This is a genomic window from Flavobacterium sp. UBA7680 (assembly GCF_002482975.1).
Taxonomy (GTDB): domain Bacteria; phylum Bacteroidota; class Bacteroidia; order Flavobacteriales; family Flavobacteriaceae; genus Flavobacterium.
Map to the genome: position 1 here is coordinate 115,344 of NZ_DLHA01000043.1, position 42,991 is coordinate 158,334.

General features: G+C 33.6%; 22 protein-coding genes (1 of these 22 running past the window's edge). 10 read left to right on the forward strand and 12 right to left on the reverse strand.

What is annotated here, in order from left to right:
- The 3 genes from B3C18_RS19065 to B3C18_RS19075 all read left to right on the forward strand — a co-directional run.
- Nucleotides 1-793: the 3' portion of a FecR family protein gene (locus tag B3C18_RS19065; protein WP_291150264.1), read on the forward strand. Its footprint begins 188 nt before the window's first position; only the last 793 of its 981 coding nucleotides appear in the window; the start codon falls outside the window, past its left edge; the stop codon is at nt 791-793.
- Between the two features lie 12 nt (nt 794-805).
- Nucleotides 806-2,569, forward strand: a complete 1,764-nt coding sequence (locus tag B3C18_RS19070) for a hypothetical protein (RefSeq protein ID WP_291150266.1) — start codon at nt 806-808, stop codon at nt 2,567-2,569.
- A gap of 69 nt (nt 2,570-2,638) precedes the next feature.
- A complete protein-coding gene (locus B3C18_RS19075; protein WP_291150269.1) occupies nt 2,639-3,631 on the forward strand; it encodes an endo alpha-1,4 polygalactosaminidase in 993 nt (330 codons plus the stop codon).
- A gap of 69 nt (nt 3,632-3,700) precedes the next feature.
- Here the strand turns inward: B3C18_RS19075 and B3C18_RS19080 are convergent, their stop codons facing one another.
- The 8 genes from B3C18_RS19080 to bglX all read right to left on the reverse strand — a co-directional run bounded on the left by B3C18_RS19080 (nt 3,701) and on the right by bglX (nt 20,272).
- Nucleotides 3,701-4,084 carry a VOC family protein gene (locus tag B3C18_RS19080; protein WP_291150272.1) on the reverse strand — a complete coding sequence of 128 codons (384 nt, stop codon included), beginning with the start codon at nt 4,082-4,084 and terminating at the stop codon, nt 3,701-3,703.
- Between the two features lie 208 nt (nt 4,085-4,292).
- Nucleotides 4,293-5,219 carry a glycoside hydrolase family 16 protein gene (locus B3C18_RS19085; RefSeq protein WP_291150275.1) on the reverse strand — a complete coding sequence of 309 codons (927 nt, stop codon included), beginning with the start codon at nt 5,217-5,219 and terminating at the stop codon, nt 4,293-4,295.
- Between the two features lie 59 nt (nt 5,220-5,278).
- Nucleotides 5,279-6,670 (reverse strand): endo-1,4-beta-xylanase, encoded by a 1,392-nt coding sequence (locus B3C18_RS19090; protein ID WP_291150278.1) that lies wholly within the window; start codon nt 6,668-6,670, stop codon nt 5,279-5,281.
- A gap of 356 nt (nt 6,671-7,026) precedes the next feature.
- The gene (locus tag B3C18_RS19095) at nt 7,027-8,130 is read right to left on the reverse strand and encodes a hypothetical protein (protein WP_291150280.1); all 1,104 of its coding nucleotides are present in this window, start codon (nt 8,128-8,130) and stop codon (nt 7,027-7,029) included.
- Between the two features lie 6 nt (nt 8,131-8,136).
- Nucleotides 8,137-9,660 (reverse strand): RagB/SusD family nutrient uptake outer membrane protein, encoded by a 1,524-nt coding sequence (locus B3C18_RS19100; protein WP_291150283.1) that lies wholly within the window; start codon nt 9,658-9,660, stop codon nt 8,137-8,139.
- A gap of 60 nt (nt 9,661-9,720) precedes the next feature.
- Nucleotides 9,721-12,825 carry a SusC/RagA family TonB-linked outer membrane protein gene (locus B3C18_RS19105; RefSeq protein ID WP_291150286.1) on the reverse strand — a complete coding sequence of 1,035 codons (3,105 nt, stop codon included), beginning with the start codon at nt 12,823-12,825 and terminating at the stop codon, nt 9,721-9,723.
- Between the two features lie 622 nt (nt 12,826-13,447).
- Nucleotides 13,448-17,599 carry a hybrid sensor histidine kinase/response regulator transcription factor gene (locus B3C18_RS19110; RefSeq protein ID WP_291150289.1) on the reverse strand — a complete coding sequence of 1,384 codons (4,152 nt, stop codon included), beginning with the start codon at nt 17,597-17,599 and terminating at the stop codon, nt 13,448-13,450.
- A gap of 393 nt (nt 17,600-17,992) precedes the next feature.
- A complete protein-coding gene (bglX, locus tag B3C18_RS19115; protein ID WP_291150331.1) occupies nt 17,993-20,272 on the reverse strand; it encodes a beta-glucosidase BglX in 2,280 nt (759 codons plus the stop codon).
- 843 nt (nt 20,273-21,115) lie between these two features.
- Here bglX and B3C18_RS19120 point away from each other — a divergent pair.
- The 6 genes from B3C18_RS19120 to B3C18_RS19145 all read left to right on the forward strand — a co-directional run bounded on the left by B3C18_RS19120 (nt 21,116) and on the right by B3C18_RS19145 (nt 36,485).
- Nucleotides 21,116-22,846, forward strand: coding sequence for a glycoside hydrolase family 43 protein (locus B3C18_RS19120; RefSeq protein WP_414655357.1), 1,731 nt, complete (start codon nt 21,116-21,118; stop codon nt 22,844-22,846).
- Between the two features lie 44 nt (nt 22,847-22,890).
- On the forward strand, nt 22,891-24,579 hold the full coding sequence (locus B3C18_RS19125) for a sialate O-acetylesterase (RefSeq protein WP_291150293.1): 1,689 nt from the start codon (nt 22,891-22,893) through the stop codon (nt 24,577-24,579).
- Between the two features lie 47 nt (nt 24,580-24,626).
- Nucleotides 24,627-27,221 (forward strand): xylan 1,4-beta-xylosidase, encoded by a 2,595-nt coding sequence (gene xyl3A, locus B3C18_RS19130; RefSeq protein ID WP_291150298.1) that lies wholly within the window; start codon nt 24,627-24,629, stop codon nt 27,219-27,221.
- 104 nt (nt 27,222-27,325) lie between these two features.
- Nucleotides 27,326-31,456, forward strand: a complete 4,131-nt coding sequence (locus B3C18_RS19135; RefSeq protein ID WP_291150301.1) for a hybrid sensor histidine kinase/response regulator transcription factor — start codon at nt 27,326-27,328, stop codon at nt 31,454-31,456.
- A gap of 515 nt (nt 31,457-31,971) precedes the next feature.
- Complete coding sequence (locus B3C18_RS19140) at nt 31,972-34,980, forward strand: SusC/RagA family TonB-linked outer membrane protein (protein ID WP_291150305.1); 3,009 nt, start codon at nt 31,972-31,974, stop codon at nt 34,978-34,980.
- Nucleotides 34,981-34,988: 8 nt separating this feature from the next.
- Nucleotides 34,989-36,485 carry a RagB/SusD family nutrient uptake outer membrane protein gene (locus tag B3C18_RS19145; protein WP_291150307.1) on the forward strand — a complete coding sequence of 499 codons (1,497 nt, stop codon included), beginning with the start codon at nt 34,989-34,991 and terminating at the stop codon, nt 36,483-36,485.
- A gap of 534 nt (nt 36,486-37,019) precedes the next feature.
- Here B3C18_RS19145 and B3C18_RS19150 read toward each other — a convergent pair.
- Nucleotides 37,020-38,483, reverse strand: a complete 1,464-nt coding sequence (locus tag B3C18_RS19150) for an MFS transporter (protein WP_291150310.1) — start codon at nt 38,481-38,483, stop codon at nt 37,020-37,022.
- 386 nt (nt 38,484-38,869) lie between these two features.
- On the opposite strand from B3C18_RS19150, the gene B3C18_RS19155 reads away from it, so the two are divergent.
- Nucleotides 38,870-40,153, forward strand: coding sequence for a glycosyl hydrolase family 8 (locus B3C18_RS19155; RefSeq protein ID WP_291150313.1), 1,284 nt, complete (start codon nt 38,870-38,872; stop codon nt 40,151-40,153).
- Nucleotides 40,154-40,236: 83 nt separating this feature from the next.
- Here the strand turns inward: B3C18_RS19155 and B3C18_RS19160 are convergent, their stop codons facing one another.
- The 3 genes from B3C18_RS19160 to B3C18_RS19170 form a co-directional block, all read right to left on the reverse strand.
- On the reverse strand, nt 40,237-40,863 hold the full coding sequence (locus B3C18_RS19160; RefSeq protein WP_291150318.1) for an NAD(P)-dependent oxidoreductase: 627 nt from the start codon (nt 40,861-40,863) through the stop codon (nt 40,237-40,239).
- Nucleotides 40,864-41,670 carry an inositol monophosphatase family protein gene (locus B3C18_RS19165; protein WP_291150321.1) on the reverse strand — a complete coding sequence of 269 codons (807 nt, stop codon included), beginning with the start codon at nt 41,668-41,670 and terminating at the stop codon, nt 40,864-40,866.
- A 78-nt stretch (nt 41,671-41,748) separates the two neighbouring features.
- The gene (locus B3C18_RS19170) at nt 41,749-42,663 is read right to left on the reverse strand and encodes an AraC family transcriptional regulator (RefSeq protein ID WP_291150324.1); all 915 of its coding nucleotides are present in this window, start codon (nt 42,661-42,663) and stop codon (nt 41,749-41,751) included.
- Nucleotides 42,664-42,991 lie beyond the last annotated feature (328 nt).

A 42,991-nucleotide genomic window follows, 5' to 3' on the forward strand; every position in this document is an offset into this window, starting at 1 on the left:
AGATGAAGATGCGGCCTGGAAACGGCTGCAGAACCGCATTCATGATAAAGATGTTGAGGTATTAACGCCTAAAAAATCTTCCGTCTATTGGCTGCGTATTGCAGCTTCTATTCTCTTAATTAGTACTTTAGGATGGCTTGGTTATTCTTATTTCGAAAATAAATCAAACACATTAATTCAGATATATGCTTCAAACTCTACTTTAAATGATACTTTACCAGATGGTACAACGGTTACTTTAAATAAAAATTCGTCTTTGTCTTATGTCAGCAAGTTTAAAGGCAAAACCCGTCCTGTTACCTTAAAAGGTGAAGCTTTTTTTCATGTTTCTCCAGATAAAACAAAACCGTTTATTATTACAATTAATGATGTTACAGTACAAGTCGTAGGAACTTCTTTTAATGTGAAAAACAAAAACGGAAAAACAATCGTAGATGTTGAAACCGGAATTGTAAAAGTGAGTAAAAATAAAGATCAGGTAGAATTAAGACATGGCGAAAAAGTTGTCATTGCTGATCATAAACCGGAATTATTAAAAAGTACCAGCAAAGGCAGATTGTACAATTATTATCGAAATAAAGAATTAGTTTGTGATGAAACACCATTACAGGATTTAGTTGAGGCACTTAATGAAATATACGATGTCAATATCATCATTAAAAATCCTTCTTTAAAAGAAAAACCATTAACTACGGTATTTAAAGATCAATCCTTAGATCAGGTTTTAGAAATAATTCAAGAAACCTTCAGAATCGAAATTGAACGTAAAAACAATCAAATTTTATTAGAATAATTCCTTTTTTATATGCCCACCAATTCAAAATTTACTTTTGTACAAGTTTTATTCTTACTTATTTCAAGTGCTTTTTTTGGCGCTCATGCCCAATCTATCTTAGATACCAATATGTCTATAGATGCAGATAAAAAGCCATTAGGTAATATTCTGGATCTAATGGAACAAAAAGGAAACTTCAGGTTTGCTTATTACAGCAAATTAGTTGTAAAAGATAGTGCCGTTACCATTCATTCTAAGGAATCTACGATAAAAGATGTTTTAGACCAGTTACTAGGGAATAAGTACGAATATAAAGAATCAAAAGGATTTATCATTCTGCGTTATGCGCCTTTAGAACTCGCACTTGTATTAGAAAAAAATAATGTTGTGGGCGATCATCAGGTGGTAAGCGGTTACATAATGGATGTAAAAACTAACAAGCGAATTGAAAACGCGAGTGTTTACGAAAAAAATGCCTTGCAGTCTACCTTAACAGATAAAGATGGGATTTTTGAACTTAAACTTAAAAATGTACTTGAAACCATTGAATTGACGGTTGTAAAAGAAAACTACAAAACCATTACCACCATTTTTCTCTCAGAAGTTAAAATTCAAATGGGTTCCAGAAAATCCAACTCAGACTATGTCGATGGTGATTTCTCTGCCGTTGAACGAACAGGAATTGGACGTTTCTTTATTTCTTCCAAACAAAAAATCCAATCACTCAATTTAGGAGGATTTATTTCTGAAGTTCCGGTACAAGCTTCCATAATTCCGAGTTTGAGCACGCGCGGGATGATGAATTCACAATTAAACAGTAGTTTCTCTTTAAACTTATTAGGAGGATATACGGGCGGAGTTCGCGGTTTAGAAATGGCTGGTCTTTACAATATTACCCGAATGAATGCCAATGCCTTGCAAATGGCTGGTATATTTAACACGGTGGGAGGTTCTGTAAATGGAGTTCAATTAGCCGGAATTTATAACAATGTTTTCGGCGATTTAAACGGACTTCAAATGAGCGGAATCCATAATAGTATAAAAGGCTCGCAAAATGGTTTACAGCTTACTGGTATTTACAACAGTGTACAAAAGGATTCTAAAGGAATGCAAATGTCTGCTATTTATAATACGGTAAAAGGTACTCAAAACGGATTGCAGATTTCGGGTATTTATAATTCAGGAAGCGGAATTGTTCGCGGCGCCCAAATAGCAGGAGTTTTAAATTATGCTAAAGAATTAGACGGATTCCAGTTTGGATTAATCAATATTACCGATTCGCCATCAGGTTATAGTATGGGATTATTGAATTTTAAAAAGGATGGTTACAAAAAAATCAGTATTACCAGTAATGAAATTTCCGATATAAATGTTGCTGTAAAAACTGGAGATAATAAACTCTATACTATTTTGATGGCAGGAAGAAGCGAACGAAGTGACGAAGAAAAACTAACTTCTTTTGGAATAGGTTTTGGAACAAATATCCTTTTAGGAAAACGCTTTACTTATAATCCTGAAATTAGTTCACAATACCTTTATTTAGGAAATTGGGATCGTTATAATTCTTTATCTAAATTCGATTCGCCTTTTACTTTTCGTATTTTTAAAGGTTTAGCCATATCTGCGGGACCATCTTTCAATATTTATACTTCTGAAAAAAGAGATAAAAATGCTCCGGATAACAATACTTCAACTTTTGTTCAGGATCGAACCAAACGTTATAATGTCATAAAAGATAATAACAAAGGCATAAGCGGATGGGTTGGCTGGAGTTTTGGTGTTACGCTGTTTTAAAAATATTTAAAAATGTATCATAAATATTTTTTTTCTGCGTTAAATACAGCAAAGCAATTTAAATAAAACATGAAAAAAAATCTCATATTATTAATTTCTATTTTTTCGCTCCTATTATCATGTCAGAAAGATGATATTCATGATTCTGATAAAACAGATAATGATACAGAATATAAAGAGGAAATGCGGAAATTTGTAATAGGGATAAGCCAATATGCAAAATCTATAAACCCCGCATTCAACATTATTCCTCAAAACGGTATCGAGCTGGTTTCAAATAATGGAGACGTATCTGGAAGTCCTCATTTGGCTTATCTTAATGCTATTGATGCCAATGGTCAGGAGGATTTATTTTTCGGATATGACCAGGATAATGTTGCTACAGGCAATAAGGATAACACTTATCTGCGAGAATTACTGAATATATCCAAAAAAGCAGGAAATGTGATCTTGGTAACAGATTATTGTTCAGATCCGTCTAAGATGGAGAGTTCCTATCTTCAAAATCGAAATGCCGGTTACGTTTCGTTTGCTGCTAATGAAAGAGAACTAAATAATATTCCGGCTTTTCCAAATCCAATTTATCAGGAAAATTCAAATGCTGTCACTGAGATTTCTCAGGCAAAAAACTTTCTTTATCTCATCAATCCATCTAAATTCAATAGTAAGAGTGAATTTATCAATGCTGTAACTTCGACAAACTATGACCTTTTGATTATGGATTTATTTTTTACAAACGGAACGTCTTTTTCTAAAACGGAAATAAATCAGTTAAAAAACAAAGCTAATGGAGGGAAAAGACTAGTGATTTCTTATATGTCTATTGGTGAAGCAGAGAATTACAGGTATTACTGGAAAGACAGCTGGAGCAGCAGCCGTCCTGAATGGCTGGATGCTGAAAATCCGGACTGGGCAGGGAATTTCAAAGTTAAATATTGGAATGCCGATTGGCAAAAAATCATATATGGTGACGAGAATTCATATTTGAAGAAAATAATCGATGCGAATTTTGATGGCGTTTATTTAGATATAATAGATGCTTTTGAGTATTATGAAAAATAAATTAGTTTTGGTTTTTCGAAAATTCTCCTATGCGATTATTTTGCCACAAAACTTATAGTGATGAATCTTTTACAATGGGTAGCCAATTTCCCAAATATGTCCAAAAGGATCTTTTAGCTTTCCAATTCTCCAGTCTTCTTCTGTTTTTATGGGACAAATTTGTGCAGCGCCATATTTTAATGCATTCTCAAATATTTGATCTGCATTTTCAGTCTCTAAAATTATTCTAATCGGCGTATTAAATGAGTTAACAATTTGATTGCCATCACAAGGTTCTTCGTCGCTTAGATAAAATTCAGCATCTTCAATTGTGATTACTGATGATATTTTATTGTTTTCAAGCAAATATCTTTTTGACTCAATTGCTCCAAAAGCATTGATATAAAAATCAACTGCTTTTATAGCATTGTTTACTGTAAGAAAAGGTTTGATTGTGGTTTTAATTCTTATCATCTCAATGAAATTAAATGAGTAAATATTATCTATATAAAAATAAAAAATTAAACTGATTTTATAGTTTTAAAACCGTTATATCCCAATCAAAAGCAATTTAAAACAAAAAAACCTGCAAATCAATGATTCGCAGGTTTACCACATTTTATGGTTTTTTGAAAAGACTGAAAAACTTTCTTTTTGGCTTTTATATTCTTTTTGTGGAGTATTAGATTGGTCTTTTATAAACCGTTACATCATCTACCCACATCATTGCAGTTGAAAATAAGTTAATTTTATTAGGGTCAATAAAATTAGAATCTTTTGATCCAACATTCAGATTAAATATAATAGAGTGTGGTCCAAAATTATTTAAGTTAAGATTGCCTGCACTGCTATTTGTATACGTTGAAACCGTTATATTATCAACTTTTATAGTCACCGTTACAACATTGTTTTGCATTTTCCAAAATGATTCATATAAATGCCATCCGCCATTTCCGTTAATATCGAAATTACCCGGATAGTTTCTTTCTGCAGCGTTTCCTAATAAATTTGCTCCGGAAGAAGTTCCATAAAAAAGATTTGAAGTAAAACGACTTGCATTAGGGGCAAAAGAATAACCTTCCATGATATCTATTTCTCCTTTGGTTGGCCAGGCATTTTGCTGCACAGACCAAAAAGCAGGCCATGCACCGTAAGTTTCTGTGAAAGACTTGTAAGTTCCGCCATCCATTGCTATTAATTTAATATTGGCAGAAAGCATATACTCTGTATTGTTTTCAGGCTTATATTGATAATTAGAAGAAATGAACCCCGATTGATATTTATACGTACTCAATTTTGTAGTCTTGATTTCCAAACATTGTTTTCCATCTCTCCATTGTATTGTGGGTACTGAACTATAATAGTCGCAATACCAAGAATTATAATCTGCTCGCTGCTCCTTTGTCCATTGTGACAAATTTGAACCTACATCAAATGTATCTTCAAATTGTTTGACCCATGGCGCACCGGCTACTTTGCTTGTACTGTTTTTTGTACTTGCACTTGCTGATTGGTCTTTTGCACTTGGACTTGCGTCATCTGCGCAGGATGTAAAACCTAAACATAATACACATGTAACTGCTAATGCTAACAAATTTAATTTTTTCATAATTTAATTTTTTGGTTTATTAATAGTTGAAGTAAAGTATTATAGTTTTAAAAAAAGATTTAATCTAAACCTTCAAGGAATCCAGTGTGTGAACTTTTGATTGCAAAATTAGAATCGTACAATAAAGGCCAGTCATTTCCTGGATGATTCAGTTCAGCGTTAAACGGAATCCACGATTCATTGTCTTTCATTCCCCAAATAGTTAAGGCATATTTATTTGCTGCCGGAAGCGCATTATAAATTTTCACCATTTCTTTATATTTCTCTTTTTGAGCTAATCTTCTTTCGTTTGTAAAACTAGAAATATCATTAGCTTGATTTACTTGAATATCTAATTCAGAAACGTGGATTTTCAAACCTTTTGCAACAGCTTTGTTAAGATCAGTTTCTATTTGAGCTTTTGTTGGGCTTAAATACGTATTGTGCATTTGGAAACCAACACCATCAATCACATTAGCTGTTTTTAAATCATCGACAATGCTAAAAACTTTATTTTGTTTTGCAGTATTAGCTGAGGTTGCATAATCATTATAGAATAATAATAAAGATGTATCACCAGCTGCAGTTGCAGCTTCTCTTGCCCATTGAAAACAGTCTTTTACATAATTAGGTCCCATTTTTTGTAGAAAAATAGTATTTCTCATAGTACCGCCATTATCGTCTACAGCTTCGTTAACCACATCCCATGATTTTACTTTTCCTGAATAATGTGTAACCACATCCGTAATGTATTTTTTTACTTCTGCAGCAAATTCAGCATCCGTACCAGAAAAATCTTTTAACCATTGCGGTACCGAATTATGCCAAACTAAAGCATGTCCGTGAACATTGATATTATTAGCATTTCCGTACGCTACAATTTTATCGGCAACAGTCCAGTTGTAAACACCGCTTGCCGTCGAAATTTGATCCATTTTCATTTCGTATTCCGCAGAAATACTGCTGAATTCATTTCTCAAAATAATATCATAAGGACTTCCATTCGTTAATTGTGAAGCTTTTATGGCCATACCAACAAAAAACGGATTGGCTAATTTATTTGCTTTTACTTTTAAGAAAGTAGGATCTTCAGGAATACCGCTTGAACCTGTCGTTACAACACTAATTACATTTGAATAACCTGAAATTTCTGTTTCATTTTTAGCTCTTACACGGTAATAATATTGAGTTCCTCCGGTTAAACCAACTACAATTTCGTTTAAATCAGTAACTTCTTTTGCATTGTAATTTGGGACAAAACTGACAAAATTTTCGGTGGTTGAAACGTCTAAAAGATAGCTTTTTGAATAGGAAACATAATTCCATTTTGCTTTAAAACCATTATCATTTACATCTTTTGGAGCGTTTGCAACTGGCGTTTCTAAAGTTTCAGCAACTTCATTGTCGTCTTTTGAGCAGGCATTTAAAAAGAAGACGACACTGGTCAGCATTAGTAAAAATTTAATTTTCATACTGTTTTTTATTATAGAATATTCTTTGTTGTTAAGATGAATACTCTGATTTATAGTTTCTGTTTTTTATTATATAACACGTTGGGTGTAATTACTTTGTTCGTTTTGCCAGGATCATAAAAAAAATTAAACACATAGGAACATAGATTCCGAAGCCTTAAAAAAGGCGTTTCACTTATTTAAAACAAACATAGAGTGCTATGTGTTAGAAACATGTTTCTTTTTATACTCTTTTTTAAGAAATAAAATCTATGTTTCTATGTGTTAAAATAATTATACCCAACGAGGTTATATAGTTTACTTTTAAAAGAGGCTGTTTCAAATACAGCCTCTTTTTTTAGTTAAAGACCAATCAATTATTGGTAACGAATTTTAATATTATCAAATTTAATAGCACTTGGATTAGGCGAATCTCCCTGAGCAACTCCAACCTTAATTTCATTAATTTTAGAAACATTAAGTGCAGCAGCGGTGTTTGAACCAAAACCGTAATTATCTTTAAAATCAGCTATTGATATGGTTTTGGTTGTCCAGTTTACATCGGTTACTTTAAAATTATAACCATAGTTTACACCGTCGATAGTATTTAACTGAATGGCAAAATTTGCTCCAACAACATTTGCACTTACATCAATATCAATATAAGCTTTTGTTGCATCTGTATTTGATGTACTTAAGAAACTAGATCCACCGCCGGCGCTGCTTCCGTTATAACCATTTGCATTTGAACCGCCCCAAACTAATGTGGTGTAATTTCCTGTTGGCCCGCCCGGAGTACTCGCATTAAAACTCTCGATATCACCGTAAGAAGTCCATTCGGTTCTTACGCCATTTCCGTCAAAATCAGATACCAAAACGATTGTAGCAAAATTTATTACTTGTTTGGCAGCTCCTCCCGGTGTAGTAACCACAAGTTCCGATCCTGAAACGGCATTGGCAGGTAAACCAATAATAACAGAAGAAGACGATTTTACCGTATAACTCAACGCTTTTCCTCCTAAGGTTATCGATGAAATATTATAAAACCAAGTTCCTTCAATTTCTAACGGAAATCCCGGAGTAGCAACAGCCGGAATTGTTTTTGTAATGGTTGGAACTGGCTGTAAAATTTCAATCTCTTTAGTTAGAGACCCCGTTCCAGTTATAAATGTAATGGGTTGTTTTCCAAATCGGCTTCCTAGTTTTTCATCAAAAGGAATAGTGAAAATAAACGATTTATCTGAATTGTAGTTTGGATTGAAACTAATGTCAATTTTATTATCCAGCGTAATCTTTTTTAATCCTTCTAAACCTTTGCCTTCAACTCTCACTTTGTTTAATGGAAAAGCCTGATTAAGTAAATCTCCCGGTTCTGCAACCATTGCATCTACGTTTGCAGTAACCGTATCGTCATTATCGCAAGCTGTAAAAGCAGTCAATGCGAAAAGAATTAGAATTGTATATTTTATTTTATTGATCATAATAAGTTAGTTAAAGTTAAAAGGAACTGGAGGTTCTAATAATGATGGGTTAGTATCAATAGCAGACTGCGGCAACGGTAGTTCAAAATAGTTGCTTCCCGGAGTTATCTTTCTCGAAATCAACTCTGTTCTCGCATCATCAGAATAAAAACCAACTTCTTGCTGCGAAATGATTGCTGTTGCTTCAGAAAGTCCACGACGTTTTAAATCGAAGAAATATTGTCCTTCAAGCGCAAATTCAATTCTTCTTTCATTAAAAAGTTCGTCTCTTGTCAATACTGTTTTAGCTGGTAATCCGGCTCTTGCTCTTACTTCATTAAAAGAACTTAAAGCAGATGCAGAAGTAGTTGAACCTGCTCCGGCTAAAATAGCTTCAGAATTCATTAATAAAATATCAGAATATCTTAATATGATGGTATTTTGAGAAGTTCTCATAAAAAACACATCGTTTCTTTCGGCTGCAGAACCTACAATGTATTTTCTGAAATTAGCCGCTGTAGAAGAGTATATTTTTTTATACGTAAAACCACCTTGATTTTTTAATAATTCAGGGTAAAAATCACCATCTGTCATGATCGTGCTTTTCTTTCTCGTGTCTTTTGGTTCGAATCCATTTTGTAGAGAAATAGAAGGAAGATAAACTCCCCATCCGTCACCACCGCCTGTAATTCCTGTACCGCCCGGAACAATATACGCCTGATTGGTATTTTGTGTTCCCCATTCTGTAGCAATCGCTTTCCACTGTAAAGCGAACATACTTTCGGCACTATTATTATTCTCCGGACTGCTGAACAAGTTTCCGTACTCCTGAATTAAAATATATTGGTTACCCATAATTTTTTGGGTTAAAGCGGCACATTCCCCATATTCATTTAAAGTCAAATGTACTTTAGCCAAAATACCCATAGCAGCATATTTCGTAACGTATCCCTTTTTTGCTCCTCTTTCAGGTAAATTTGCGACAGCATATTCTAAATCCTGTTTGATGAATTTATAAACATCAGCAACAAGATTTCTTTTTGGCTGTGCTGCAGAACCTGCTTTATTGATAATTGGCACCGCTCTAAAAGTTCTTACCAAATAGAAATAAGCATTTGCTCTCATGAATCGCGATATTGCAATTGCATTTTTATAAGATGCTTCCGGCAGTTCGCTTTTTCTGTCTTCGACTAAACTCATTAAATTATTCGATTGATCGATAACCGAAAACAACGAAACATATCCTTCTGTCAAAATTGGGTTTTGTGACGTTACCTGTGCATCTTTAAACTGCGCATAAGCACCGTCAAATGTAAAAGCGTTTCCGGCGTACATATCTCCAACGGCAATCAGGAATTTATCATTAAAAGTAAACCATGGTTTAAAATATAAACTCTCAGCGATTCCGTCAAAAGCGGTAACTCCTTCGGGTAAATCGGCTGGGGTTAATTGATTTTCAGATGGAGCATCCAAAAAGTCATCTGAACAAGAAAATAAAGACAGCAATGGTATCAGCATTCCCATCATAAAAAGTTTAAAAAGTTTTTTCATAACTATATTTTTATGTTAATGAGTATGAATCATTAAGTTAAATGTGTTTTTTTATCAATCTTAGAATTCTAAATTCACTCCAACAGAAGTTGTTCTTGGCACAGGATAACGTCCTAAATCAATTCCGCTTAAGGTTATATTCTGATCTAAATTTCCAAGAGCTGGGTCAAAGCCGGTATATTTTGTAAACGTGTATAAATTTTGAACGTTTACATACAATCTTACTTTAGAGATAAAAGAGTTGTCGAATATTTTGTTTGGTAAATCGTAGCTTAATGAAACATTCTGAATTCTTAAATAAGAACCATCTTCCACAAATCGATTCGAAATTCTTCCGTTACCATTTGGGTCATTAAGCGTAATTCTTGGTACATCGGTATTTTCGTTTACGCCCGGTTCAAAAGCGCGCATGGCCTGAGTGCTTACGTTTCCGAATCTATCGCCAAATCCCGGATAAATTCCATCTGTGTAATGACGCGTAAAGTTGTAAATCTGATTACCCTGACTTCCGGTTAAAACAACAGATAAACTAAGGTTTTTGTATTTAAAGTTATTGGTAAAAGCATAAGTAAAATCAGGAATTGCACTTCCTATGGCTGTTTGATCTTTACTGTCAATTTTTCCATCGCCGTTAAGATCCTTAAAACGAATATCTCCAATTCCAGTTCCTGTTTCCTGAACTGGCCCCGCAGCTAATTCTGTAGCATTTTTAAACAAACCATCCGTTACATATCCGTAAAATTGTCCAACTGGTTCACCTTCTGTAGTTCTGGTAACGGTATATAAATCAAATTGTACTTTTCCCAATAATGATTTTCCTTCGCCTTGAAAACTTGTTAATTCGTTGTTGTATTTTGAAAAGATAATCGTGCTGTCCCAACTGAAATTTTCTGTTGAAATATTTCTTGTATTCAGCGTAAGCTCAATTCCTTTTGTTACAATTTCACCCGTATTCAGGTAATAATTAAGTGCACTTTGGTTTGATTCATCATTGATTTGTTTCGTTAAGAAATCAGATGAATTTTTAATATAATAATCAAAATCTAATTTTACTCTGTTGTTCAGCATTGCCAATTCGAAACCAGCATTGAATGATTTAAGAGATTCCCATTTAATATCAGGATTTCCTAAATTGTCAATTGTTGGCGAAACGCCTCCAAAAGGAGAAGAAAGCAATGTTAGAATAGTTTGGTATCTGTTTGCCGGAATATTTTGATTTCCTACTAAACCGTAACCTGCTCTAAATTTTAAGTAATTGATACTGTTTGATAAAGGTTCAAAGAACTTTTCGTTACTAACTGTCCATCCTCCAGAAAAAGAAGGAAAATAACCCCATTTATTATTTGGACCAAAGTTTGACGAAGCATCTGCTCTTAAAGAAGCAGAGAAAGAATATCTGTCTGAAAAGCTGTAGTTCAATCTCGAAATATAAGATGACATAGACCATCTTCCAGAACCATTTCCGTTTAATGCCGTATCAATATCACCAATGTTTAAGTTGGTAAAATCTTTGTTTAAAAACTCTCCGGTTCTGTAACCGCTGATGTATTCATATCGACTTTCCTGTGCTTCCTGACCTAATAAGAAAGTAAAGTTATGTTTGTCGTTTATGGTTTTATTATACGTTAAATAATTTTTGATGTTCCAGTAATAACTTTGATCCTGTTGTTTGAATGATTTATTTAAAAGTTCAGACACATTTCCTAAAGTATACTTTGGGGCAAAAGTGGCACTTTTTGAAAAGTTTAAATCGTATCCTAACTCTGTTCTAAAAACCAAACCTTTGATCAGCGTAAAATCTGCAAATAAATTACCGTTGATTTTAAATCTTTCTGTAGTTGAATTGTTGTATTCAGATAGAGCGATTGGATTAGTTGCCTCATTTGCCGAAGATCCTAAACCTGTTGTTGGTCCTGCATAAGAACCATCCGGAGTTCTAACCGGTAATTCTGGAGATTGTCTTAAAGCGTTCATTACTAATCCGCCTCGATCATCATTTCTCACTACTTGCTGAGATGATTTACTTACAGATAAGCTGTTACCAATTTTCAACCATGATTTTACATTAGAATCAACATTTAAGCGCATTGATAATCTGTTGAAATCTGAATTTAAAACAATTCCTTCCTGATCAAAATAATTCAAAGAAGTATAAAAACGTGTTCCTTCTTTTTCTCCAGAGAATGAAAGCTGATGATTGTACATGGTAGCCGTTCTAAAAAGTTCGTCCTGCCAGTTGGTTCCGTTTCCTAATAAATCTGGTTTTTGATATTGATAGGGAACAGGCTCGCCGTTTAATTTGTAAATTTTTGCCTGATATTTTGCGTATTGAGGCAAGTTTAAAACATCAACCGTATTGGTTATTTCCTGAGTTCCTAAATAGGTTTCGTAGGCAAATTTTGATTTTCCTTTTTTTCCTTTTTTAGTTGTAATCAAAACGACACCGTTTGCACCATTTGCACCATAAATTGCCGTTGCCGATGCATCTTTTAAGATGTCAATAGTTTCAATATCAGAAATATTCAAACCAGACAAAGCCGAGTTTTTAGTTTGTCCGTTTCCACCGCCCAATGCGCTGAATGAGAATGTTTCGTTGTTTTTATCTGCAAAAACCGGAGTTCCGTCAATAACATACAAAGGTTCATTTCCGTTAATAGAAGTAATTCCTCTAATTTGTACCGAAATTCCTCCACCCGGCGTTCCTGAATTTTGAGTAACGTTTACACCCGCAGCTTTACCCACAAGCGCCTGATCGATAGAGACAAAAGGTTTGTCCTGAATTTCAGAAGCTTTGATCGAAGAAACTGCTCCATTGATATCTTTTCTTTTGGAAGTTCCGTACCCAATTACGACTACTTCATTTAATTTCTCCAGATCGTTTACCATCGTGATCTGCATAATTGCTTTTGTATCTGCCGGAATTGACAAATTTTTATATCCTACATAACTAAAAAGCAGCAACGCTTTTGGTTCTACATTGTTTAAAACGAAGCTTCCATCAAAATCGGTAACGGTTCCGTTTTTTGTTCCTTGTACTATTACACTAACACCCGGAAGGTTGGCTCCGCCAGATGTTACTTTACCTTTAACAGTTTGTGCGTAGAAAAAATTTCCCCACATACATACTATTAAGCACAATAGTTTTTTTAATGTTCTTTTCTGCATAAAATTTGGTTGTTAGTTTAATTGAAATAATTAGTTAATCGTTAAGTTTTTGAAAAACATTTAAAATTTTGATCTTCTGCTGGTTGATTGTTTTGAGTTTTGGCAAGAAGATTTTTTTCTTAAATATTTCTTAACGAAAGTATATTGTAGAGGTGTTGTATTGTAGAACAGATGTTGCATATTGTGCAACAAATGATGCAAAAAAAAGATCTGAACCCTTATTATAAGCCAAATAAGCGCATTGAGCAGAAAAACAAGTGCTGAGGTATTGCTAAAATTTTCACTTAAAAAATATTGTTTGTTTAAAAAAGAACAAGAATATTTTTGATATGTTGATTTTTATTGGAAGTCAAAAGCTGTAGTTTTTGAAAAAATTGACTGATAAAAAAAGAGCTTCAGTTTTAAACCGAAGCTCTTTACTAATTAATTATTACCCGTTGGGTGAAATTCATATATGTTTTTATTCAACACATAGAGACATAGATTTTTTTACTAAGAAAGAACTTAAAAAGAAACTCGTTTCTAAAACATAGTCAACTATGTTTGTTTAAACAAGTGAAACGCCTTTTTTAAGCATTCTAAATCTATGTTCCTATGTGTTTAAATGTTGCGTTTGTATAGTTTATTCTTTTGTCTTTTTTTCCTGATTGGGTAAATGGCCGTATTTAACTTTATAACATTTAGCAAAATAGGAGGGAGAAGTAAAGCCAACTTTATAGCTTATTTCATTAATATTATTATTGCCTTGTTCAATAAGCTGTTTTGCTTTTTCCAATCGTACATTTCGAATAAATTCGTTAACAGAAACACCTGTTAAAGTTTTTATTTTTCGATACAGCTGACTTCTGCTCAAATAGATTTTAGAAGATAAAAGTTCTACCGTCAATTCTGGTTCGCTGATATTTTCATTAATAAAATGCAGGATTTTTTGAATGAAATCATTATCCAGCGATGTTGTTTTATCTTTTCCTTGTTTGGTAATGCCACTGTAAAATTTCTTAAACATGATTTGCCTGCTTGTAATAAGCTGCGCCAGACTGGATTTTAAAATATCCAGTTCAAATGGTTTGCTCAAATACATATCGGCACCAGAATCGATTCCTTCTAATCGGTCTTTTACCATTGCTTTTGCCGACAGCATTAATAACGGAATATGACTGGTTTTTAAGTCTCCTTTTATGTTTTTACACAACTGTAATCCGTCCATAACGGGCATAATAACATCTGTAATAATTAAATCCGGTAATTTTTGAACCGCAAGTTCGTAGCCTTTTTTACCATTTTCGGCAGTAATAACTTTGTATGATTTGCTTAGTTCTTCTTTTAAATAATTACGCAATTCAGGATTATCTTCCACAATTAAAACCGTATATGATTTTGACTTTTCTTCTTCAGAATTGTCAATGATTTCGGTTGTAAAATCATCTTCATCTGTTTGATTATTAACAGGCTCAAATAGAAATTGGTTTTTATTTTTTTCTATTTTGAAAACCTCATTAACGATTTCATTTTTCTTATAAAGAGAATTGCCTAAAGGAAATGTTACTTTAAATTTTGTGCCTTCGCCAACTTCGCTTTCCACTTCAATTTTCCCTTTATGCAGTTCAATAAATTGTTTAACGACTTCTAAACCAATTCCGGTGCTGCCATAATAATCTTTATTGACATTATTAACCTGATAAAATCGGTCAAAAATTCTGTTTAAATCTTTTTTGCGAATTCCTGAGCCTGTGTCTGTAATGGTTATGGAGAATGAAGGCACTTTTTCTCCATAAATAATCAAAGCATTTTCAGTTTCAGATGTATCTATCACAATAGTTATCGAGCCATTATCGGGCGTAAATTTAAATGCATTGGAAATAATATTAAAAAGTATTTTTTCGAGCATTTTAGGATCGAGCCAGTCTTCGAGTTCATCTTGTGATGATTCAAAATTTACTTTAATGTTTCGGGCTGCGGCTTCTTCATCAAAATAACCAATAATTCCTTCGGTAAAAGCTACGACTTCAATTTTCTTCGCCTGAAGCGAAATTTTATTGAACTCTAATTTATTAAAATCCATAAGCTCATTAATCAGTCTGGAAAGTCTGTCAGAGCTTTTGTGTACGATTTTTAATTTGTTATGTATTTCGGGAGATATTTTTTTGCTTTTTAAAATGTCTTCCAGCGGATTAATAATCAGCGTTAAAGGCGTTCTGAATTCATGCGAGATATTCGTGAAAAACTGTAATTTTTTATTGTTTAATTTCTCTAACTGAATGGTTTTTTCTTTCTCTAAAATGATAGCCTGTTTCGCTTTAAAACGATTTTGATAGATTTTATTAAGATAGATAATCAGGAAAATTAAAATAGAGGCGTAGATCAAATAAGCCCAAATGGTTTTCCACCACGGAGGAAGAATTTTTATTTTTAATTCTAATTGGTTGTTGCTCCAGGAACCATCTGCGTTTGCCGATTTTACTTTAAAAGTATAATTGCCCGGCGCAAGGTTTGTATAGGTTGCCGTTCTGTTATTTCCCGCATAATTCCAGTCTTTTTCAAAACCTTCGAGATAATAAGCGTATTGATTTTTTTTAGAATAATTGTAGTTAATTCCCACATATTCAATCGTAAAAACCGATTGTGTGTAGTTAAGCGTAATTTCTTTAGTCTGCGAAATTACTTTGGTCAATGGCGAAGCTTCTTCATTTGGTTTTACAGATCGGTTGAATAATTTAAAATCACTGAAATACAATCTCGGGGCTTTTTCGGCTTTTTTAATTTCGTTAGGATTAAAATAATTTACGCCTTCATAACCGCCAAAATACAACTCTCCATTTCCATCTTTAAAGACCGCATTATTATTAAAATCGTTGTCGATAAGACCATCATCTTTATTAAAATTGGTGCTTTTTTTATTTTTAAAATCCAGTTTTGTTAAACCAGATCCGCCGCTTACCCATAAAGAACCGTTATTGTCTGAAATTATGGCACGAACAGATTTTTCTTTAAAACCCGGAAAATCATCATAATTAGAAAATGTCTTATTTTTTTTATTGTAACTAAACAATCCCTGACCGTCAGTTCCTAACCAAATTGTTTTATCGTTAGATTCATAAATGGATAAAATACTTTGAATACTGTTGTGTTTATTGATACCGCTGAACATGGCATCGCGCATTTTGGTGACTTTAAAATTCGATTCGTCTTTTAAATTTACCTGATATAATCCTAAAATTGTTCCAACCCAAAGCACATTATCTGAGTCTACAAAAACCTTGCGGATAAAAGCATTATCTAAAGCATTTTCGGCAAATGGTTTAGAATCGCAATGTACAAATGTGTTGGTTTTATTGTCAAAATAATGAAGCCCTTTTATAAAAGTTCCAATCCAGATTCGGCCTTTTGAATCTTCTGAAAAGGTAAAAATTCGATTCGATTTTAATCCTGTATTTGAAGTATTATAATTTACGAATCGGGTAGTGCCATTTTTTAAAAAGTAAATGCCGCGATCCCAGCTTCCAATCCAGATATTTTGTTTGCTGTCTATAAATATGGTTTGAATATCAATTGCATCTAAACCAGAGTAATAGCCTTGATTATTTTGATTAACGTGAATGTAACTTTTATCGGTAAGATTATAAATATCAAGTCCGCCGCCTTCATTACTGATTAATAAATTTCCCTTTTTATCTTTTATAACAGAAGTTACAAAGCTGGTTTGTAAAGAATTATCATTATTAACAAGTGATTCAAGAGAATTGAATTTGTTATTAGGTTTATCAAAAACACCAAGTCCTTTATTGAAATAGCCTAACCAAAGTCGTTTTTCTTTGTCTTCGTATAACGACCAGACAGAATTAGATTGTAAACTGAAACTATTGTATTTGCTGTGCAGATATTTTTTTAGTACTTGCCCTTTATAATTTACAACCAGTAATCCGTCATTTTCGGTACCGCAAACAATGTAATCCAGACTGCTTTTTACGATCGATAAGATTTTGTTTTTGGTAATGGCGTACTTTTCAAATTGATAATTATCTGTTTCAGGTTTAATTTTTATCAGACCGTTTTCTGTCGTTCCCAGCCAGATATATCCAAATTGATCTACAACAAGACTTTCTATATCGTCCAGTAAAGGTTCTCTTTTAAATTTATCTTTATAAACCTGTTTAACTTTTCCGTTTAAATCAATTTCTAAAAGGCCGTAACTTGTTCCTAAATAAATAATTCCCTGCTTATTTTTTACCGAAGATTTTATTAAAAAATTAGGTTTGTCCAATACTTTCGATTGAACTAAAGTAACTTTTAAAGTCTTGGTATCCAATTTGAATAACCCGAAACCATACGCGCCTAAGAATAAATTACCGTTGTTGTCTTCAATAATTGTTTTTACGGTAATAGGTTCGCTGTAGCCTTTTCGTATTACATCTTCAATATTGATTTTGGTGAAATTATCTAAATCCCTGTTGTACAAACACAAACCTTCATCTGTGCCCACCCAAAGATTATTTTTGGAATCAATAAAAGTGGTATAAATAAAGTTACTGTTTACAGATCCGGGTTTTTTATCATATTTATATCCAAAATAATTTACCCCGTCATATCGGTATAAACCAGCGCCGTTTGTGCCAATCCAGATAAAACCATTATTATCCTGAATGATAGAAGAAACAGCTCTTTTTGAAGTAGTTTCCTGTATGCTTCTAAATTGATAGCTGTCAAATTTACCTTGTGAAAACAGGCAGTTTGTAAGCAAAAAGAAGCATACAAGAATATATTGGATATTTTTCATTTGCATTTTTAATGTGGTTATTGGTCAATTTTAATTGAAAATAAAATTTGCAATTGATTTTATTTTAAGCATATACGAAACAATATTAATAAAACTAAATTGAACCTTTACTTTTTTATAGAAATTTAGCCTGTCACCAAAAAAACCTGAGCCGATTAATAACCTTAAAAAGGTATTATCGTACTCAGGTTATTAGGTTGTTTGCTTAAGAATAAATCCAGATGCTTCGGACAATGGCATTGGTTTAAGCTTTTAAAAAATAAAATTATTGTTAATTAAATCCGTTTTTATCTGCGTCTTTACGAAGTAAATCTGTTTTATCCGCGTCAAAATTAGACGCTGATTTTACTGATTCGCTAAAGCGAAAACGCTGATAAAAACAGATTTTTCTAATTATTTTAGTTCAAATTTAGTCGTAAGTCCTTCATTTGAATTCCAGCCCGCCATAACATTAAACAAGCCCGGTTCTACTAAAAATTTACCATCGTTGTCATAAAAACCTAATTCCTTATCTGTTAAGGTAAAATGAATTGTTTTGGTTTCTCCTTTTTTTAATTCGATAAGTTCAAAACCTTTTAATTCTTTAACAGGTCTAACAATACTCGCAACAGGATCATTTAGGTACAATTGAACAACTTCTTTTCCGTCAAAATTTCCGGTATTGGTAACATCAACAGAAACTTCAATTTTTTCTCCTTTTTGGAAAGAAGGTTTTGCAATTTTTAGATTTTTATAAGCGAAAGAAGTATAACTTAATCCGTAACCAAAAGGATATAAAGGTGTTTTTTCCACATCTGAATAATGCGACCAAAAAACATTTTGATCTTTATCTGTAGGTCTTCCGGTATTGTATAAATTGTAATAAATAGGGCATTGGCCAACATTTCTGGGGAAAGACATTGGCAGTTTTCCGCTTGGATTATAATCTCCGTATAAAACCTGCGCAACAGCATTTCCGGTTTGAGTTCCTAAATGCCAGGCTTCAACAATAGCAGGAATATGCTCTGCTGCCCACGGAATACTCAACGGACGTCCGTTATTTAAGACTAAAACGATATTAGGATTTACTTTGTAAACTTCCTCTAATAATTGCTGTTGATTTCCAGGTAAACTTAATTCAGTTCTGCTTCGTCCTTCGCCGCTTTGAAAACCAATTTCACCTAAAACCATTACGACAACATCGGCATTTTTTGCAGCTGTTTTTGCAGCTTCAAATCCAGAAAAATCAGTCGTATTCAATTTTACTTCGTCTAAAAAAGATTGTTTATTTAGAGCGACATCTGTTCCTTTTTCATAAACCAATGAGTTGTCTTTATATTGCTGCATTCCTTCTAAAACCGATACAGCGGTATTATCATCTGCAGCAATTCTCCAGCTTCCTAACGGACTATTTTTATCATTTGCCAAAGCGCCAATTAAAGCGATTTTAGCGCCTGATTTTTTCAGAGGTAAAAGGTTTTTATCATTCTTTAATAAAACAATCGATTTTTTTGCCATGTCCAGAACGCCGTCATTATTGGCTTTGCTGCCAATGTTTGCTTTTTCACGGTCTTCATCACAATATTTATATGGGTTGTCAAACAAACCTAATTCAAATTTTACACGAAGAATTCTGCGGACAGCATCGTCAATCACACTTTCTTTAACCGATCCATTTTTTACCAGCTTAGCCAATTCTGATACATAAACATTTGATTCCATATCCATATCAGAACCTGCAATGGCTGCTTTTTTAGCGGCATCGGAGGCATTAGCTGCGTAACCGTGAGTAATCATTTCGCCTATAGAAGCCCAGTCAGAAACTACAAAACCTTTAAATCCCCAGGCTCCTTTTAAAATATCTCTTTGTAAAAAGACGTTTCCGGTTGCAGGAACTCCGTTTAGTGTATTAAACGAATTCATAAAAGTGCGGATTCCCGCATCAACAGTTGCTTTAAAAGGTGGTAATACGGTATTATAAAGCTTTGAATTACTCATATCAACGCTGTTGTATTCTCGTCCGGCTTCTACAAAACCATAAGCAGCAAAATGCTTCGCGCAAGCTATAATGGAGTTATTATCGAATTTTTCGCCCTGAAAACCTTTGACTCTTGCCGTAGCAATCTTGCTTCCTAAATATGGATCTTCACCAGCGCCTTCCATTACGCGTCCCCAGCGTGCATCATTGGCTACATCAACATTTGGTGCAAAAGTCCAGTTTAATCCCGAAGCCGAAGCTTCAAGAGCAGCCACGCGAGCCGAATTTTTAATGGCTTCTAAATCCCAGCTTGCAGATTCTGCGAGTGGAATAGGGCTCAGGGTTTTGTAACCGTGAATTACATCAAAACCAAATAGTAACGGAATCCCAAGACGGGTTTCTTCAACGGCGATTTTTTGTACAGCTCTAACTTCTTTAACACCTCGAACAGTCAGCATAGAACCAACCCATCCTTTTTTTATATTGTTGTATTTTTCTTCATTAGATCCAGATTCCGGTTTTGGTCCGGTAACATCCCATGAACCGTTGTATTGGTTCATTTGTCCTACTTTTTCTTCTAATGTCATTTCTTTCATTAAAAGTGTAATGCGGTCTTCAATTGGTTTATTAGCATCCATATGTTTTTTGGTTTGAGCATAACTGTTTCCATAAACGATCAGCACTAAAAATGCATATCTTTTAATTTGTTTTTTCATCATTGTGTTTTTGGTTTTATACTAGATAGTTTGAATACAAGGTTGTAAATGTAGTTTTACAGCACTAATTACAATAGTAGATTTGAAGCATTATATAATAGAAATGTTGTATTTATAGCCTTTACAAGGGATAAAAACAAAAAAAGAATCGCATTTAGCAAAATTGAAAGTGCTTTTATATTTCATGTTTTGATTTGTATAAAGGGAAAAATAATTGCTTTTTAATATTTATAACAACCGATTGTTTTGGCACTTTTTATTGAATCTGTTATTTCTGATGTAATTGCTTCCAGTATTTTAAACGAAACAAATTTCAACTAAATTATGCGAAATAACTTATTTAAAAATATGTTTTTATTTCGTTTTTCTCAAATTAGATCTTTTCAGCGTGTTTTTATTTTTTTATTAAAATTTCTAAAAGATCATTTTATATTTCATAACTAAGCATCTCCAGAGAAATATTTATTTAAGTATAATTTAATTATTTCACTTAAAAATTTAATTAATTATTTTTTTAAAGCTTATTTTTTAAATATCATCAACAAAATTAATAAACAACCGATTGTGTTATATTTGTTTTTTGTTATATTTGTTTCAAATACACTTATTGAATAAGTCGATTTCTGACTTCATTTAAATCAATTTTAGGATTAACATTTCATCATAAATCGCTGAAGAGCGGTTATTAAAATTCGGGCATTATTTAAACTTATATAACAAATTTAATTATAGTAATGAGTGTTAATCTTACAGTTACCTTATACTGGTTTTGAGTTTGTTAGTTGAAGCCGGGAGGCATTCTTCCGGCTTTTAATATTTTCTAATAAATAAAGAGTATACAAAATGATTAAAAGGAATATCTTTTTTTTGACAGTAGTACTGTTTTTATGTTTTTTTGAAGGGACGGCTCAAAGCACCAATCCGAAAAAAATGCAGTCTAAAAATACCGCTGTTTTTTCTAATGTTAGTTATGTTGGTGACGATCAGGTTTATAATGACAACCCATTAAAACCAGATGAATTTTATACGCCAATTTTACAAGGCTGTTACCCTGATCCTGCCATTACAAAAAAAGGCGATGATTATTATATGGTCTGTTCTTCATTTGCCATGTTTCCCGGTGTACCCATTTTTCATTCTAAAGATTTAGTAAACTGGACAGATTTGGGCGGTGTTTTAAATAATGTTGCAGAGTTTAATCCGCATAATACGGGAATCAGCGAAGGCGTTTATGCTCCCGGAATTACTTATAATCCGCATAATGATACCTTCTATATGATTGTAACAGCATTTTCCGCCGGACTGGGTAATATTATTGTGAAAACAAAAGATCCTATGAAAGGCTGGGGAAGTCCTATAAAATTAGGTTTTGGCGGTATTGATCCTTCCATATTTTTTGATGATAACGGTAAAGGTTATATCGTTCATAATGATGCGCCCGATAAAGGAAAAGAATTGTACGAAGGGCATCGTGTCATAAAAGTTTGGGAGTATGATCTCAATACAGATAAAGTAATTCCCGGAACCGATAAAATTATTGTAGATGGAGGTGTTGATCTTTCTAAAAAACCGATCTGGATTGAAGCGCCGCATTTGTACAAAAAGAACGGAAAATATTATTTAATGTGTGCCGAAGGCGGAACAGGAGACAATCACAGCGAAGTTATTTTTATAAGTGATACTCCTAAAGGACCTTTTAAACCTTCATCAAATAATCCGATACTTACACAGCGTTATTTTCCAAATGACAGAACTAATAAAGTAGACTGGACAGGCCACGCTGATTTAATTCAGGGACCGAATAATAGATATTACGGTGTTTTTTTAGGCATTCGCCCAAATAATCAAAACAGGGTAAACACCGGAAGAGATACTTTTATACTTCCTGTAGACTGGTCTGGTGATTTTCCTGTTTTTGAAAACGGATTAATTCCCCTGCAGCCAAAATTAAAAATGCCAACGGGAGTTACAAATAAAACAGGAAAAGATGGTTTTTTTCCGAACGGTAATTTCACGTTTACCGAAAATTTCACCTCAAAAAAATTAGATTACAGATGGATTGGATTGCGAGGTCCGCGCGAAAATTTTATTTCACAGAGTAAAAAAGGTTTAGAAATAACGCCCTTTGAAGTAAACATTAAAGAAGTCAAACCAACCTCTGCACTTTTTTACAGACAGCAGCACAACACATTTTCATTTACTGCCACAGTTGATTACAAACCACAATCAGAAAAGGATTTAGCCGGTATTGTCTGCCTTCAGAATGAACGTTCTAATTATGTATTTGGAATCACAAAAAAAGGAAATGATACTTTTATTTTATTAGAAAGAACAGAAAAAGGACAGTCAAAAATTATAGCAAGTTCTAAAATCAAAATAACAAATCCATTGCGTCTGCAGGTAAAAGCAAAAGGAGACCGCTATGAATTTAGTTATGCCCTTAATGGTGTTGATTTTGAAAACTTAGGCGGAGCAGTTTCGGGAGATATTCTTTCAACCAATGTCGCCGGAGGTTTTACCGGAGCATTGATAGGTTTATATGCTACAGCTGCTAATGATGCGCATCCGGAATAATTATTCATTTTTTAAATTTTCAAACCAAAAACAAATTGTAAATAATGAAATCAATAAACAGGTTTTTAAAATTCGTAATTCTTTTTTTAATAGTCCAAAAAGGATATTCTCAAGATTCAGATTTTCATATTTATTTGAGTTTAGGGCAATCCAATATGGAAGGTTATGCTAAAATTGAACCGCAAGATAAAGTGAATGTAAATCCGCGTTTTCAGGTTTTAGCAGCAGTCAATTGCGCTGAAACGGGACGTGAAATGGGAAAATGGTACACAGCAGTTCCGCCTTTGTGCAGATGTACAACCGGACTTACTCCGATAGATTATTTTGGAAGAACGATGGTATCTAATCTTCCTGAGAAAATAAAAGTTGGCGTTATAAATGTTGCTGTTGGAGGCTGTAAAATAGAACTTTTTGATAAAAATAATTTTGAAACGTATGTTGCAGGTTCTCCAGACTGGCTAAAAAACATTGTAAAAGAATACGATGGAAATCCATATGTAAGATTAGTAGCAATGGCAAAAATTGCGCAGCAAAAAGGCGTTATAAAAGGCATTTTATTGCATCAGGGAGAATCAAATACAGGCGATACACTTTGGCCTAAAAAAGTAAAAATTGTATATGATAATTTAATAAAAGACTTAAATCTGGATCCTAAAAAAGTACCGTTACTTTCTGGAGAAACCGTAAACGAAGATCAAAATGGTAAATGCGGCAGTATGAATACGATAATTGCAAAACTGCCTCAGGTTATACCAAACGCCTATGTTATTTCTTCAAAAGGATGTAAAGCTGAACCTGATTTTCTACATTTTAATGCGGATGGTTACAGGGAATTAGGCAGACGTTACGCCGAAAAAATGTTATCGTTATCCGGTTATGCATTATCTAACGGCAAAGAACCTTTTATAGTTCAGGCTCCACTTGGATTTGATGTGGCTGATCCAAATGCAAAACAAGGAAAAATCGAGACCGTAACTTATAAATCTAAAACAGTAGGTTCCGTTAGAAAAGCGACTGTTTATACACCGCCGGGATTCAACAAAAAGAAAAAATATGCTGTTTTATACCTTTTACATGGAATAGGAGGCGATGAAAAAGAATGGCTGAACGGAGGAAATCCGCAGGTTATATTAGATAATCTTTACGCCGAAGGAAAAATTGAACCCATGATTGTCGTGATGCCAAACGGTAGAGCAATGAAAGATGACAGCGCTTCTGGAAATATAATGGACCCGCAAAAAGTAAAAGCTTTCAGCGTTTTTGAACAGGATCTTTTAAATGATTTAATTCCATTTATTGAAAAAAAATATCCGGTTTTAAAAGACAGGGAACACCGTGCCATTGCGGGGTTATCTATGGGAGGCGGGCAATCTTTAAATTTCGGATTAGGAAATTTAGATAAGTTTGCCTGGGTAGGAGCATTTTCGACAGCGCCTAATACGAAGCTGCCGCAAGATTTATTACCTAATCCCGAAGAAGCCAAAAAGAAACTCAAACTACTTTGGATTTCCTGCGGCGATAAAGACTGGCTTATAGAAAACAGTACCCGTACACACGATTATTTATCAAAAAATAATGTGCCTCATATTTATTACATCGAACCGGGAGTACATGATTTTAAAGTCTGGAAAAATGGGTTATATATGTTTTCGCAGTTTTTATTTAAACCTGTCGATCAGTCAAAATTTGCGGACTATACTGTTTTAGGGAATCCGGAAAAGACGAATCCGTAATGCTGTTCGAAAACAAAATAAAAGCTCCAAATCTTTAATCAAAAAACATGAAAAATAATTATCTATTTCTTTTAAGTTTAGTATGCTTTTTCAATTTAAACGCACAGCAATATCCTTATAAAGATCCGTCGCTTAGCTCTAAAAAACGTGCAGAAGATTTAATTTCCCGATTAACGCTCGAAGAAAAAGCGGCATTAATGTGCGATCAAAGCGATGCTATACCAAGATTGGGAATCAAAAAGTTTAACTGGTGGAGTGAAGCCCTGCACGGTTATGCGAATAATGATAATGTTACTGTTTTTCCTGAACCTATAGGTATGGCAGCTTCGTTTGACGATCAATTGGTTTTTCGTGTATTTGACGCCGTTTCTGATGAAGCCCGTGCCAAATACAATCAATGGATTCAAAACGGAAATGAAAATAAACGCTTTTTAAGTCTTTCAGTCTGGACGCCAAATGTCAATATTTTTAGAGACCCACGCTGGGGACGCGGACAGGAAACGTATGGCGAAGATCCTTATCTGACTTCCCGAATGGGAGTTTCGGTTGTAAAAGGACTTCAGGGCCCAGCAGATTCTAAATACCGTAAGCTTTTGGCTTGTGCCAAACATTTTGCCGTTCATTCCGGCCCTGAATGGAGCAGACATGAATTGAATTTGAATAATGTAGATCCTCGTGAATTATATGAAACGTATCTTCCGGCTTTTAAAACTTTGGTGCAGGAAGCCGATGTTCGTCAGGTAATGTGTGCTTATCAGCGTTTAGACGACGAACCTTGCTGCAGCAACACCCGATTGTTACAGCAAATTCTTCGTGATGAATGGGGATTTCAATATCTGGTAGTTTCAGATTGCGGCGCCGTTACAGATTTTTATACCACCCATAAAGTTTCATCAGATGATGTGCATGCCGCATCAAAAGCTGTATTGGCAGGAACTGACGTTGAATGTGTTTGGGATAAATACTCTTTTAAAAAATTATCCGAAGCCGTTGATAAAGATTTAATTAAAGAAGAAGAAATCAATAAAAGTCTGCTTCGTGTTTTAATCGGTCGTTTTGATTTGGGCGAAATGGACGATGACTCGATTGTGCCCTGGACGAAGATTCCGGCAACGGTGCTTAACAGCAAAGAACATCAACAGTTAGCTTTGGAAATGGCTCAAAAATCCATGACGCTTTTACAAAATAAAAACAATATTCTTCCTTTAAACAAAACCATAAATAAAGTGGCCGTTATTGGGCCAAATGCAGATAACGAACCAATGTTGTGGGGAAATTATAACGGAACACCTAATAAAACGATTACGATTAAAAATGGAATTGAAACAAAACTTACTGCAAATAAAGTCCTATACGATAAATCTTGTGATTTAGTCGAAGATAAAGTAACGGATACTTATTTTGATCAATTTTCCTTTGAAGGAAAAAAAGGAATGAAAGCCACTTATTGGAACAATCCTAATAGAGAAGGAAATAGTTTGGTTTCGCAGCAAATTTTAAATCCTATAAAAATGACCACAGCAGGTCAGCATGAATTTGCTTCGGGAGTTAAACTAGAAGGGTTTTCGGCAAAATATGAAACCGAATTTACAGCAAAAGAAACTGAAAATCTTGTTTTTAAAACCGGAGCAACCGGAGCTTTTGAATTATTTGTTGATGGAAAATCGATAGCAAAGTATACCAACTGGCGAACTGTTCCCGCTAAAATCCAATTTCCAGTTGAAGCTGGAAAAAAATATAAAATAGAAATTCTTTTTGCCCAATCAAATGATTGGCAGGCGAATTTAGAATTCGATTTTGGAAAAGAATTTGATATTGATTTCAAAGGTTTAATTCAAAAATTAAAAGGCATTGATACCGTGATTTTTGCAGGCGGACTTTCGACTTTATTAGAAGGAGAAGAAATGCCGGTTTCCTTTCCGGGTTTTAAAGGCGGCGACCGAACCAATATCGAACTTCCTGCTGTACAGAGAAAATGTTTGAAAGAATTGAAAGCAGCTGGTAAAAAAGTAATTTTTGTAAACTGTTCAGGATCTGCGATTGCTTTAACGCCAGAAACAGAAAGCTGTGACGCTATCTTGCAGGCTTGGTATCCGGGAGAATCGGGAGGTCAGGCTGTAGCCGATGTTCTTTTTGGAGATTATAATCCAGCGGGAAAACTGCCCGTTTCGTTTTATAAAAATTCAGATAAATTAGGCGATTTCGAAGATTATTCACTTAAAGGAAGAACGTATCGTTATACCACAGATGTTTTGTTTCCTTTTGGTTTTGGTTTAAGCTATTCTAAATTTGATATTGAAGCAGGAAATTTAAGCAAAAGCAAAATAAAATCTAATGAAGAAACGCAGCTAAATTTTTCAATAAAAAACACCAGTAAACGCGACGGAACAGAGATTGTTCAGGTTTATATTCGAAAATTAAATGATACAGACGGGCCTTTAAAAACATTAAAAGCATTTAAACGAATTGACCTAAAAGGTGGTGAAAAACAAAATGTAACGGTCAATTTACCGGCTTCTTCATTTGAGTTTTATGATGCTAAAACCAAAGCAATGAATATCGCTTCGGGAGAATACGAGGTTTATTATGGCAGCAGTTCTGATGCTAAAGATTTAAAAATGATGAAATTGACTATTAAATAAACTTAATAGTACATTTTAAATTTCTTTATCAAAATAAACAAGTCCCCATATTGTGTTTTATAAAACAATATAAAATTGAACTTTAATTTAATACTCATTTTATAATGTCTTCAAAAAAATGTTTTAGAACCATTGCTATTTTGTTTTTTATAATCAACAGCTTGTTTTCTCAAAATACATTTGAAAACTATCAATTTCGTCTGGTAGATAATGAGACTTCAAAAAGCGGAATTTATACCATTGCACAGGATCAATTTGGCGTTATGTGGATGGGAACAAACGGCGCAGGTTTATATAAATATGATGGAATAAATTATGTAGGTTACGAGCAAGACTCAAAACGCAGCAATTCTATTAACAGCAACTTAATTTATACGGTTTATGTAGATACGCAAAACCGTTTGTGGACAGGCACCGATGAAGGATTGTGTCTTTATAATCGGAATTTAGATACTTTTGAAAATATCGATCTTCGGAAACCAAGCCAAAAAGAAACTGTAATTTCCGTAAGAAGTATTATTGAAGACAATAACGGCAATATCTTTTTAGGAACATTTAATAATGGTCTGCTAAAACTAAATGTGAAGTCAAGGAAAATAACAAGTCTTAAACTCGATACTCCAAATGCCGTAAATTATTTGATCCATTGTTTAGTAAAGGATAATAAAGGAACGATTTATTTAGGAACTAATTCTGGTTTAAAAGTAGTTGACCCAATAAAAAATGAGGTAAAAAAAGTAAAAATTGCCCAAAATAATGAATTGCTGTCAGGTACAATTATATCTATGTTTTTTGACAGTAAACAAAATTTATGGATTGGTAACGGATACAAAGGTCTGGTTAAAGTCAATTTGTATTCTAAAGAAAAACAAGCAGTTACTTTTCCTATTACTAGAAAAAGAATCATGTCGATTTTGGCGGCAGATCCTGAAACTATTCTTTGTGCAACAGAAAATGACGGTTTAATTGTTGTAAACAGTGAAGGTGTTGTTCAAAAAAGATATGAAAATAGTAAATACAATAATCGCAGTTTAGGTTCTAATTCTGTCTGGTCGTTATATGTAGACAAAGAAAAAAGAATCTGGCTGGGATATTATAATAAGGGTTTAGGTGTTTTTGACCGAATAAATACGAAGGTAAAAGGAATTGAAAGTTTAGCCGGAAATCCGCAGTCCTTACAAACCAATTGTGTTACCGGAATTGCCAAAGATCAGGAAGGCCAGTTGTGGATTTCTATGGAAGGCGGCGGTGTTGATGTTTACAATCCCGAAACCAAAAACTTTAAACATATTACCAAATCAGATTCTCATTTTTATTCGGGATTAACAAATAATAATATTACCAAAGTTTTTATAGATAAAAAACAAAATGTCTGGCTGGCAAGCTGGAATGAGGGAATCTTTTTTTTGAAGAAAGGAAGCCGAAACTTTATTAATTACAACACAAAAAATACTCCAGATCTTGCCTCAGACAATATTATGAGTATTACCGAAGATTCGAGAGGTGTAATATGGATTGGAACTTTTGCAAAAGGATTACACTATTATACTCCGTCAGACGGTCGTTTTCATCATTGTAATCAGAAACCATTTTATGCCAATGGGATGGTGAATTTAGACATTAGAAAAGTAATGGTAGATTTTGATGATGCGGTTTGGGTTGGTTCAACAACGGGTTTGTATAAGGTCAGCACGAAGGATTTTGTTACTTTTTCTGTGACTTCTTTACGCGATAAAATGTCTGAAAAGCTTAAAAATCATAAAAGCATACACACTATTAATACGTTATATCAGGCCAAAAACAAAGAAATTTGGATTGGTACTGACGGTGCGGGATTATTCAGCTACAATAAAAAAAACGCCACTTTAAAATGGTATAGAAATTTTAACGGACTTCATGAAAAATCAATATCCTCTATTATAGAATCTAATGACGGTCGAATCTGGATAAGCGGAAAAAAAGGAATCAGCAGACTGGATTTAAAAAGCAAAACCACAGTCAATTATTCTACTTACGACGGTTTGCTCGGAAATGATTTCAACAACAATTCTGTTTTAAAAGATGAAAACGGAATGCTGTATTTTGGCGGTTACGAAGGTTTAAATTGTTTCAATCCTGACAATTTGGTCAAAAGCAAAAAACAGCTTCCTATTTATTTTACGGATTTGAAACTTTTTAATAAATCAGTAAAGCCGCTCGAAAAAAATTCACCGTTAATAAAAGTAATATCCGAAACAAAAAAGATAATTCTTAAACATGATCAGTCTGTATTTACAATTGATTTTATTGGTATAAATTATTCTTTTCCCGCCAAAAATGAATTTGCTTATTACTTAGAAGGTTTTGAAGATTCGTGGAATTATGTGGGGAGTAAAAGCTCTGCAACTTATACCAACTTAGCTCCCGGAAAGTATGTTTTTAAGGTTAAAGCATCTGAAAAAAACGGAGCCTGGAGCCAGAAGCCATTAGAATTAAAAATTGAAATTTTACCTCCGTGGTGGAAAACATCATTTGCATATCTCTTTTATTCGCTGTTAGTATTGGCGGCCATTTATTTCGGAAATCAATATTATCAAAACAGATTCAAACAGAAACAATTAATTCAATTTGAACAGAAAAAAGCGGCTCAGATCGAAAAATTAAATGATAAAAAACTACAGTTCTTTACCAATATTTCGCATGAGTTTCGAACACCGCTTACTTTAATTTTAAATCCTTTAGCAGATATACTCAAGAACAATACGCAGGAACTTTCAGGCGGTGTTTTAAATAAACTGCAGACGATTCAAAAAAGTTCTGACAGACTTTCCAGATTAATCAACGAGCTGATGGATTTTAATCAGCTTCAGTTTAATAAAATGCCGCTCAAAGTACAGCAATTAGAAATTGTGGGTTTTACAAAAGAAATTGTAAGCTATTTTGATGAAGAAGCGCAAAGCCGCGGAATTGAATTGCAATTTGAATCAGATAAAAAAACATTAAACGATTGGGTTGATCCTAAAATGTTCGAGAAAATTATTTTTAATGTGATTTCAAACGCTTTTAAGGTTACTCCGGATAATGGAAAAATAACAGTAAAAGTAATAATTGACGAGGAGTTAATTTATTTTCCATTACTACAGCCTGCTTACAGTAACCCGTCTTTTTCAGTTATTATTAAAGATACGGGCGCGGGATTGGATAAAAAAGATATTAAGCGAATTTTTGATCGTTTTTATCAGGTAAATAATTTAAACAAAGCGTATTACGGCAGCACGGGAATTGGTCTGGAAGTCGTTCGCGGATTTGTAGAATTACATAAAGGAAATATAGAAGTAGAAAGTGTATTAGGAGCCGGAACCACTTTTAAATTAATATTTCCGATGGGGAAAGAATTCTTCAATGAAAATGAAATACTGCAGGAAGAATTTAAAAAAGAGAAAAAACTAAGTTTCACACCAACCATCGAAAAAGAAACCGTTCAATCACCGGATGATCAGGAAAAACAAGATCGTGTTTATACCATTTTGATTGTTGAAGATAATGTAGAACTACGGAATTATTTAAAAAATGAACTTAAAAAAGAGTATAAAGTAATCACGGCAGAAAATGGTCAGATTGGTTTAGAAGCAGCTTTGCAAAAACAGCCCGATTTGATTTTGACCGATGTAATTATGCCTGTTATGAATGGTTTAGAGCTATGCAAAAACATTAAAGCCGATTTAAAAACCAGTCATATTCCGTTAATGATGCTGTCTGCAAAAGCACTAGTCAAAGATAAATTAGAAGGAATAGATTCTGGTGCCGATATGTATTTGAGCAAACCATTTGATATGGATATTTTAAGGTCCAGTTTAGTGCAGCTGCTTAAAAGCAGGCAGATTATGTTTAATAAATTCTATAACGGCATTACTCCAAAGGCAAAAGAAAAAACGACCACACTGGATAATGAATTCATAAAAAATGTCCTGAATTATATTAATGAAAACATCAATGAATATGAATTGAGCGTTGAGGTTTTGGCATCAAAAGTTTTTTTAAGCAGAAGCCAGTTGTACCGAAAAGTTAAAACCTTAACGGGTGTTTCGGTCAATGAATTTATACGAAATGTTCGTTTAGAAAAAGCCAAAGAATTAATAGAGCTGGGCAATGACAATATAACCGAAATTAGTATTAAAACTGGTTTTAGTTCTCCTTCTTATTTTACAAAATGTTATAAAGAAAAATACGGGCAGCTGCCTACGCACAGTAAATAATTTATTCATTTTGGATTCCCCTTAAAGACGGTTTATGCCGTCTTTTTTTTGTTTTAATAATTAAAAATCAAAGCAATAAACAGTAAAAGTCATTTTTAGAAATTATGAAATAATTGTAATTCAAGCCTTTTTTTATTTCATGCTTAAAAAAGGAATAACATAATTATTAAAATCCTATTTCTGTTTTATTCGATAAATCGCTCAAAAACCTTCAATACGCCTGTTTCTGTAGTTATCATGCTACAAAATTGATAGTTTTTGCATCATTTTTAATAGACAAAATTTAGGCTAACCTTATATTTTTGGATGTAAGAAAAATTAAATAACCCAGGAAAACAAGTATTAACCTTTTTAAAAATTACAGTATGAATTGAAAATCAAATTATGTTTTGAATCCTTATTTGTATTAAAATTTAAGAGCTATAAAAACCACTTTTAAATTTTAGAATAAGCATTACAATAATTAAAACTTTACAACCAAATAACTATTTAAACTAATCAAAAAACCAATTGAAATGATGTTAAAATTAAAATATGCAATAATCACATTGCTGATAATCAGCAGTCATAATATGATGGCACAGTCAAAGACCATACAAGGGGTGATTACAGATCCCTCAGGGTTTCCTTTGCCGGGTGCCGGTGTTAATGTAGAAGGTTCCCAAAACAGTACCTCTACAGATTTTGACGGAAAGTATACTTTAAAAGGCGTGAACCCTACAGACAAAATTATATTTTCGTTTGTTGGTCTAATTTCACAAACAATCATCGTAGGGACAAGAAATACTATTGATGTTACCTTAGCATTATCCACACAAAACTTAAATGAAGTTATAGTAGGTTACGGAACTCAAAAGAGAACTAAGGTAACCGGAGCAATTTCGACAGTAGGTTCAAAAGATATTGCTGCAGTGCCAATTACAAATGCAGAGTCCGCTTTACAAGGTAGAGCCGCGGGTGTTACTGTTGTAAACGGTGCTCCGGGTTCTAATCCTACCGTTACCATTCGTGGTTTGGCTACCATGGGAAACAGTGCTCCCTTATATGTAATTGATGGAGTTTTGACCAGTAACTTATCTGGACTGAGCCCAAATGATATTGAATCGATGTCTGTTTTAAAAGATGCTTCAACAACAGCTTTATACGGTTCAAAAGCTTTTAACGGAGTAATTATGGTTACTACGAAAAAAGGAAAAAAAGGACCGGGGCAGCTAAATTTTAGCACTTATGCCGGTTTTCAGACTATTACAAAAAGATATGATGTTTTAAATACGCAGCAATATCTGCAATATGCTAAAGATTTAGGAAGTGATTTAACAGCAAGAGCTGCTGAATTTGGCAATACAAATACCAACTGGCAGGATCAAATTTTTCAAAGCGGTGTAATGCAGGATTATAATTTGAGTTTCTCAAATGGTACAGAAACTTCTACATCTCGTTATTCTGCCGAATATTTGAAACAGGAAGGAGCTGTTATCAATACTGGTTTTGAACGTTATTCGTTTAGAGCTAATAATACGCAGGATATTGGCAGACTTAAGGTAGGAAGTAATATCGGAATCTCTTTCAGTAAAATCAATCCGGAGCGTAATTCAGGAGGAAGAACACTATTAGAGCATGCTATTAAAATGGCACCTTATTTACCTGTTTATAACGAAGCAAGTTTAGGAGGTTATCAAGGTCCTAGCGCCATTGATGGTAATGATGCCGAAAACCCTGTTCGTGTAGCCAATTTAGGATATCAAAAAATCAATAATTTATCTATAATAGGAAATATCTACGCTGAATTAGAAATTTACAAAGGCCTGAAATTTAAATCACAAGTTTCATTAGATTACTTTACAAGTAAGGATCATACCTTTATTCCAAGCTACGCTGACGGTTCTTATCACAGGCAGGCGTTTTCAACAACTAATGAAACAAATACCCAAGGGCAGAATATTGTTTTCGATAATAGTTTAACGTATAAAACTACGATCGCAGCTAAGCATAATATTGAGGTATTGGGAGTTATAACTAAAATTGACGGAAAAGGGCAGAATTTAGCAGCGGGAAGCCGTTACTATATTTCAAACGAAATTGATCAGCTGCGATATAATGAAGGAAGTTTGAGTTCAGGAAATTTTGAAGAAAAAAATATTGGATATATCGCGCGTATCAATTACGATTACGATGATAAATATATACTTGCGGTTTCAGGTCGTAGAGATGCTTCATCTCGTTTTGGAGCGAATAACCGCTGGGGTAATTTCTACTCATTTGCTGTGGGATGGAATATAGCCAAAGAAAGTTTTATGGCAGATTCTGTTTTTAGTACACTAAAACTTAGAGCAAGTACAGGAACAACAGGAAATGACAGAATAGACAATTATCAATATGCCGCTACATTACTTGCTGATTATAATTATCCAATTAACGGAGGAAATGCACCAGGTGTTTCTCTTGGAGTTGCTTCTAATCCTGACTTAAAATGGGAATCTAAAAAAGATAGAAACATCGGTTTAGATTTTGGTTTGTTTGACGAAAAATTCACTGGATCTTTTGAATATTTTAATAATAAAAGCAGTGATATTCTTTTTGCAGTTCCGTTAGCAGCCTCTGTAGGATCTGCCGGCGGTGGAACTCAAATTCAAAATATTGCCGATGTGAAAGTATCAGGATATGAAATATCATTAGGCTACAATGACAGAAAAGGAGATTTTACATGGTCTGCCGTAGCTAATTTAGGAACAAGCAAAAACGAAGTAACAAGTTTAGCGCCGGGAGTAACCAGTGTGTTAGGCGGCCCAACAGCAAGAGCAGGTTTGGAGAACTTCTCAAGACTGGAAGTAGGTCAGCCATTGTTTTATTTTTATGGTTACCAAACTAACGGAATTTATCAAAATCAGGCAGAAGTAGACGCCGTTTTTGGCCCGGGTCAAACTAATATTAAACCGGGTGATATTCGAATTGTTGACCGTGATGGTAATAAAATAATCAATTCAAATGATAAAACTAATATTGGAAATCCATATCCGGATTTTACCTATGGTTTAAACCTTACAGCAGCCTACAAAAAATTTGATTTTAATTGCTTCATAACAGGAGTTCAGGGTAACGATATTTATAACGCCAATAAATTTGATTTAACAGGGATGAATCGTTTGTTTAATGCCAGTACAGAAGTTTTAGACAGAGCAATTGTTGTAAACGGTGTTGTAACCAATCCATCGGCTACTTTGCCAAGAGCGCAGGGAGCAGATATCAACTGGTCTTCGGCCAATCAGCGCTATATTGAGGATGGTTCTTATACCAGATTAAAAAATATCACTTTAGGATATACATTATCAGGAGACACATTTGACAACCATTTTTCAAATGTAAGATTCTATATAAGTGGTCAAAACCTTATTACTATTACAAATTATTCTGGGTTAGATCCTGAAATTGCACGTGCAGATACTAATGCAAATTCTGCAGGTATCGACTTAGGAAGATATCCACAACCTAAATCAGTAATTTTTGGACTTGATGTTAAATTTTAATATATAAGATGATGAAAAAAATAAAATATATAGTTGCAGCATTGTTGGGAGTTTTCGCAATAAGTTCATGTGACACTTCGGAATTAGAATTAACTAATCCAAACACGTTATCGCCCGACACTTTCTTTAAAACCGAAGCGCAGGTAGAATCTGCTGTAAATGCAGCTTATGCAAATTTACAGACAAGAGGATTGTATGCCCGAAATCTTGCTTTTGCCATGGATCTTATGGCGCAGGACGCAGCAGGGAATCCACAATTAGAAGGTAATAAAAAACCTTTTCAGGATTTTTCGTTTAATGCAGGAAATGATATTATTCAGTATTACTGGGAATCTTGTTTCTTAGGAATCTCCAGAGCGAATTTTGTATTAGACAATGAAGGTAAGATAAATGATTTACCAAATTCAGTTTTATCACAAGCAAGAAAGAATAAATTTTTAGGAGAAGCACATTTTTTAAGAGCGTATTATTATTTTCTTTTAGTGAATCGTTTTGGAGATGTGCCGATTTATAAAACCGGAACTATTACAGGAGCCGCAAGAAGTCCTAAAGCAGAAGCTTTTGATTTGATCAGAGCAGATTTAGAATTTGCTTCTCAAAATTTGCTGCCTAGAGGTACAGAAGTTGTAGGAAGAGTGACTAAAGAAGCTGCGTATGCTTATTTAGGGAAAGTTTTGTTATACGAAAAGAAATACGATCTGGCTTTAGCTGCACTTAATAATGTTACAGGATTTAGTCTTGAAGACAAAGGCAGTTTTTACAACAACTTTATGGAAGAAACAGAGCACGGTAAAGAGTCCGTTTTTGAAGTTGAATTTAATGAAAACAACGGAACTGGTAATAAATGGGATGATGCAGGAAATAGCGGCGGAACTGGTTTTGCTGAGTCAACGCTGAGAGGTCAGGAATATGGTAATTTAAGCTGGTTCAATGTATATCCGCCAGATGCACTGCTAAATTCTTATGAGGCTGGAGATTTACGTTTTGGAGACACTTTTTATGTACCGGGTTCTAAATATTTAAACGGAACGCGTACTATGACAGCACAAAATTTTAATACATCGGCAGGTCTTAGAAATGCGGGTTGGAAAAAATATCAGAACTATTATAAAAAAGAAGATGAAGCTGTACAGTCCAGTATTAACTTCAAAGTTATGCGTTATGCTGATGTATTGCTTATGAAGGCCGAATGTGAAAACCAAAGAGACGGAGGTTCACAAACAGCAGCCATAGCCTTTATAAAAGAAGTTAGAGATCGTGCAGGTTTAACAACTACAATTACTCCAACAAAAGAAGCTGTTTTTACTGCAATTGTTCACGAACGCAAAGTAGAATTTGCAGGAGAACAAAGCCGTTTTGACGATATTATAAGATGGGGAAATGCCAGTACAGAATTAGCAAACACTGGTTTTCAGACAGGTAAAAATGAATTGTGGCCAATACCTAACAGAGAAACATCTTCAAATCCCAATATAAAACCAAGCGATAATAATCCAGGTTACTAAACGATTAAATTATGTTAGTTTGAGTTAAGTAAGTTAGTATTTTTTGATAAACAGTGCACTTGTAATGCACTGTTTATTTTTTTGTTAAAGACAGAATTAATTTTAGATTTCAGGTCTAAAGTTTCAAGTTTCAGGTTGAACTGAGGATATTTTAACGCAAAGTTCGCAAGGCTTTTTTTATCGTTTGCAACTATTAGATTTAAAAAGTTCGCAAAGCTTTGTTTTGATCGAGCTTTGCGAACTTTGTATTTTTATAAAAACCTTACATTCAGAAAAATCTTTGTATGCTTTGCGTTAAATAAAAAGTTTCAGGTTGAACTGAGGATATTTTAACGCAAAGTTCGCAAGGCTTTTTTATCGTGTGCAACTATTAGATTTAAAAAGTTCGCAAAGCTTCGTGTTGATCCAGCTTTGCGAACTTTGTATTTTTATAAAAACCTTATAGGCAGAAAAATCTTTGTGTGCTTTGCGTTAAATAAAAAAGTTTCAGGTTTCAGGTTTCAAAATCTACAATCTGCAATCTACAATCTGCAATCAATTTCTTCTTTCCTTCAAATCTGTTTCAATTTGAATTTCCATTTTCTTATCTATTACATTAAAGCATAATAAAATGGCACTTATAATAAATATAAAGCCCGGATAAATACTTATTGAAAGTTTAATTCCTTCTACAGCAGCCGGAACCTGATTCACTTCTTCGGCTACATAACCATATTTAGATAAAAAAGCTGCACCTAAAGCACTGCCAATACTTATTCCAATTTTTAATCCAAAAATCATTGCTGAAAAAACAGTAGCAGTAGCTCTTCGGCTGTTTTTCCACTCGCTGTAATCAGCCACATCAGCAATCATAGCCCATAATAAAGGAATAGTTACTCCGTAGATAAATCCATGTAATAATTGGGTCAAAAAAACCATTGCAATAGCTGTTCTGCTGTAGAAATTAAATAGGAGTAAACTCAGAGCAGATAAAAAAATGAAGATGATATAAATATTTCTTTTTCCAAATGAATCTGCAAGAGGTTTTGAAAACATGATTCCGAATATCATAAAAAGAATTCCTCCGCCATTAAAAAGACTAAAAGCAGAAGTTGGAGCATCTTTTGGCCATTGAAAATTTACAAATCCCATTGCTATTAATGAATTATTTAGTCTTTCAATAAAAGCTGTAAAACCAATATCATTCAAAAAAATGGTCTGAGCTGCGGGATCTAAGTAATATTTAAAGTAAAAAACATACATACCGCCCTTTAAAGACAAAGTTATAAATACCAGAATAGTAACCAGTAAGATAACCAGCCAAGGTCCATTTTTAGACAAATCAATAAAATCCTGTTTAATTGAAGATTCCTGATTTTTTGCAGGAATGATTCTTTCTTTGGTAGTGAAAAAAGTAATCAGAAAACAAATTACTCCAATAAAAGCAAATAGTATCATGGTGTTTTTAAAACCAACTGCTTTATCTCCATTTCCTAAAATTAAAACAAATGGCAGTAAAAGCGACTGTACAATAAATTGAGCTATCATAACAGCAACAAAGCGATAGGAGGAAAGACTGTTTCGTTCTTTCATATCACCAGTTAAAACGCCGCTCAAAGCAACATACGGTAAATTATTTGCGGAATAAAGCAGCACTAAAAAAAAGTAAGTCAGTAATGCATAAGTTGTTTTACCTGTTATTCCAAAATCCGGAGTTAAAAAAGACAACACAGCAGCAATCCCAAAAGGCAAGGCCGTCCATAATATCCAAGGCCTAAACTTTCCCCATTTGGTTTGAGTACGGTCAGCAATAACGCCCATGATGATATTAAAAAAAGCACCAATAAAACCTCCCGTAAAAATAATAACGCTTGCTGTTCCGGCAGGAATTTTATATACATCAGTATAAAAGAAAGCCAAAAAAGTCAGCAGAGTCTGAAAAATCAAATTCGCTGCAAAATCACCTAAACCGTAACCTGTTTTTTCTAGTATAGAAAGCTTTTGGGATGTATTACTCATAAATATTTAAGGATTGCTTTTACAGGTTTATATCCTGTTATATTAATTGCAGATTATTTTTGAGGCGCATTTCTATAAAAAAATAACACTTCATTTTGCTCTATTTTACTTGGAATGTTTAATGTAAAAATAGCTTGAAAGTTGAAAAAAAGTGTATCATTTTTGAAGCCTATATTAACATATTTGAAGCATGAGTTTGTTTCAATAAATCTATTAAATGATTAATTTTTAAAACAACCAGTTGTTTTAAATTTTTATATTATAATAAAAAAAATATTTTTAATCCTAATGTTTATTGATATTATTTTTGCGCAACCAGTTGTGTGTTAGTTGTTTTTGTGTATATTTAAATTATTTATAGAAGACTAACAAATAAACTGAACAATATGACTGTATATCAAATTACTACAAATGAATATTTGGTTAGAATCCGACTTTTTATTATCGTTTTTGCCTTAGTTACTCCGACTTTTGCCATTAGTCAAAATAAAAACAAATCAGATAAACCTCAATACCGCAATCTTTTTGCAGCAGCGGGTTATAGTCAAATTGATATTGATAAGAAATTAACGAAAGTCTATTATGATGTTTTTGAAGGGCCAAATAAGGTATATTTTGAAGAAGGAGATTCGTTAGGATATGTTTCTGATATCAAAAATAACGATGCCCGTACCGAAGGAATGTCATACGGAATGATGGTTGCTGTTCAGCTCGATAAAAAAGAAGTTTTTGATCGTCTTTGGCGATGGTCTGTAAAATATATGCAGCATCAGGATGGACCACGAGAAGCTTATTTTGCATGGAGTGTAAATCCGCAGACTAAAAAACAGAATTCTCCCGGTTCTGCTTCAGATGGAGAATTGTATTATATAACCAGTCTGCTTTTTGCTTCTAATAAATGGGGAAATACTACTGGAATAGATTACTACAAAGAAGCCAGAAGAATATTAGACGCTATGTGGAAAAAAGACGGTACGGGAAATATCTATAATATTATAAATATCGAACACAAGCAGATTTCCTTTGTGCCGGAAGGAGGGGGCTACAACTGGACAGATCCTTCTTATCATGTTCCTGCATTTTACGAAATCTGGGCATTATATGCCAAAGACGGCCATGAACAGTTTTATAAAGAATGTGCCGATGTTTCGCGTAATTTTTTGCATAAAGCCTGTCATCCTGTAACAGGTCTAAATTCAGATTATACCGAATTCAACGGAGAACCGCATCCAACGCCCTGGATGCCGCCCGGATTCCGTTATGATTCCTGGCGTGTTCCTATGAATATTGCAATGGATTATACATGGTATGGAAAGGATAAAAAATGGCAGGAAGATTATGCGAAGCGATTTCAAAATTTCCTTAGATCAAAAGGATTAGATACTTATGAAGATCAGTTTAATCTGGATGGTTCTACACCTGATTTTATTCTTCAGGCAGGTTCTGTAAAAAAACTTAGACATTCAATTGGGTTAGTGGCAACTGCAGCTACGGCATCATTAGTAAATAAAGATAAAGCCAGTATGGATTTTGTTCATGCTGTCTGGAATGCTAAACTAGAACCTTATGAAGACGGTTATTTTGATCCATACTATGATGGGTTGATGTATCTTTTTAGTCTAATGCATCTTAGCGGAAAATATCAAATAATAACTCCGGAAATAAAATAGCTTTTTAAATCCAGATCCTCTTTTGAACTTTCTTTTATGTATAAAAGGAGTAACAGGACAAACGCTGTTACTCCTTTTTATATTCAATTTGTTAGTGCAACATATTGATAAAGCCTCAATGGATTTTCTGCTTCAGTAATTAAGAATTGGGCAACATCGGCTCTTGAAATTTTTCCAACTTTCATTCCTTTTTGAAGTTCTGATATTGTTTTATAAGTTGACTGTGCATCTCCGTTCGTTAGCATTCCAGGTCTTATGATTTCCCATTTCATAGTGCTTTTGGTGATTATTTCTTCCATTACTGTTTTATTGATGTATTGGGCTTTTAGGAATAACGAAATCACCGTTCGCATAAAAAAGCTCAAATAATTTTTACTTTCTCCCGCTCCAAAACCTGTAATAACCAAAACTGGTGAAGAAAATTTTAAATCATCAGTAACCTTAACCAATGCATTGGCAATATCAGAAAATAACGTAGTTGCTTTTTTATTTTTTGTTCCAACGGTTATAAGTACCGCTTCAGAACCAGTTATGGCATGCTTTAAATCTATTAGTGATGTTGCGCTGCCATTTATTTTAATAAGATTGGGATGATTTGGAATCTGATCAGTATTTGTTGATAATGCCGTTACAATGTGACCTTTTTTAAGAGCCAGTATAACAGATTCCAGTCCAATTCCTGCTCCAGCTCCTATAATTGCTATATTCATTTAGTTTATTGATTTAATTTGCAGATATTTTTCAGTAATACTTTTTTGAGCCACGAGCAGGCTTTCGCTTCCCCATTTCCATGGAGTTCCTGTCGTTGTTAGGATTTTGGCACCAGCTTCTTTGGCAATAAGCAATCCTGCAATCCAGTTATAAGTGTCGAGATCTTCCTGAACAAACAAATCAATTCTGCCTGCACCAACATAAGCCAATTGCAATCCGTGCGGTCCGTAATTTCTAACAATTCCAAAATTCTGAATCAAATTAGTGACCGTAGTACCTATTTTTTTATTTAAATCATTATTTGATTTGTCCTGATGTCCATACTCAAAAACAGCAAGCATAACAGACTGATCTGTCTTGTTACTAAGTTCAAGTAATTTGCCATTCATAAATGCGCCTTCACCATCTTTAGCCCAAAACATTTCATTGGCCAACGGATCAAAAATTACAGAAAATAGAGGTTTTCCATGACGAATAAGCGCCAGGTTTATAGTCCATCCTGCAATATGTTGAAGATATTGTATAGCACCATCCATGGCATCGCAAAGCCAGTAATCTTCATCGTCTGAAGGATTTCTTTGTGAATCAGTATCAAACTCGTCGCCTATGTGCCAGGGAATATTTGGATACTGCAACGTTAAATCTTCTTTTAAAGAACTCAGACACAAAGTATCGATATCTTCTAATTGTTTTAAAAGCTCATCCATAGTTTGTGGAATCGCATTTTGCTTATAGTCTTTTAAAAAGACGTTCCCTACTTTTCGTACTGCATCTAGTATGATTGGGATATTGATTTCGTTTTGCATATCATTATATATTAATTACAATGCAAAATTAATTAGAGGATGATCTTTAATGTAGTTTGAATGAAGGGAAGGATAGTCCTAATCACGGAATTTCTTCCGAAATTCAAGAGGAGTAAGGTTGGTTAACTTTTTAAAAAGTTTTCCAAAATAAACAGGCTCGTCATAACCAACCTGATAAGCAATTTCTTTTACGCTGCTGTCTGTAAAGTAAAGCAGTCTTTTGGCTTCCATTATTGATGCCTCTTGAATATGAGCCGAAACCGGACTTCCTGTTAATGATTTTACAGTATCATTTAAATGTGCAGCCGAAATAGAAAGAGCCGAAGCATACTGTGCTGGCTGTTTCCATGTTTTATAATGTTCTTTTGTTAGTTTTATAAAAGTTTCCTTAATGATAATACTGCGGTTTTCTTTGGATTTACTAAGAGGTGAATTAGAAACGAGTTCCCCTGAAATTAAATTTAAAAGTGCAATTAATAAAGAATGAATACTTTTTTGAATGTAGGTATTTGTATTTTCAGACTGGACTTTTTCAATTAAATCCATTAAGATTGTAAGCTGTTGAAAAAAGGGAGATTCTTCTCGTAATAAAAATGGATTATTGATTTTATTCTCTAATAGCTGCAGGAGATCTTTATTAACCAGCGATGAATCAAAACTAATCATCCATCCATTCGGATTTTCTACTGTTATAATATGATGTACTTCTTCAGGAAAGATACAAAGTAAGGCAGGTGCGGAAAATTCTATAATTTCAAAATCAATATTTAATTTAAACTTTCCGTTTAAGGCAAACATTAATTGACAATGATCATCCCGATGAGGTTTAGAGACGTCGTGATTCTCTATTTCTTTATCCTCCATATTAACAATAATAATTCCTGCTCTTGCAGAAGAAGGAAGTTCAAATTGTTGAATATTTTGGTTTTGATTTTTCAAGCTTATAATAGTATCATTTATACTGCTTGTAAAAATAGAGATTAAAAATGTCAAATGTTTCAGATTTCATTCCTAAACGAAATAAAAAAAGCTAACAAGTCTCGCTTAAAAACAGAATATTTGTTACGAAACATGCATAAATATTGTTTTTAAAAATATTTTTTTTGCTGAAAAATATTAAAAATAGGAAAAATCTTAAAATATAAAATAAAAAGTTCTAGTGCAAACTTAATATTATCAGAGAGTTAAGAAAAATTTGCTAAAATATTTAAAAAAAAAGCGATAAAAAGTATTGTAAATGCTGATAAACTCACTACTTTTGCACCCGCTTTGAGAGACAAGCGAAGATAAAAAGAAGACACGTTCGTAGACATATTGAATT

Bases quoted from the DNA above. Each gene is read 5' to 3' on its own strand.
- B3C18_RS19075 (WP_291150269.1), top strand. From the start codon at position 2,639: ATGAAAAAAAATCTCATATTATTAATTTCTATTTTTTCGCTCCTATTA.
- B3C18_RS19135 (WP_291150301.1), top strand. From the start codon at position 27,326: ATGTCTTCAAAAAAATGTTTTAGAACCATTGCTATTTTGTTTTTTATA.
- B3C18_RS19150 (WP_291150310.1), bottom strand. From the start codon at position 38,483: ATGAGTAATACATCCCAAAAGCTTTCTATACTAGAAAAAACAGGTTAC.
- xyl3A (WP_291150298.1), top strand. From the start codon at position 24,627: ATGAAAAATAATTATCTATTTCTTTTAAGTTTAGTATGCTTTTTCAAT.
- B3C18_RS19100 (WP_291150283.1), bottom strand. From the start codon at position 9,660: ATGAAAAAACTTTTTAAACTTTTTATGATGGGAATGCTGATACCATTG.
- B3C18_RS19160 (WP_291150318.1), bottom strand. From the start codon at position 40,863: ATGAATATAGCAATTATAGGAGCTGGAGCAGGAATTGGACTGGAATCT.
- B3C18_RS19070 (WP_291150266.1), top strand. From the start codon at position 806: ATGCCCACCAATTCAAAATTTACTTTTGTACAAGTTTTATTCTTACTT.
- B3C18_RS19105 (WP_291150286.1), bottom strand. From the start codon at position 12,825: ATGCAGAAAAGAACATTAAAAAAACTATTGTGCTTAATAGTATGTATG.
- B3C18_RS19085 (WP_291150275.1), bottom strand. From the start codon at position 5,219: ATGAAAAAATTAAATTTGTTAGCATTAGCAGTTACATGTGTATTATGT.
- B3C18_RS19125 (WP_291150293.1), top strand. From the start codon at position 22,891: ATGAAATCAATAAACAGGTTTTTAAAATTCGTAATTCTTTTTTTAATA.
- B3C18_RS19165 (WP_291150321.1), bottom strand. From the start codon at position 41,670: ATGCAAAACGAAATCAATATCCCAATCATACTAGATGCAGTACGAAAA.
- B3C18_RS19155 (WP_291150313.1), top strand. From the start codon at position 38,870: ATGACTGTATATCAAATTACTACAAATGAATATTTGGTTAGAATCCGA.
- B3C18_RS19095 (WP_291150280.1), bottom strand. From the start codon at position 8,130: ATGATCAATAAAATAAAATATACAATTCTAATTCTTTTCGCATTGACT.
- B3C18_RS19120 (WP_414655357.1), top strand. From the start codon at position 21,116: ATGATTAAAAGGAATATCTTTTTTTTGACAGTAGTACTGTTTTTATGT.
- bglX (WP_291150331.1), bottom strand. From the start codon at position 20,272: ATGAAAAAACAAATTAAAAGATATGCATTTTTAGTGCTGATCGTTTAT.
- B3C18_RS19145 (WP_291150307.1), top strand. From the start codon at position 34,989: ATGATGAAAAAAATAAAATATATAGTTGCAGCATTGTTGGGAGTTTTC.
- B3C18_RS19080 (WP_291150272.1), bottom strand. From the start codon at position 4,084: ATGATAAGAATTAAAACCACAATCAAACCTTTTCTTACAGTAAACAAT.
- B3C18_RS19110 (WP_291150289.1), bottom strand. From the start codon at position 17,599: ATGAAAAATATCCAATATATTCTTGTATGCTTCTTTTTGCTTACAAAC.
- B3C18_RS19140 (WP_291150305.1), top strand. From the start codon at position 31,972: ATGATGTTAAAATTAAAATATGCAATAATCACATTGCTGATAATCAGC.
- B3C18_RS19090 (WP_291150278.1), bottom strand. From the start codon at position 6,670: ATGAAAATTAAATTTTTACTAATGCTGACCAGTGTCGTCTTCTTTTTA.